Below are 54,875 nucleotides of genomic sequence, written 5' to 3'. Positions count from 1 at the left end.
CTGGTCGCGGCGGTGGCCTGGAAGATCTCACGCGGCGGGCTCTTCGACCGCTCGACCACCCGGATCCTCGACTGGCTCGCCGGCGCGGTGCTGGCCGCCGGGTTCCTGCCGTCGTTCGTCCGCCGGATGGGGTGGAACTGGGTCGTGTCCGGGCTCGGATGGGACGGGTACCTGCCCACGCCGGTGGTCGACCACCAGTTCCTGCCCGTGTACCTCGGCCTGCTCGTCGTCGTCTGCTTCCGGTTCGCGCTCACCGCCTCGCAGCGGATGGTGCGGGACCAGGCCGGGCTGGTCTGATGCCCCCGGAACAGGAGGACGGCCACGCGGTCGTCTGTCACCTCGACGACCTGCTGGCAGAGCGGGGGATGACCCTGACCGAGCTCGCCGACCGCGTCGGCGTGACCGTCGTCAACCTCTCGGTGCTCAAGAACAACCGGGCCCGCGCGATCCGGTTCTCCACCCTCACCCGACTGTGCGAGGTGCTCGGCTGCCAGCCGGGCGACGTCTTCTCGGTCCGCACCGACTGACGATCCCCGCCCGGGCCTCACGTGATCCGGGAGTCGATCACCGCCCGGTCGCCGCGGTACCGAGAGAACCCGTACTCGACGGGTGTCCCGTCGGCCAGGCACATCAGCCGTTCGATGTGGAAGATCGCCTGGCCGGGATCGATGTCGAGCAGGTCGGCCGTCCACTGGTCGGCGTTCACGGTGCTCAGGAGCAACCGTCGTGCCTCCGGCCGCGCGCCGGCCTTCCTGACGAGCACGTCCGGCACGTACTCGGTCAGCGGCTCGGCGACCAGGTCGGGGAAGCGCTCGTGCGGGACCCAGCTCGTCCGGACCCGGCTCGGTTCGCCGTCGAACGAGATGAGGCTCTCGACGAAGAAGGCGCTGCTGCCGGTCATCTGCAGGTTGCGCCGGACGGTCTCCGGCGCGGTCACCTGCTGCACGCACAGGTGCACGATGCTGAGCCGGGGCGACTCGAACACGCTGCCGCCGGCCGTCTCGCCGTAGATCGTGACCTCGTCGGACGTGCGGGCCAGGCTCACCGAGGCGACGGGCCGCACACCGAACGTGCCCGATCGCGGCGCACGGGTGAGCAGCCGTTGTTCCTTGAGTAACGCGAGGGCAGCCCGCAGGACGTTCCGCGTCGTGCCGTACAGGTCGAGCAGTTCCCACTCGTAGGGCAGCGGACCGGTGAACCGCCCCGCGACGATGTCGGCACGGATCAGGTCGGACACCTGGCGGGCCGCGTCGGAGCGTCGGTTGAACCCGATCCAGTGACCCGGTGCCGACGGTGTCGTCCCGACCCCCATGTCGGTCCAGGCAGCGGACGGGGCGAACCCCTCCGGCACGGTCCCGGTCACGAGGCCACCCCCACCGTCGACAGGTCGCCGGTCCAACCGGCCCACCGCAGGAACTCCCGGGCCAGCCGCACCGGGTAGTCGGGCGCCTGGATGTCGAGCGAGACGAACACGCGTCGGTAGAACGTCGGCCCGCCGAGCAGGTCCACGGCGATGCCGAGGTCGACGTCCGGTCGCAGGTCGCCCGCGTCCATTGCCCGCTGCAGCATGGCGTTCACCCGCAGCCGCCGGTCCAGGTGCCACTCGGCGACGGCCTCGGCGACCCGCGGCTCGTGCGACGCGGTCTCCACGATGAGCGGGAGCGCCCGACCGACCGGCGTCGCGACGAGGGCGTGCACCCATCCCCGGGTGAGTCCGAGGACACCCTCGGCGATCGGGGCGTCCTGCACCGTCGGGATGTGCTCCTCCATCAGCCGGATCACGGTCTCGGTGAGCAGGACCTCCTTGCTCGACCACCGCCGGTAGATCGTCGCCGCACCCACGCCGGCCGCGTCGGCGACGGCCCGGATCGTGAACGCGCGGGGGTCGCCCTCGGCCAGGATCTCGACGCACGCGGTGTACACGGACTCGCCGACGGCAGCGCTCCGCGGCCGGCCCCGGACCGGCGCTTCGATGCGCGTCGTGGTGCTCATGCCGCGTCCCAGTGCTCGAGGACCTGGTCCATGGGCCAGACCTCGCCGATCTTGGCGGCGATGTCGAACAGGTTGGCTTCGTGCACGCTCGGCAGCCGGTCGCCGACGGCTTCGCGCACGACGATCGGGACGAACCCGTGCTGCATGGCGTCCGTGGCCGTCGCGCGGATGCACCCGCTCGTCGACAGCCCCGCGATGAAGAGCGTGTCGACGCCGCGGGCGACGAGGTCGGCGGCCAGCGACGTGCCGAAGAACGCGCTCGGGTACTGCTTGGGGACCACGGTGTCGCCGTCGAGCGGTTCGAGCCCGTCGACGAACGCTCCGGTCGACGCGCCGGGCAGGTACGCGGCGAGTGCCGGCACCTTGCGGAAGAACACGCCGGCGTTGGACCCGTCGGCGGAGAGCGCCATCGTCGTGATCGCCACGTGCACCCCGGCGGCGCGGGCAGCGGCGGTGAGCTCCCGCATCCGCTCGACGGGTTCCTCGACGCCCGCGTAGAGCCCGCAGTCGGGGTCGACGTAGGCGCGGACCGGATCGACCACGACGAGCGCAGCGCGTCGTCCTGGGCGGAGTGTGCCGGTGAAGCCGGCTGCCGCGTAGTCCTGGTGGTCGTCGGTCATGGCGTCCTGCTTCCGTCGTGGGTGGTCGTTGCCAGGGTGGGGACGGTCACGTGGACGCCCCCGGCTCGGGGATCGGCCCCGACCTGTCGGGCCGGAGTGGCGCCTCCCGGTCGGGAGGCCCGAACGGACCGAACGCGACGATGAGCGCCCCCAGGGCCGCGCAGCCGGCGAACGTCAGCGCCGCGGCGCGGACGCCGTCGACGAACACCTGGACGTCGCCGGACGGCAGGCTGAGCAGGCTGCCGTCGTAGGCCGCAGCCGCCTGGGCCGCGGACAGGCCGCCCGTCGCGATCGCGAGGCCGAGCGCCGTCGAGAACAGGAAACCAGCGTTCTGCAGGGCCGAACGGATGGCGTTCGCGATGCCGCGGCGGTGCTCCGGGACGCGGGTCATCAGTGCCGACGTGCTCGGCGTCATGAACACGCCGGTGCCGACCCCGACGGCGCCGAGGCCGGTGGCGGTGACGGCGTAGGCGTCGCCGTCGGCGAGGGACACCGCGAGCACCGCGGCGCCGAGCGCGATGAGGAGCATGCCGATGGTCGACAGCGTCCGCGCGGCGACCCGGCGGGCGAGGAACCCGGCGCTCACCGCCGCGACCGTCGTGCCGATCGGCGTGGGCAGTACCCAGAGGGCGGCGTCGACGGCGTCCTTGCCGTCGACCGCCTGGAACGACAGGGAAGCCAGCAGGACCAGTGCGTAGCTGGACAGGGCGCACAGCCCGGCGGCGGAGAACAGGGTGATGGTGGTGCGGTCGCGGAAGATCGCCGGGTCGACCAGGGGGTGCGCGACCCGGCGTTGGGTCCACACGAAGACACCGCCGAGCACGACCGCGCCGCCGGTCATCGCGACGACGGGGACGGCCGACCAACCGACCGAGCCGCCGGTCGAGACCGCACCGACGAGCAGTCCGACGGCGGCGACGGACAGGACCGACCCCGGCACGTCGAGGCGCTCGCCGGAACGGGGACGCGTGCTGTGCGGGATCAACCGGAGCGACCAGATGAGTCCGGCCAGTGAGATCGGCACGCCGGCGAGGAAGATCCAGCGCCAGCCGAACGACTCGGCGACCAGGCCACCCACGACCGGACCGATGACCTGCCCCACCGCGGCGACGGTGGCGTTCAGACCGAGGCCGAGCGACAGGATCGACTCCGGGAAGACATCGGTGAGCAGCGCGGTCGTGTTGGTGACGATCGCCGCCGCGCCCACGCCCTGCACGAGTCGGGCGCCGAGCAGCACCGCCGCGTCGGGAGCGAAGCCGCACGCGAGTGAGGCGAGCAGGAAGACGAGGATCCCGGCGATGTAGAGGCGGCGACGACCGACCAGGTCGGCGATGCGCCCGAAGACCAGGATGAGGGTGGTCGTGGTGAGCATGTAGCTGAGGAGCACCCAGCTGGACTGCACGGCGCTGGCATCGAGGTCACGGCTGACGTCGGGGAGCGCGATGAGGAGTGCGCTTGAGGAGATGAAGACGAGGACGACGCTGAGGCTCGACGCGCAGAGCACCTGCCAGGCGCGTCGCCGGGCGGCGCCCTCGTCGACGGGGCGGCTACCGATCGCTCGGCCCTCGCACGGCGGACGACGACGGCACCGTGCGGTGGTGCGTCGTGATCCGCTGGAAGGCGGCCGCTGCGGACAGCACCAGGCGGTCGTCCCACGGCCGCGCGACGAGCTGCACGCCGACGGGCAGACCGTCCGGTGCGGTGCCCGCCGGCATCATCAGCGCGGGGAACCCCACGTAGTCGAACAGCCGGGTGTTCCGGGGGATGACGTCGTGCAGGTTGAAGCGCTCGCCGTCGACCGACATCGTCAGGTCGTCGAGTCGCGGGGCGGTGGCGCCGATCCCGGGGGTGAGCACCACGTCGACGCCGGCCTCGTCCATCCGGGTGACCATCGCGGCCTGCACGAGCGGGCGACGGCGGAGTGCCCGGAGGTAGTCGGCAGCGGTCGGCAGGAACGACACGTCGAACCGGGCGCGGGTCCCGGCGTCGAACAGGTCGGCCGTGCCGGCGTTGGCCTCCTGGTTCGCGGCGAGCTCACCGTAGAACACCGTCCAGCACTCCGAGTCGATCGACTCCAGGTCGTCGAACTCGATCGGCACGAGGGTCGCACCGAGCTCGCGGAACCGCTCGACCGCCGCGGCGTGTGCATCGAGCACCGCACGGTCGACGCGTTCGGTGAACCAGCCGAGCGGGACCCCGATCCGGAGCCCCTCGACCCGTTCCGGCGCGGCCTCGATGAGCGGGACGGTGGGGAACGTCGTCGGGTCCTGGCCGTCGGAGCCGGCGATGACCCGCAGGACGAGCGCGAGGTCCTCCGCGGAGCGTGCCATCGGTCCGACGTGGTCGAGGGTCCACGACAGGCTCGCGACCCCGGTGCGCGGCACGAGCCCGTACGTCGGCTTGATCCCGGTGGTCCCGCAGAGGGCGGACGGCACGCGGATCGACCCGCCGGTGTCGGACCCGAGCGCGAGCGGGACGATCCGGGCGGCGAGTGCCGAACCCGACCCGGTCGAGGAGCCACCGGTCCAGCGCTCGGGGTCCCAGGGATTCCGCACGGCGCCGTACCGGGCGTTGTGCGGCCCGCCGCAGGCGAACTCGGTGGTGGCCGCCGTGAACACCGGGATCGCGCCGGCGGAGCGGAGCCGGGCCACGACGGTGGCGTCGGCTGGGGCCACACGGTCACCGGTCTGGAGCGAGCCGCTCGTGACGATCGTCCCCGCGACGTCGATGATGTCCTTCACGGCGAACGGGATCCCCTCGAGCGGCCGGGCGTCGTCGTGCGCCCAGCGGCGGGTGGACTTGGCGGCGGCTTCCTCGGCCCCGTGCACCAGGCGCAGGACGGCGTCCGACCAGACGTCGTCGCTCGTCCAGTGCGGGGCGAGTGCGGCGAGGACCTCGGAAGGGGTCGTGGTGCCGGACCGGTACGCGGCGAGGAGTTCGACGACCGAGGCGGCGGCGGGGTCGGCGGCTGCACGGGACGCCGCCAGGTCGTCGTCCGGACCGGCAGCGGTCGGCGCCGGGGCCCCGTCGACCGCTGCGTCGAGGAGCCGGCCGAACAGCTGCGCGCTGTGGGCCGGTTCCGCGGGCAGCGCCGACGGGGCGGCGGGCAACGGGTTCGCGCGGCTCGCGGCCAGCGCGCGGTCGAGCTGCGGTGCGATGGTGCCGCGGACCAGGGCGGCGACGTCCGTCACGCGGGGACCGCCGCCGCTGCGTGGGCGTCGGCGAGGTACCGGAACACCCCGGGCTGCCGGTCACGTCCGAGCGGGAAGTCCCGGCGCGCTGCCGCGACCTCGCCGACGTCGATGGTGGCCCGGATGATCGGCCCCGCCTGGTGGGCGGGGGCCGAGACGACCAGGTCACCCCGTGGTGAGACGACCGAGGACCGACCGAAGTAGCTGACGGTCTTGCCGTCGACGGTCTCTTCGCCGCCGCGGTTCGGGGCGAGGACCCACGTCTGGGTCTCGAGCGCGCGGACCTGCAGTTCCTGGGTGAACAGGGTCTCGCGGAAGCCCATCGACGACACGAGCACGAGCATCACCTCGGCGCCGGCGGCCCGTGACGCGAGCCAGTACTCCGGGAAGCTCCGGTCGTAGCAGATGAGCATGCCGAAGCGGGTGCCGAGGGCGTCGAACACGACCGGTCCGGAACCGGCTTCGAAGTAGTGCTTCTCGTCGACGTCGGAGATCGCGTTCGTCGGGATCGAGGTCTTGCGGTACGACGCCACTCGGTCGCCGTGCACGTCGGTGCCCTGCACGAGCGTCCCGTCGGCGTCGATGAGCACCGCGCTGTTGTACTGCGCATCGCCCGCGTCCTCGTAGAGACCGAAGGCGACGGCGGTGCCCAGACGCTTCGCCGCACTCGCGAAGCGGGCGGTCGCCGGACCGGGGACGGGCTGTGCCCAGGACTTCCGGCTGTCGTTGACCACACCGCAGAAGTAGGGCGTGGTGCAGAGCTCGGGGAAGACGACGAGGTCGGCGCCGACGGCGGCTTCCTCGAACAGGGCGATGAGCTCGTCGAGGGCGACGTCGTGGTCGGCGGGGACCTCGCCGGCCTGGACGACCGCGACCTCGATGACCGGGCGGCTCGCTGCGGCGCTCATGCCGTGACCGCGCTCGGAGCAGCCGACGCCACGCCCTCGCGGGTGCGCATCAGCGGCTGGATGCGGGTGCCGAAGTCGTCCATCCCCTGCAGGAAGTCGTCGAACACCAGCATGATGCCCTTCGTGCCCTCGACCCCGGCGGCCTCGTCGAGCATCGCCGCGACGTGCTCGTAGGAGCCGACGAGCGTGCCCATGTTCATGTTCACGGCGCCCTCGGGCAGCGAGATCCGCTTCGCCGTGTTGCCCTCCTCGCCCTCGGCGTCGGTGAGCGCCTGGCCGGTCATCCAGGCGATGGCCTCGACGTCGACCCCGTCGCTGTACCGCTCCCACTTCGCCTGGGCGGCCTCGTCGGTCTCGTCGGCGATGACCATGAAGAGCACGTAGGAGCCGACGTCGCGGCCGGTCTTCTCGCGGGCCTCGAGCAGGGCCTGGTTCTGCTCGGCGTAGGCGGTCGGGGTGTTCACGCCGACGCCCATCGAGAAGTTGTAGTCCGAGTACTCCGCGGCGAACGCCATGCCCTGCGACGACTGGCCGGCCGAGACGATCGGGATGTGCGACGTCGGCCGCGGGAGCATCCGGCAGTCGTCCATCTGGAAGTACTCGCCGTGGAAGTCGCTCCGGCCGGTCTCCCACAGCTCCTTCATCACCTGCATGTACTCGGTCTGGTAGGCGTAGCGGCGCTTGAAGTGCACCTCGTCGCCCGGCCAGAGGCCCATCTGGTCGTACTCCGCTTTCTGCCACCCGGCGACCAGGTTGAGCCCGAAGCGGCCGTGCGAGATCGAGTCGACCGTCGCCGCCATGCGTGCCGCGATCGCCGGCGGGATGGTCAGGACGGCGGTCGTCGCGAACAGGCGGATCCGCTCGGTGCGGGCAGCGAGACCGGCCATCAGGGTGAAGGACTCGAGGTTCTCGTCCCAGAAGCCGCTCGGGCCGCCGAAGCCGCGCAGCTTGATCATCGAGAGGGCGAAGTCGAAGCCGTACGACTCGGCCTTCTGCACGATCTCGAGGTTCAGGTCGAACGACGGCTTGTACTGGGGCGACGTGGTGGAGATGAGCCAGCCGTTGCTGCCGATCGGGATGAAGACGCCGATGTCCATGGGGGACTCGCTTTCTGTGGTGGGTGTCGAGGGAGGGACGAACGGGGGGAGCGGGGTCAGGAACGCTTCGCGGCGGCCTTGGCGGCGGTCGCGACGGAGTGCCGCCGGATGGTCTGCGACACGGCGACGGCGACGATGAGGGCGCCGCCGTAGAACAGCTGCTGCACGAAGTTGTCGGCGCCGAGCATCTGCAGGCCGACGACTCCGGAGAACAGGAAGTACACGGCGATGAAGGTGCCGATCGCGTTGAAGCGCCCCGGGACGATCGCGGTCGCGCCGAGGTAGCAGGCGGCGAACGCGGGGAGCAGGAACGACTGTCCGCTCGACGGGTCGGCGCCACCGAGGGTGCCGGCGTACACGACCCCGGCGACCGCGGCGGTGAGCCCCGCGCCGACGAACGCGCCGACCCGCAGCCGTCGCACGTTCAGCCCGGAGAGTTCGGCGACGGTGCGGCCGGTGCCGACGAACAGCAGTCGCCGGCCGACCGGGGTGGCGCTCAGCACCACCAGGACGACGACGGTGGCGATCAGCCCGTAGACGAACGCGAGCGGCAGGCCCGCCAGGCCGCGCCACCCGACGGTGGCCTGCACGAGCGCCGGGTCGATGCCCGTCACCGACGACGACGCGCTCATCCACTGGATGATCCCGATCATGAACGTCGACGTGCCGAGGGTGACGATGAACGAGTCGATGCGGAACCCGACGGTGAGCAGGCCGTTGACCAGACCCACGACGACGCCGATGACCAGGCCGGCGGCGATCGCGGGCACGAGCGGGATGTCCATCTTCGCGTTGAGCACGGCGATGGTCATGGCGGAGAGCGACATCGTCGAGGCGCCGGAGAGGTCGAACTCGCCCGCGGTGAGCGGGAACAGGAACCCGAGCGCCAGGATGAGCAGCACCGACTGTGATCCGAGGATGTTCTGCAGGTTGCCGAGGGTCGGGTACGTGTCGGGCAGCGCGATGCTGAACGCGATGACGATGACGAGCCAGGCACCGAGCAGCGCGTACCGCTCGGTGTGCCCCCACGAGAAGCGCGGGCGGGTCGGACGGACGATCGAGGTCTCGAGGACCGGGTCGGCGGTGGTTGACATCAGGCGTTCTCCTTGACTGCGGAGGAGGCATCGGGGGAGGAGGGCACGGCGGGGGACGCCGGGGCGTCGTCGTCGACGAGGCTCGCCACGACGGCAGCCGCGATGACGTCGCGGTCGATGCGATCGTCGGTCAGCACGTCGTGCACGCGGCCGTGGGCGAGGACGACGACGCGGTCGCACACCTGCGCGAGCTGGTCGTAGTCGGTGGAGGCGCAGACGATCGTGACGCCCTGCTCCGCACTCCGGCGGAGCATCGAGAAGATCGCGGCGCGGGCCCCGACGTCGATGCCCTGGGTCGGTTCCTGCAGCAGCACGAGCCTCGGGTCGTCCTGCATCCACTTGGCCAGGACGGCCTTCTGCTGGTTGCCGCCGGACAGTGTCCCGAACAGGGCGGCCGGGTCGGCGGGCCGGACGTCGTAGTCACGGACGAGTCCCGCGACGTGGGCGCGTTCCCGCGCGGGCGACAGGCCGAGCAGCCCGCGGAGCTTCCCGAGGACGGGGAGCGTGACGTTCTGCTCGACCGACAGGGTGAGCGCCCCGCCCTCGCGCTTGCGGTCCGCGGGGACGTACACGACGCCGCGGGCGATCGAGGAGCCGGGCGTCACCCGTGCCAGGTCGACCGGCGCGGGCGTCGCCCCGTCGTGCCGCACGGCGAGCGAGCCGGTCGCGGGCCGTGCGCCGTACAGGCCGGGCAGCACGTCCTCGACACCGGAGCCGGCGAGTCCGGTGATGCCGACGACCTCGCCGTCCGCGACGTCGAACGACAGGCCGTCGACGACACCGACCCGGAGGTCCCGCACCGTCACGACGGCGTCGCCGGTGGTCGCCGGGCGCGGAGTCCTGGCGGCGGGACCGTCCAGTCCGCGTCCGACGATGAGGGAGACGAGCTCGTCCGTCGTCGTCGAGATGGTGTCCCGGTGCGCCTGGACCCGGCCGGCCCGCAGGACGGTGACCCGGTCGGCGTGCTGGAGGACCTCGGACATGTCGTGCGACACCAGCAGTGCCGAGGTGCGGCCGTCCGCGACGAGGTCCTTCACGACGCGGAACAGCAGGTCGGCGTCCTCCTTCGGCAGGAAGACCGTCGGCTCGTCGAGCACGATGAGCGCCCGGTCGTCGCCCAGCTCGGCGACGGCCCGCAGGATCGCGACGAGGGCCTTCTGGGTGTCGGTGAGTTCGTCGATCCGTGCTCGCGGGTCGATGTCGACCCCGTACCGCGCGAACAGCTCGGCCGCGGCACGGTGCTCGGCGCCCCAGCTGACGAAGGGTCCGCGCCCGGCCACCACGGTCGCGAGCCGCAGGTTCTCGGTCACGCCGAGCGACGGCACGAGTGCGAGGTCCTGGTGGACGAAGCTGATCCCGACGCGGCGGAAGTACCCGGGAGGCACCGGCAGGGGCAGCCGGGCGCCTCGGACCTCGATCGTCGCCCCCGGCTCCGGCGCGTACGTGCCGGACAGGATCTTGATGAGGGTCGACTTGCCGGAGCCGTTCTCGCCGAGCAGTGCGTGCACCTGACCCGGCAGGACCTCGAGGTCGACGTCGTCGAGCGCGGTCAGCCCGCCGAAGCGCTTCGTGAGCCCGCTGATCCGCAGGACCGGCGCGGTGTCCGCACCGGACCCGACGGCCGCACCGGATGCGGTGTCCGCACCGGACCCGACGACCGCAGCGGACGATGCGGAGCCGAGCCGTGCCTCCCGGGTGGCGGTCACTCGGCCGCGCCCCAGATCGCTTCGTACCCGGTCTTGTACGCGTCGCCGTAGCCCTTGCTCGGCGCCGGCGGCGTGCCGGTCTCGTCGACGTTGTCCTTCGTGAAGACCTTCAGCGGGGTCTTCTCGTCACCGTCCTCGATGATCGGCGTGCCGGTGAGGACACGGCCGGCCTGGTCGAGCGTCGCGTAGGCGAGCCACTCCATGTTCTCGCCGATGTCCATCGTGAGGACGCTGCCCTCCTGCAGGATCTTCAGCACCGCGGGGGTGCCGTTGTACGAGGAGGTGAAGACCTGGCCGGTCTTGCCGGCAGCGGTCACGCCGGCCTCGACGTACAGCGTCATCGAGTCGTAGACCGGCAGGACGTAGTCGAGGTTCGGGTCGGACTGCACGGCGGACTGCACGGTCGACGAGATCTTCGTCGCCCAGTCGGCGACGGGGACGTTCGTCACCTTCACCTTGCAGCCGTCGCACTGCGCCTCGAACTCGTCCTGCATCGCCTTGACGATGCCGTCGGACGGCGGCACCTCGGACGACGTGATGATGAGGACGTCGCCCTGGCCCTTGGTCTCCTTGATGGCCCAGTCGGCGTTGAGCTTGGCGGCTTCGTGGAACGGGGCGGTCACCTGCGCGGCGACGAGGTCCTGCAGCTGGTCCGGCAGCGCCTGCCCGGTCTGGTAGGTGTGACTGATCAGCACGGGGATCCCCGCTGCCTTCGCACGCTTCAGTGCCGGGACGATCAGTTCGCCGTTGACGCCCTGCGCCAGCACGATGATGTCGGCTCCGCGGCTGATCGCCTGGTCGATGCCGGCGGAGTGCTCGGTGGGCGTGCCCTGGTTCGTGTACTCGATCCACTTCGCGCCGTACTGCTCGGCGACCTTCTCGCCGGCCTCGTCGACCGCGGTGATGAAGGGGACGGCGGACGAGTTCGGGATGTTGAAGATCGTCTTGCCGGCGATCCCCGACATGTCGAAGCGAGCGCCCTCGAAGGTGAACTCGGGGTCGACGCTGGCGGCCTTGATCTGGCTCGTGGCGTGCTCGACACCGGCGGTGTCGTCACCGGAACTCGTCGACGCGGTCGAGGTGGCGGAGCAGGCGGACAGCAGCAGCACGCCGGCGAGTGCGGCGGCGAGGAGCGCGGGACGCGAAGGACGCGTTCGGGACGGTGCGGGGGACGACATCGGTCGGGGACCTCCTGGACGGGTGGAGCAGGGAAGGTGCGGGGACGGGGAGCCGGAGCGGGGACGGGGGAGCTGCGGCGGGTACGACGAAGGCCCCGCGGAGCGGGGCAGGACGTGCAGGGAGCCGGACCGGGCGGCGGCGGGGCGGCGGATCGCCGGTGACGCCGGCCGCTGCAGTGGGGCTGATGCGAATGTAACGGCCGCGGGGCACCGGCAGGCGGTCGCCCGGTAACGGTCCTGTTAGGCGTTTGTTTCGCTGGTGTTAGGCCACCTGCGGCGCCCGACGCCGAGCGGCGTCCGCCCCGCCGATCCGGGGTGGACGACTGCGCCACCGACCCGCGAGCAGGGGCGGATCCGGGCGGTGACGGGCCGGCGACGGCGGGGCGAAACACGCCGGACCCATCCGAGGCGACTTCCGGAAACGGCGCTCTCACAATTCGGTGCGGTCAGCGAGGACCGTGCCTGGCGGAATGGCCGGGAGACCCGGACGCGCAGCCCCGCTGACCGGGACATTCGGGTGCCACGGGGCAGGGACAGCTGGCGTAACCCACCCGATACGGACGCGGCACGGCGGCGAAACGAACGAGCGGTGGACTGCACCAACGACCCGCTGCACGAACCACACGCTCCACGAACACCCCCGCACCCACCACCCGCCCACCGACAGGAGCACCCCGATGATCACCACCGTCGTCGCCGGCAACCCCAAGCCGGCCTCACGGACGCTCGACGCCGCGACGGTCGTGCTCGAACGGCTCACCGGCCGCGCCCCCGACCACGTCGTCGACGTCATCGACCTCGGTGCCGGCCTGCTCGGTTGGGGTGACGCCGCCGTGTCGGACGCCGTCCGGACCGTCGCCGGTTCGGACCTCGTCGTCGTCGCGTCGCCGACGTTCAAGGCGACCTACACCGGCGTGCTCAAGCTGTTCCTCGACCAGTTCGGCACCGGCGACGGACTCGCCGGCGTCGTCGCGGTGCCGCTCATGCTCGGCGCCGGCCCGGCCCATGCCCTCGCCCCCGAGGTCTTCCTCAAACCGGTGCTGGTCGAACTCGGCGCGACCGTCGTCGCACCCGCCCTGTACCTCAACGACAAGCAGTACTCGGACCCCGCATCGACCGACGTGTGGCTCGCCCGCTGGCAGGACGTCGTCCTCGGCGCGGCCGCCGTCCACCAGGAAGGAACCGCGTCATGATCAGCCCCTACTCCACCGAGGCCCCGGACCTGTCCGCGCTCAAGCAGGCGTTCTCCGGGTTCCCGTGCGGCGTCGCCGCGCTCTCCGCCGTCGTGGACGGCGAACCGACCGTGCTCGTGGCGTCCTCGTTCACGGTCGGCGTCTCGCAGGACCCGCCGCTCGTGATGTTCGCGGTGCAGCACACGTCGACCACGTGGCCGGTGCTCCGGGACGCCGGCACGATCGGCGTCTCGATCCTCGGTGAGGGGCACGCGCAGGTCACCCGGCAGCTCGCCTCGCGTGACAAGTCGATCCGCTTCGTCGGTGTCGACACGACGGTCGCCGAGACGGGTGCGGTGTTCCTGCAGGGGGCCCCGATCTGGCTGGAGTGCTCGGTCGAGCACACCTACCCGGCCGGCGACCACGACATCGTGGTGCTCCGGGTGCTCGGGCTCATGTCCGACTTCGCGCACAACCCGCTGGTCTGGCACCGGTCCGCCTTCGCGACCCTGACCGCCTGACCGGCGCCGGGCAACGGACTGGAGGCCCGCCCCGCGTGAGCAGATCTGCTCACGTGGGTCGGGCCTCCAGTCCGGGCCTGCCTGGTCTGCCGGGCCCGTCCGGCTGGCGGCGTCAGCCGCGCAGCGCCTCCGACAGCTTCACGCGACTGCCGGTGCGGAGCAGGGCGTTCTCGTAGACGCGGGCACCGATGACCACGACCGCGACCACCGAAGCGGCGACGATGACGAGCGACAGGATCGGCTCCCACCACTCGGCTGTCCCCAGGAAGATCCGCATCGGCATGCCGATCGGGGCACTGAACGGCACGTACGACATGATGCCGAGGATCGTCGGGTTGTCGTACGCGACGATGATCAGGAAGTACGGGATCATCACGAGCATCATCACCGGGGTGGTGACGCTGCCGACGTCCTCCTGGCGTGACACCAGCACGGCCGCCGCGGCGAACAGCGACGCGAGGAGCACGAACCCGATCGCGAAGAAGCCGATGAACCACAGGATGCTCGGGCCGAGCATCGCGAACATGTTGTCCTGCCCGGTCACCGCCAACGTGACGATGGCGGCGACGGCCACCGCGACGATCTGGGCGAAGGCCATGATGCTGTTGCCGAGGACCTTGCCGGCGAGCAGCGCCCTGGCCGGGATCGCGGACATCAGGATCTCGACCACCCGCGTCGACTTCTCCTCGACGACGCTCTGCGCGATCGACTGGCCGAACGTCACCGCCGACGCGAAGTACACGACGCCGAACGCGATGGCGATGAGGTACACCAGGCCACCGGGCAGTGCGTCCGGGTCGAGCAACTCGATGCGCGGGGTGACGCTCAACGCGGAGACGACCTCGGACGGTGCCTCGTCGAGCCCGACGACCTTGTAGCCGAGCGGGTCGTCCGACGGCACGATCGCGGCGTCCACGTCGCCCTTGGTCACGAGCCGTTCGGCGTCGTCGACCGATGCCGACTGCGTGACGTCGAGCCCACTGGTGGTCGGCAGCGAGACGCCGTCGACGACCGCGACCGGGGTGGTGTCGTCGGCGGTGGCCTTGCTCACGACCCCGCCGACGACGATCGACGCGACGACCATGCCGATCAGGATGAGCGCCGAGACCACGAAGGCCTTGCTGCGGATGCGTGCCTGGATCTCACGTGCGGAGACGAGCCGCACGGCCTGCACGAAGGAGTTGTTCATCGGACGACCTCCCGGAAGACCTCGCTGAGCCGCGGCACCCGCGGCGAGAACGACCCGACGGTGCCGTGCTGCACGGCACGCTGCAGGACGCGCTGGGCGGTGGCGGCGTCGGCCTCGAAGACCGCGTACCCGCCGTCGAACTCCCGCACGGCCACACCCGGCTCGTCGCGGAGCCAGGCGACGTCCCCGTCGACCAGCAGCTCCCACGCGGCCGGACCGGCCTGTTTGCGGAGCTCCTCCTGCGGACCGGCGGCGCGGATCGTGCCACCGGCGATGACGACGACGTCGTCGCAGAGCCGCTCGACCACGTCGAGCTGGTGGCTCGAGAACAGCACCGGGACGCCCCGGGCCGCGGTCTCGCGCAGGACGCCGAGTACCGTGTCGACGGCCATCGGGTCGAGGCCCGAGAACGGCTCGTCGAGCACGAGCACCTCGGGGTCGTGTGCCAGCGCCGCCGCGATCTGCACGCGCTGCTGGTTGCCGAGCGAGAGCTTCTCGACGGGGTCGCCGGCGTGTGCGGTGAGTTCGAGGCGTTCGAGCAGCTCGCCGGTGCGGGTCGTCGCGGCGCGCTTGTCGACCCCGTGCAGCCGGGCCAGGTAGGTGATCTGCTCGGCCACCGGCATCTTCGGGTACAGGCCGCGTTCCTCGGGCATGTAGCCGAAGCGGCGGCGGTCGGCGGGGCGGACCGCGGTGCCGTCGATCGAGACCGTGCCCGCATCGGCCTGGAGCACGCCGAGCATGATGCGCATGGTGGTGGTCTTGCCGGCACCGTTGCCGCCGACGAAGCCGGTGAGGCGGCCGCTGCCGACCGTGAACCCCACGTCGTCGAGCACCCGGCGGTCGCCGAAGTGCTTGGTCACCCCTTCGATGGTGAGCATGTCGTTCCCCTTCGTCGCGACGCTGGTCGTCGCTCCGTCCGACGCTATTGGCCGGGAGGCACGCCCCGCCTCCGCCGCCAGGCGGGACTTGGGTGGGTGGTCGGCTCCACCGCGTGGGGGAGGACCGCGCGTCGGTCCGGCTCGGCACGGCGCGCGCTGGGTGCGAGTCGGCACGGTGCGCGCTTGTTCGGCTCGTGCGGGTTTGGTTGCTCGGTGCGTCGTTCTGGCGGCGCACGGTGCGGTCAACGCCGCACGGGTTGAACGAAGGCGCACGGTGCGGGCGTGGGGTGCGGTGGTGGGCACGGTGCGGGCTTGTTGGGCTGGTGCGGGTTTGGTTGCTCGGTGCGTCGTTCTGGCGGCGCACGGTGCGGTCAACGCTGCACGGGTTGAAGGAAGGCGCACGGTGCGGCCATGTCTGCGAAGTCGGCACCGTGCGGGCTTGTTCGGTTCGTGCGGGTTCTGGTCGGCTCGGTCAGCCGGCGACGCCGTGCTCGAACGCCCAGACGACGGCCTGGATGCGGTCGCGCAGTGCGAGTTTCTGCAGCACGTTCGACACGTGGGTCTTCACGGTGGCGTCCCCGACGTAGAGCTCGGCGGCGATCTCCGCGTTGCTCAGGCCCCGGGCGAGGAGCCGCAGCACCTCGGTCTCCCGCTCGGTGAGCCCGGCCACGGCGAGTGCATCGTCGCCCGTCGTCGAAGGTGTCGCGGTCGTGGTGGTCGCCGAGGGCTGCACCGCAGCGGACGCCGTCGCCCGGCTGATCACCCGGCGCGTGACGTCCGGCGCGAGCAGGGCGTCCCCGGCGGCGACGGTCCGCACGGCGTCGATCAGCCGCTCGGGGGAGGCGTTCTTCAACAGGAACCCGCTCGCTCCCGCCTCGAGCGCCTGGAACAGCGCGTCGTCGCTGTCGAACGTCGTGAGGATGAGCACCGCCGGCGGGGCCGGCAGCGCCGCGATCCGCCGTGCCGCCTCGAGCCCGTCGACGCCCGGCATCTGCACGTCGAGGCAGACGACGTCCGGACGGAGTTCCTGCACGGCCTCGACCGCCCCGGCGCCGTCCGCGGCTTCGCCCACGACCCGGAACCCGGGCTCGGACTCCAGGATCACGCGGAACCCGGCGCGGACGAGCTCCTGGTCGTCGGCCAGCACGATGGTCAGGTCGTCGGCAGCCATGCCCGCACCAGGTAGCCTCCCCGGGCTCGTGGCCCGATCTCGATCCGTCCGTCCACAGCCGCGACGCGTTCCCGCATCCCGACGTGTCCGAGGCCGCTGCCGGAGGTGCTCCGGGCAGCACGGGCACCGAGCCCGTCGTCGGTGACCTCGACCTCGACGCCGTCGTCCAGGTACCGCAGCCGGACGTCGGCGCGGGCGGTCGGGCCGGCGTGCTTGAGGATGTTCGTCACCGCTTCCTGCACGATCCGGTACGCCACCGCGGCCACCGTCGGCGGCACCGGGCGCTCGTCACCCACGACGACGTACTCGGCGGGGTGGCCCGCCACCCGGGCGGACTCGGCCAGCTCAGCGATCCGTGTGATGCCCTCGGTGCTCGGGCCGTCGCCACCGGCCGCCCCGAGGCCGGACGCGTCGTCGTCGGAGCGCAGGGTGCCGAGCATCCGCCGGAGTTCCTCCACCGCGGTGCGGGCGCTCTCCTCGACCACCCCGAGCGAGGCGGTGGCCTGCGCGGGGTCGCGGTCGATCACGCGCCGTGCAGCACCCGCCTGCACGCCCATCAGCGAGACGTGGTGGGCGACCACGTCGTGCAGCTCGCGGGCGATCCGCACCCGCTCGATCGTGACGGCCTGCGCCGCGGACCGCTCCCGCTCGGCGGCGAGTTCAGCGGTGCGTTCCGCGAGCTCGTGTCGTGCGACCGCGGAGGCCCAGGCCCGGTTGCCGGCGTACCAGGCGGCGCCGAAGTAGATCACGTTGATGACGATGTTGAGCAGCGATATCGCGACGTAGGGCGCCACCGGGGAGTCCGTGTCGTTCGGCAGTGCGTTCGGCGACGCCCACCCGAACGAGATCGCGACGAACAGCCACGCGAACATGCCGCCGATGACGACCCAGCGCACTGCTTCGGCTCGCACCCGGTCGGAGCACCAGGCGCCCACCGTGTACAGCGCGATGAAGAGCGTGAAGTTGACGAGGAAGACCTCGGGCACCTGGAGCAGCTGCGTTGCGGCGAACGCCAGCGCCGACACCAGGGCCACCGACATCGGGAACCGTCGGCGGAACGCGATCGGGGCGGCGTTCGCGACGATCATCAGCGCGGAGACCCACCAGGCGGCCTGGTCGTCACCGTACGTACCGGCCGACCCGTACAGGAACGTCGTGACGGCGAGCCCGCCGGCCAGCACAACTGCGAGCACCGTGTCCTGCCGGTACTCGTGCCGCCCCACCGGCAGTCGCGACCACTCCGCCGTCGTCCCCACTCGCGAAACGCTAGCGGAATCCCCGTGCGATGTCGCCACCACGCTGAACTGCTCGGCATCCGCTCGCGTCACGGTGCTCTGGTCACCCAGCGGGCTCGGCGATCGCCCGGATGACGGCGAAGTGCCGCTCGAACGCATCTCGTCCTGCGTCGGTGAGGGCGAGCCAGCTCCTCGTGCTCCGCCCGATGCGAAGTCTGCGGATGCGGAGGAACCCCGCCTCTCCCAGGGTCGCCGCTGCTTGGGACAGCGTTGAGTCGCTGACCTCGAGTGCGTCCCGGACGATGCCGAACTCCGCTTCGTCCACCGTCCTGAGCAGAGCGAGCAGGGAGAACCGCACCGGCGAGTGGATCCGGTCGTCGAGTTCGTGCCGAGGGTGGGAGCCGCTCGTCATCGACGCCTCGGCCGAGCCTGCACCGCCGCCACGACGAGTGGCGCTGCGACGACGAGCGAGGTCACTCCCCACGCCAGCACCGACGTCGACCCGTCGAGTCCTCGGAGCAGCGCGGCATCGAGCGGAGCGACGGCGAGGACGTACAGGACACCGGTTGCGACCCAGGCGACGGTCATCAGTCGGTTGCCGCCGCGGGGGACGACCCGCCGGGTACTCGCGACGAGCCACAGCGCGATGACGACGACCGCGGCGACCGCGAGGATCGGCAGCCGCGGGGCATCCAGCCCCTCGACCACGAACACGAAGAACGCGACCACGGCGGCACTGCAGAGGAACACCGGTGTCTGCCAGCCGCGCCCGTGCCTGAGGAGAGTCCCGGCTGCAGCTTCTCGAGTGGAAGTGTTCATGTTCACAGATGGTAAACGTGAAACTGCCGCGTCCGCGGATGTCCCAGCGGAACAGCAGCTTCGCACCGAACGCGTCGGTCGGTGCACGGCAGGAGTAGCCTCCCGCCAACGAGCAGGGGAGACGCCATGCAGTTCCTCGTCAACGTCATCGACGACGGTCAGGCCGCCGCCGTCGGCAACACGTACTCCGCGACCGACGCCGAAGCCGCCGCGGTCGACGCCTTCAACGAGCGGATGGGCGACGCGATCGTGTTCGCCGCCGGGGTCTCCGCGCCAGCCGACGCCACCGTGGTCGACGCCCGCGGGGGCGCGGTCGACACGACGAACCGGCCCGACCCCGACGAGTACGTCGCCGGGTTCTGGGTCATGGACCTCTCCGACGCCGAGACGGCTGCCCGGGTGGCGCACCAGGCGTCGCAGGCGTGCAACCGGAAGATCGAGCTCCGCCCGCTGCTCTGACGGCACGGACCCCACCCGGCCGGCGGACCACCGCAGGGACGGCGCTCGCCGCGGTCACACCCGCCCCGACCACGAACGTCGCGACGAACCCGATCGCACCGACGAGCGCTCCGGCAGCCGCCGCACCGACGGCCTGCCCGAGCACGAGCGCGACGAACAGCATCGACGTGCCCGCCGACGAGCGCTCGGCATCGATCTCGGTCGTCCACGCGATCAGCGCCCCGGTCGCCGCCGTGTAGCCCCAGCCGAACACGGCACACGCCAGCAGCGCCGCGACCGTCGACTGCGGCGCTGCCCCCAGCACCACGACGGCGACGGCGACCGAACCCGCCGTGACCGCCCAGAGCGTCCGGGCGCGGAAGCCGTTCGTCCACCGCGCGGTGACCACGACGGCCGCTCCGCCGATCCCGAGCGCGATCCAGGCCGACACCGAGACGACGACCGACGCACCGGCCTCCACCAGCGCCGAACGTCCGTAGGTCCAGACGACGGCGGACCCCGCCCCGAACAGCAGCGCCAGCACGAGCACCCCTCGGTGCGCCGCGAACCAGGGAACACCGGGCAGCGGTGACCGGGACGCAGCAGCCCCGCCGCGGGACACCACGAGCAGCAGCGCTCCGACGGCCAGGGCGAACACCCCGGACACCGCCCAGGCCGTCCGCCAGTCGGGCAGCAGCACGAGTGCGAGCACCCCGGCACCCACGAGCCCCGGGCCGGTACCCGCGTTCACGATCGCCTGCGCTCGACCGAGCAGCGCCGACGGCACCTGCTCGGCGACGATCCGGACGAGGGCGGGGGACGCGAGTCCGGCCCCCGCCGACGCGAGCACGGCGCTGACGCCGAACGCCAGCGAGCCGCCGGCCGTCGCCATGGCGATCGCACCGATCCCGGCCACCAGGGTGGCGACCGTGACGAGCACGCGGGGCATCCGTGCGGCGAGCACGAACCCGGCCACCGCGCCGACGCAGTACAGCGCCGAGGCACCCGACGAGACCCACCCGGCGGCGTCTGCCCGGAGCCCCAGGTCCCGCTGCACGTCGGGCAGGAACAGCCCGTACGCCAGGCGCACCAGGCCGTAGGTGGCGGCGATCAGGCCGAGTCCGCTCACCAGGAGCAGTCGATGTCGTAACGAAAACGATCGTTTCACTTTTCAGAGCCTAGGGTGCTCTCATGGTGATGCGCCCAGGGACCGAGCAACGGCTGCTCGACGCCGCCGAGGAGCTCTTCTTCTCACAGGGCATCGCCGCCACCCCGATCGACGCCGTCCTCGAACGGGCCGGGGTCTCGACGGCCACCCTGTACCGCGGCTACGCGAGCAAGGAGTCCCTGGTCGCCGCGGCACTCACCCGTCGCCACGAGGACTGGATCGCCACCTGGGACCGTGCGGTCGCCGCCGAACGGGACGACCTGGGCCGACTCCTGGCGGTGTTCGACGCCCTCGACGACTACCGCTCGACGCCCACGGGCTCCCGCTGGTGCGCCTTCCTCGGCACCGCCGCCGAGTACGCCGACGCCCCCGCCGAGGTCCGACAGGTCCTGGACCTCGAGACCACCACCCTGCGCCGGCGGCTCGTGGCACGGGCGGTGCCGGTGGTCGGTCCCCGTGCCGGGGCCCTCGCCGACCAGCTGCTCCTCATCGTCTCCGGTTACCTTGCGATGCGACTGCGCGACCCCGCGCTCGACACGACGACGGCACGGTCCGTCGCCGCGTCCCTCATCCGGGAACACACCCCAGACGGAACGGCGCCCACCACATGACCCGATCGCGTGCTGCCACGATCACGCGGCGTTCCCTGCTCATCGGTGGCACGGGCGTCGTCGCCGCGGGAGCCGTGGCCGAGGGGATCAACCTCGGCCTGCTGCCCGGGCGCTCGACCCTGTACCGGGTCCTCGGTCTGGACGGCACCGACGGCACGGTCCCCGACGTCGAGCCCGTCCCCACCACCTCCGGCACCTTCGTGTCGACCGCGCGGAAGGGCCGCACCGTCGGCTGGACGATCGCGGCCCCGGCGTCCGACACCCCCTTGCCGGTGGCGGTCGCCCTGCACGGCTACGGCGACGACCACACCTCGTTCTTCGGGCGGAGCCTGGGCTACGACCGGTTCCTCGCAGCGCACGTCGCCGACGGAGGAGCACCGTTCGCGATCGCCTCGATCGACGGCGGCAACCGGTACTGGCACCGGCGTGCCGACGGCGACGACCCCGCCGCGATGGTCGTCGACGAGTTCCTGCCCCTGATCGCCCGCCGCGGCTTCGACACGGACCGCCTCGCCCTGACCGGCTACTCGATGGGTGGCTTCGGCGCCCTCCGGCTCGCAGGGGTCCTCGGTGCCTCGCGCGTCCGGGCGGTCTCGGCCATCAGCCCCGCGCTCTGGAAGTCGGCCGCCGACACCGCTCGCGGCGCCTTCGACGACGCCGCGGACTTCCGCGCGAACACCGTCCTCGGGCGGCAGCGCGCTCTGGACGGTGTCGCCGTCCGCGTCGACTGCGGCAACGGGGACGGGTTCGCGCCGGCGGTGCACGCCTACGTCGACGGCTTCGCCACGCCTCCGGCCGGAGGCTTCGCACCCGGCGCCCACACGCACGGCTACTGGCGCCGCCTGGCGCCCCAGCAGCTCGCCTTCCTCGGCCGCCACCTGGGTCGCTGAGCCGACCAGCGTCCCGACCAGCGCCCGGGTCGCGCGTCGAGGCGGACGGGAGGCCCGTGGCGGCCCCGCACCGCGCCTCCAGGCCGTCGACCGGTCACCGCGACGGCCCGTGCCGCGTGACCAGGAGCGCTCAGGAGCGCTCAGGCGCGACCGCGGTTGCGGCGCCGGATCTCCTTCGGAGCCCGCCCGGCCATGAAGGACCGTGCAGGATCGACGAGGAAGCCCTGCCGGAGTGCCTCGCGACCGACGAGCATCCGGAACCCCATCTGGTCCCGGTTGCTCAAGGTGACCTCGGACTCGACGACCTGCCCGGCCAACGCGATCCGCGTGCGGACGACGATGCGCTCCTGGGTGTGCCCGGTCGAGCTGCGGACGATGCGCCGGTCGTGCACGTCGCACTCGATGGTGGAGGCGTCGGCATCGGTGTCCTGCCAGGGGCGCAGCGAGAACCGGACCCGCTCGCCGGGCAGTTCCTCGAGGTCGAAGGCGTGCAACGCGGAGCTCCGGGCGCCGGTGTCGAGCTTCACCTTGATCCACGGCACGCCGAGGTCCGGCAGTCCCGCCCACTCCCGCCACCCGGCGACGACGAGCCCGCTGTCGGAGGACTTCGGAGCTCGGGCCATGTGCCCATCCTGTCGCATGCTCCGTGGCCACGTCCGCATGCTTTGATGGACCGTCGCCGTCGATCCGACCCAGCGGAGAACCCCTCGATGAAACTCGCCATCCTGTCGCGCGCGCCCCAGGCGTACTCGACCCAGCGCCTCCGCGCAGCGGCACTCGACCGCGGTCACGAGGTCAAGGTGCTCAACACCCTGCGCTTCGCGATCGACCTGTCCGGTGACGACCCGGACCTGCTCTACCGCGGCAAGCTGCTGAGCGACTACGACGCGGTGCTGCCGCGCATCGGCAACTCGATCACCTACTACGGCACCGCCGTCGTGCGCCAGTTCGAGCAGATGGACGTCTACACGCCGAACACGGCGAACGGCATCACGAACTCGCGCGACAAGCTCCGGGCGAACCAGATCCTGTCGCGGCACGACATCGGCATGCCGGCGACGACCTTCGTGGCCGGGCGCAACGACGTGCGCGGCGCGATCGAACGGGTCGGCGGCGCGCCCGTCGTCATCAAGCTCCTCGAGGGTACGCAGGGCATCGGCGTGATCCTGGCACCCGAGGCGAAGGTGGCCGAGTCGATCGTCGAGACCCTGCACTCCACGAAGCAGAACGTCCTGATCCAGCGGTTCATCGCCGAGAGCCGCGGTCGTGACATCCGGGCCCTCGTCGTCGGTGACCGGGTCGTCGCGGCGATGCGTCGGACCGCCTCGGGCGACGAGTTCCGCTCCAACGTGCACCGCGGCGGCACCGTGGAGAAGGTCACGCTCTCGCCCGAGTACGAGGCCGTGGCCGTCCGCTCGGCGCAGATCATGGGCCTCAAGGTCGCCGGCGTCGACATGCTCGAGGGCAACGACGGGCCGCTCGTCATGGAGGTCAACTCCTCGCCAGGGCTCGAGGGCGTCGAGCGTGCCACCGGCCTCGACATCGCCGGTGCGATCGTCGACTTCATCGCGAACCAGGTCGCGTTCCCCGAGATCGACGTCCGCCAGCGGCTGTCCGTCTCGACCGGCTACGGCGTCGCCGAGCTCCTCGTGCACACCAACGCCGACCTGGTCGGCAAGACGATCAAGGAGTCCGGGCTCTGGGACCGGGACATCACGGTCCTCACGCTGCACCGCGGCTCGAACGTCATCCCGAACCCGCGCAGTGGCGTCGCCCTCGAGCCGGGGGACCGCCTGCTCTGCTTCGGCAAGCTCGAGGAGATGCGGTCGATGATCCCGGAGCGTCGGAAGCGGCGTGCGAAGGTGCGGAAGCTGCCGAAGGACGTCTGATCCCGAGCCGTCCAGCGCATCCGGATCGCGCACACAGGCCAGATGCGGAAGTATGTGTCGGTGACGATCATGACGGAACGGCCGGTCGACCAGGCATCGAGCAGTGAACCGGAGCAGCCCGGCAACGCCACGGCGAAGCACCGGAACGTCTCACTGCTCTCCGTGGCGACCACCACGGCGGAACGTGTGACGACCTCGGCCGACATCGAGGCCAAGCTCCGTGGGGTCCTCCGTCGACTCCGTCTGCCGATGGGGCTGCTCGAGCGCGTCGCCGGGGTCATCGAGCGTCGCAACTGGGGCGAGGGCCAGACCTTCCAGGACGCCGCGATCGACGCGGGCCGCCGTGCCATGGCCGAAGCCGGGGTCCGTCCGGACGAGATCGGGCTGCTCATCAACACCTCGGTGACGCGTCCGCACCTCGAGCCGTCGGTGGCAGTCCGCCTGCACCACGGTCTCGGGCTGCCGTCGTCCGCCATCAACTTCGACATCGCGAACGCCTGCCTCGGTTTCGTCAACGCCATGAGCGTCGCCGCGGGGATGATCGACTCCGGGCAGATCAAGTACGCGCTCGTCGTCGACGGCGAGGACGCCGACCAGGTGCAGCTCAACACCATCGACCGTCTGAACCAGGGCGGCCGGAACCGCAAGGACTTCATGAGCGAGTTCGCCAGCCTGACCCTCGGGTCCGGTGCTGCCGCAGCCGTGCTCGGCCCGGCGGACCTGCACCCCGAAGGACACCGGATCGTCGGCGGCGTCACCCGCGCGGCGACCCAGTGGTACGACCTGTGCGTGGGCAGCGTCGACGGCATGTTCACGGACGCGAAGATGCTGCTCAAGGGCGGCATGGAGCTCGTCGTCGCCGCCTGGACCGAGGCCCGCGCCCACTTCGACTGGGCCGACATGGACCGCTACGTGCTGCACCAGGTCTCCGACGTGCACACCAACGCCTTCGTCGAGGCGATCGGCATCCCGCGCGACAAGGTCCCCACCACGTACCAGCGGTTCGGCAACGTCGGCCCCGCGTCGATCCCGATCACCCTCGCCGACGAGGTCGCTTCCGGCGGCATCCGTCGCGGTGACCGCGTGTTCCTGGGTGGCGTCGGTTCGGGCATCAACACGGCGATGATGGAACTCCACTGGTGACGTCCCGGCTGCCCCGCGTCGCCGCGAGCACGGCTCCGGCGACGCAGCCGCCCTCCCTGCCCGGCCTCGACCCGGCCTGGTCGCGTCTGGTCACGGTCCCCGCGTGGTCCGGAGACCGCAGGGGAGGCACGGATCGCGCCGCGCGCACCTGGCACCTCCTCGACACGGCCGGGTCCCTGGCCGCGCTCGGCGTGGAACCGGTCGGCACCATCCTGTGCGTGCACGGCAACCCGACCTGGTCGTACCTGTGGCGGTCGGTGCTCCGCACCTCGCTCGAGGTCGCCCGGGCCGGCGGACCGGCCTGGCGCGTGGTCGCCGTCGACCAGCTCGACATGGGGTTCTCGGAGCGCACCGGCGTCGAGCGTGGACTGGCGCAGCGCGTCGCGGACCTGGGAGCCCTGACCGACGAACTCGGGCTGACCGGACCGGTCGTCACCCTCGGCCACGACTGGGGCGGTGTCGTGTCGCTCGGATGGGCGGTCGACCACCCGGACGTGCTGGCCGCCGCGATGACGTGCAACACCGCCGTGCACCAGCCCGACGACGCCCCGATCCCCGCACCGTTGCGGCTCGCCCTCGGCCCGGGGATGCTCGGCCGCGCGACGGTCGTGACCCCGGCGTTCCTCGAGACCACCCTGGCCATCGCGCACCCGAAGCTCGACCGGGCCACAGCCGACGGCTACCGGGCGCCCTACCGCGGTGCCGCCCGTCGCGGTGGCATCGGGGGCTTCGTCGCGGACATCCCCGTCGACGCCCGGCACCGGAGTGCCCCCGAACTCGACCGCATCGCCGCCGGGGTCGCCGCGCTCGACGTGCCGGCGCTCCTGCTCTGGGGTCCGCGCGACCCGGTGTTCCTCGAGCGCTACCTGGACGACCTGACCGAACGTGTGCCGCACGCCGACGTCCACCGGTTCGAGGGCGCCGGGCACCTGCTGCCTGATGACGCCGACGTGGCGGGCGCGGTGTTCGACTGGCTCGGTGACCGTCTGCCGGACGGTGGCCGTCCTGCGCAGGCCCCCGCGGGCCTCCAGGCCGACGCCGTGGACCCGGGCCAGCCTGCACCGTCGACCCCGCCGCTCTGGGCACGGCTCGACGAACTGCGTGCCAGTGACGAACCAGCGCTGGTCGAGATGGCCGCAGCCGGTGGCCCCCGCACGATCACGTGGCGGCTGCTCGCCCGACGGGTGGACGAGATCGCCGCCGGACTCGACGACCTGGGCGTCCGGAGCGGCGACCGTGTCTCGCTCCTGGTGACCCCCGGCGCCGACCTGACCGCCGTCCTGTACGCCTGCGTGCGGATCGGCGCGGTCGTCGTCGTCGCGGACGCCGGTCTCGGACTCGGCGGCCTGACCCGCGCGGTCCGCGGCGCCCGACCCGACTGGATCATCGGCGCGCTGCCCGGGCTCGGGGCCGCGCGTGCCCTCGGCTGGCCGGGGCGACGCATCGCGACGCTCTCGCTGCCCGCACCGGCACGGAAGGCGCTGCGGGTGGAGCACACGCTCGTCGACGTCGCCCGCCGTGGCGCCCGCCGTCTCGCGCACGGCGCCGCGCTGCCGGCGGCACCGTCGCCGGACGCACCCGCGGCCGTGCTCTTCACCTCGGGATCGACCGGGCCGGCGAAGGGCGTCGTGTACACGCACGGGCAGCTCAGCGCCGTCCGGGACGCGCTGGCCACCCAGTACGACGTCGGAGTCGGCACCGGCCTCGTTGCCGGGTTCGCACCGTTCGCGCTGCTCGGCCCGGCCCTCGGGGCACGGTCGGTCGCGCCCGACATGGACGTCACCGCGCCGCGCACCCTGACAGCGAAGGCGGTCGCGGCCTCGGTCGCCGCGGCCGACGCCACCGTGGTGTTCCTGTCGCCCGCGGCCCTGGCGAACGTCGTCGCGACCGCATCGGAACTCACCGACGCCGACCGGCAGGCACTGAAGGGCGTGCGGCTGTTCCTGTCGGCTGGGGCGCCCGTCTCGGCTGCGCTGCTGACCGCGGCGACCGAGCTGATGCCGAACGCCAGCGCACACACCCCCTACGGCATGACCGAGGGACTGCTCATGACCGACGTCGACCTCGACGGGGTCCGTGCCGCCGGCCGGTCCGACGACGAGGGGATCTGCGTCGGGGTACCGGCAGCGAACGTCCGCGTCCGCATCGCACCGCTCGACGGTTCCGGTCACTCGACCGGAGCCCTGACGGACGAGCCCGGAGTCACCGGGGAGATCGTCGTCGCGGCACCCCACGTACGCGACCACTACGACCGGCTCTGGCGCACCGACCGGGTCTCGCGCCTCGGCGTCGACGACCCGCGCGGGCACCGCACCGGAGACGTCGGACACCTGGACGCCGCGGGACGGATCTGGGTCGAGGGCCGGCTGCAGCACGTGCTCACCACCCCGGACCGGGTCGTCACGCCGGTCGGGCCGGAGCAGCGGATCGAGGGCGTCGACGGTGTCGGACGCGCCGGCGTCGCGGGCATCGGTCCGGTCGGCACGCAGCAGGTGGTGGCCGTCGTCGAGACCGACCCCGCCGTGCGACGGCCGGGTCTGGCGTCGCCGTCGCTCGCCGCGGCGGTCCGTGCCGCCGCCGGGGTGCCCCTCGCCGCGGTGCTCGTCGTGCCCGTGCTGCCGACCGACATCCGGCACAACTCCAAGGTCGACCGCACCCGGCTGTCCCGTTGGGCCGCCGCGGTGCTGTCCGGCGGACGGATGGTCCGCCCGTGAAGGTCCTGGTCACCGGGGCCAGCGGCTTCCTCGGGCAGGCCACCGCCGCAGCCGTGCGGGACGCCGGGCACGAGGTCCGGACCTTCCAGCGCCGTCCCTCCGGGGTGTCGGGCGTGCAGGACGTCGCCGGGACGATGACGGACGACGCCGCGATCGCCCGCGCGGTCGACGGGATCGAGGCCGTCGTGCACCTGGCCGCCAAGGTGTCGCTCGCCGGGGACCCCGCCGACTTCGCCCGGATCAACATCGAGGGCACGCGCTCACTGCTGCAGGCCGCCCGTACCGCCGGGGTCGGGCGCTTCGTCTTCGTGTCGTCACCGTCGGTCGCGCACACCGGGTCGTCGCTCGTCGGGGCCGATGCCGGTCCGGCCGAACCGTCCCGTGCCCGTGGCGACTACGCCTGCACCAAGGCCGCGGCGGAGCTCCTGGCACTCGACGCCGACGCCCCGGACTTCGCCGTCGTGGCGGTCCGGCCGCACCTGGTGTGGGGTCCGGGCGACACGCAGCTCGTCGGACGGATCGTCGAGCGTGCTCGGGCCGGACGGCTCCCGCTGCTCGACTCCGGTGCCGCGCTCATCGACACGCTCTACGTCGACAACGCCGCGACGGCCATGGTCGCGGCGCTCGAACACGTCGAGGACGACGGCGTCCACGGCAACGCCTACGTCGTCACGAACGGCGAGCCCCGACCGGTCGCCGACCTGCTCGCCGGCATCTGCACGGCGTCGGGTGTCCGACCGCCGCAGTGGCACGTGCCGGCCGCGGTGGCGCGGGCCGCGGGCTCCGTGGTCGAGGCCGTCTGGCGGGTCCGACCGGGCGAGGACGAGCCGCCGATGACCCGGTTCCTGGCCGAACAGCTCTCGACGGCGCACTGGTTCGACCAGCGGCGGACCCGGCGCGACCTGCGGTGGACCCCGTCGGTGTCGATCGACGAGGGGCTCGAACGGCTGCGCGCCGCGGCTCAGGCCTCGTCGGCCGCCACGTAGACCCAGGTCGTCCAGCCCGAGGCCAGCGTGACCCGGATGCGCTGGTAGTCGGCGACCTCGTAGCCGTCGACCGCGCGGAGCTGCCACTCGTACCCGAGCGTCAGGGCAACACCCTCGACGACGTCGTCCTTTGCGCCGCGGCGCAGGATCGGGTGCCGGTCGGAGCCGCTCGTCCGGATGACCTCCGGGTCTGTGATCGTCACCCACTCGAGCCGCCAGCCGGGCAGGGAGTCCGGCGTGGTCGGGACGTGGTCGCCGAACAGCGACTCCTGCACGAGGGGCTGCTGGAGCGTGCCGTACGAGAAGACCCGGTGCGTCTCACCGGCGCGCGGGGTCGGACGCTTGACGGGACGCGGCGCGATCGACGGGGTCGAGGTCCAGACGAGTGCACCGGCCAGGCCGGTGACCCCGAGGTGCAGCAGGCCGATGATGCCGAGGGCGCTGCCCCAGTAGATCCCGGAGTCGTCGCCGAGGCAGCGGGACTGCGGCCAGATCTCGGAATCGGAGAGGCACCCGTACCGGTTCGTGATCCCGACCACCAGCCCGATGACGCCGACGACGAGACAGACGAGCGCGAACGCGCCGAGACCGATGACCCAGCGCTGGCCGGGGGAGAGACGCTTCACGTCGCGAGGCTAGCGGACGGGCAGTGGACTCCGGGACCACCCGGGTGGGCCGACCTGGTCGGGTGGGGCGGGCCTCCCGGCCGGGACCGTGCGTACGACGTCAGCCGGTGAAGCGGTTCCAGAGCTCGGTGACGATCGGCCAGACGTCGCCGGCGCGGTCGGCGGAGCCGACGGCGACCAGGACGACGGGGACCAGGGTGACGGCCAGGCTCACCAGGACGGCGAGCACGACGGCGGTCGTCGCGGTCGCGGTGTGCCGACGGGTCAGGGCGAGCAGGAGCAGGGCGAGCACCACGACCGCGCCGAGGACGGCGATCAGGGTGACGCGGACGAACGGGAACGGTACGAGGCCGGCGGTGGTGGCGGTGACCCCGCCGAGGAACCCGACCAGCGGCAGGAAGCCGCCGACCGCGACGGCGAGGACGAGGAAGACCCCGATGCCGCCGGCGATCCAGACGCCGCGGGGTCGGGGACGCCGGTCGCGGGACCGGCGCCCTCCGGACCAGGCGGTGGTCACGGCTGGTCCCGGTGACGGGGAGCCACTGCGGCATCCGCTGCCGCATCGGCGGCGACGGCTGCGTCGTCGGCCGCGTCCGCCGCGGCATCGGCAGCGTCGGCGGCCCGGTCGCGGGTCGTGCCGGCTGTGTCGACGACGACGTCGCGGGCCTGCTCGGCGGCGTCCTTCGCGGACGATGCCGCGTCGGCGGCCTGCTCGGATGCCCGGGCGAGCGACTCCGAGGCGGCGTCACGCGGACGCTCGCCCGTCTCTGCGGCGGCGTCGACGGCACGCTTGGTGGTGTCGGCGGTGGCGTCGGCAGCCTGCTTCGTCGCGTCCGCCGTGGCCGACGCTGCCTGCTTCGTCACGTCCGCCGTGGCCGTCGCGGCGCGCTTGGTGGCGTCCGCGGTGGTCTCGGCAGCCTGCTTGACGGCCTCGCCCGTCGACTCCGCCGCCTGCTTGACTGCATCGGTCGCCTGCTCGGCGGCGCGGCCGAGCGGGGACTGCTCGTCGTCGAACGGACCGTGCACGTCGAGGACGCGCACGTCGACCGAGGTGCGGAGGTCGGACAGCTGTCGGGTCGCGGCGGTCACCTGCTGGCGGACCTCGGCGGCGACGTCCAGCACCGGGTGCGGGTAGCTGACGACGACGGCGACCTGCACGGTGAGCACGCCGTCCTGTTCGTCGACCTGCACGCCGGTGGTGCCCGCCGAACGGCCGAGCTGCTTCCGCAGCTGGTCGGCGGCACGGGCGGTGATCCCGCCGAGGTGGTGCACGCCGGGCACGCCGAGCGCGGTCTCCGCCGCGGTGCGCGCGACGATCGTCGCGGTGCTCGCGTCGTCGGGCAGCGGCTCCGTCAGTGCTGCGGGCAGCGCCACCTCGGTGACCTGCGTGTTCGCATGGGGGTCGTGCTGCATGGTTCCTCCTCGTTCGGGATCTGCGCGGGACGCATCGGGGCACCCGTTCGACGGGTGCCCCGATGCGGTCGTGCGACCTACTTCTTGAAGACGTCCTTGACGTCCTCGCCGGTCTGCTTCGCGCTCGCAGCGGCCTGGTCCTTCTTGCCTTCGGCGACCTTCGAGTCGTCGTTGGTCAGGTTGCCGACGGCTTCCTTCGCCTTGCCGGCGAGGTCCTGAGCGGCGTTCTTGATCTTGTCGTCGAGTCCCATGACGGGTCCTTTCGTGAGTGGGCGTACGCCCGGTGGTGTGGTGGTGGGCCGGGAGGCCCGGGGTGCGTCCGGCTGAAGGGTGTCAGTGGACGCGGGTCGACTTCGCGAGCGCGGAGCGGGTACCGCCGGTTAGGTGCACGAGCACCGGGACCGGACGGCCGAGGGTGCGGTCGAGGACCGCGACGGCTCGGTCGACGGCGTCGAGCACGCTGACGGCGTCCCCGCCGCGGCGGACCGCGACACGGATCCGGGCGGCGCGCTGCCGGCGGACGAGGTAGGTGTCGACACGGGACCCGACCACGTCGCGGACACCCGCGAGTTCGTGCTCGAGGACGTCCCGGACGAGTGCGACGTTGACGGTGACCGCATCGTCGCCCGAGTGCTCCCGGACGGCGACGGACGTGCCGCCACCACCGCGGGTGAACACCCACACGAGCGACAGGACGATCACGAGGGCCGCGGCCCCGGCGACGATCCACAGCGCGGACGCGGGGACGTCGAGGCTGCGGGGGAGGTCGATGTACGGCTTGACGGCGTCCTGGACGGCGGGCAGCACGCCCGCGCCCATCGCGATCCCGACGACCACGGCGACGAGGCCGAGGACGAACAGGATGATCCGGTTGAGGGTCCGGTTGCTCTTGGTCATGCGAGGGTTCCCTTCTCCTCGACCCGGACGCGGACGCGTCGGCCGAAGCGCTCGTCGAGACCGCTCAGACGCTCCACGACGGCGGCGCGGACGCTCGCCTCGTCGACCGGCACACCGGTGACGGGGACGATGCGGACCTCGGTGGAACGGCCACGGGCGGTGGCGGAGGCGTTCCCCTCGGGGACACCGGCCGCCATGCCTGCAGCGTTCGCCGCGGTGGAGGCGACGATGCGGGCATCGATGACGACCGCACCGCGCTCGTGCTCGACGACCGATCGGTGCTGGCGGCCGGGCTTGAGCGCCAGGACGACCAGCACGACGCCGAGGACGACGAGCACACCCGCGATGACCTCGACGACGGTGACGAACGCGGCGTCCGGACGGAGCGCCGTGTCGACCACGGTCTGGGGGTCGGCGACCAGCGGCGGGCGTCCGATGGCGCTGAGCACCGCCTCGGTGCCGATCCAGGCGGCCACCAGGGCGAGCACGACGAGTGCCACCGCCACTGCTGTGGAGCGGGAGCGGTGCACGCTCCGACGACGGATGCGTCGTTCGACGGAACCGTTGCTCATGATGGCCTCCTAGCGGGCACGGGACTCGTGCTCGCGCACGATCCCGGTGAGTTCGATGTGGGCACTGCCGACGCGGCGCCCGGTCAGGTCGCTCACGCGACCCTTGACCTGGTCCGCGATCCGGATCGACCCGGAGACGATGTCGTCGCTCGCGGCGATCGGCCCGGTGATGTCGAGCGACAGTGCTCCCGACGCGTCGCCGAGTCCGACGCGCACCCGCTTGGCGGGGGCGCCGAGCCCTTCGGCTGCGACGGCCCGCGCCAGCGATGTGAGCGCGCGTGCGGTGATCTCGACGCGGCCCGGGACGTCCGGGCCGGCGTTCACCGGGAGCTCCGGCGTCCGGTCAGCACGTCGGTCAGGGCACCGCGGTCGATGCGCCCGGTGGCGAGTGCGGCGACGAGGGCCCCGATCGCACCGAAGACGATGACGAGCACGAAGCCCCAGAACCCGAACTGCAGTGCCACGACGGCGAGGACTGCGCCGATGAGGGCGCCGATCAGCGTGTTGCTCATGCGACTCGGGCTTCCTTCTTCTCGTCGTCGTTGTCGTCGTCGTCGCCCGGGATGTAGACGTCCTGGACGGTCACGTTGACCTCGGCGACCTCCATGCCGACGATCTGCTCGAGGGCACGGGCGACACCGGCACGGACGCCGTCGGCGACCTGCTGGAGCGACACCGGGTACTCGGCGACGATCACGATGTCCGCGGCGACCTGCTTCTCGCCGACCTCGACCTTGACGCCCTGACCGAAGTCGCGCTGGCCGATCGCGTCGCGGATGGCCCCGATGGCACGGGCTGCACCGTTGCCGAGGGAGTGCACGCCGTTGACCTCACGGGCGGCGATGCCGGCGACCTTCGACACGACGGTGTCGTCGATGACGGTCTTGCCGGTGACGCCGCTGGTGCCGGCGTGCGAGGTGGCACGGGTCGCCGTGGTGGCCGGGGTGGGGGTGATGGTGTCAGCCATGTTCGTTCCTTCCGTTGACCCGCCGGGCGTTCCCAGCGGTTGCTGTTCACGGATGAGACGGGCTGTGGAAGAGATTCGTCACACACGACTTCTCGGATTCGGGAGGAATCCAGGGAACCCCGGAAATCCGGGGATCTGTGTGTACCCCCGGGGTGTTCCGTCCGGCCTTTCAGCCGTTTCCGGCCGCGCCGTTGCGCTCGGCAGCGGCCCGCATGGCACGGACACAGGCCATGGGGGAATCGCCGCGCTCCTCGCGGAAGAGCTGCTGCAGCCGTCGGGGGAGCACCCCTGCAGCGGCCGCGATGTCGTCGAGCGTGAGCGGGTCGTCGAGGTGCTGTTCGATGTACGACACCGCACGACGGACACGCCACGACGCCTTGCCGGCCTCCGGCTGCGCAGCCAGCGACGCGCGCTTCGTCACGGCCGGGTCCTCACCGAACCGGTCGCGGTAGGTCTCGGCGAACCGGCCCGGGTTGGTGAAGCCCCAGCGGCGGGCGATCGCGGCGATGCCGGAGGACACGAGCGGACAGTCCGCCGGGGCGACCGGGCCACCCCGGTCCGCGCGGAGCAGCTCCTCGCGCACACGGTCCAGGCGGTGGTCGCGCAGGAAGCGGTGCGGGGTGGTGTCGAGTGTCCGGGCGAAGACGTCCTGCAGCCCGCGCTGGCTCAGTCCGCAGGCGGCGGCGATGGTGGGGACGGAGGGGCGTTCTGCGGCGTGCAGCTCGATGAAGCGGATCGCGTCGCGGAGCCGGTTCGCCACGGGCACGTCGTCGCCGCGGTTCCGGATGGGGAACGTGTCGAGGATGACGACGGCCAGCCGGCGGTTCAGGGCGGTCCGCATCGGCCCGAGCACGCGGTCGTCGACCAGGGCTGGCCCGAGTTCACGGATCAGGTGCCGCAGGGGTTCGCGCCGGGCGACGACTTCGTCCTGCTGGTCGAACAACAGTGGGCCGTCGGGCAGGCGGTAGCCGAGGTCGCGGCCGACGCTCCGCAGGAACCGGTCGGACACGTGCACGCCGTTGTAGACGGTGCCGTCGGACTCGAACCGGTAGGCCTCGGACGCCGACGCGATGTACGGGCTGCCCGGCTCGACGACGCGGGTGCGGTCGGCGAAGTGCATCTCGAGCCGGCCCTTGGTGAGCCAGAACACCACGTGGTCGTCCCGCACGCCGATGACCCCACCGCGTCGGCCGCCCTCGGCCCGCATGGTGCGCAGCGACAGGTCGTCGTCGCCCACGACCGTGTACTCGTACCGGGTGTCGTCGGTGGCGAAGGTCTCGGAGGCGAAGTCCGAGCCGCCGTACTCGGCCGTGAAGATCTCGGAGTAGTCGGAACCCTCGCCGTCGGAGAACCGCAGCCGGCGGAATCCGTTCGTCGTCGAGGGGTCCATGCGCCGATCATGCCATCAGTTGCACCGGACAAGGAAAGGAATACCCTAGGGGGGTACCGTATTGAGAACGGTGGAGGCGGACATGCACGAACACGTCGGGTACATCGGCGACAAGGACGACCTGCTCAAGCGACTCCGTCGCGCCGAGGGGCAGGTGCGCGGGATCGCGCGGATGGTCGAGGACGAGACGTACTGCATCGACGTCCTCACCCAGATCTCGGCGGCGAACCGGGCGCTCGAACGCGTCGCGCTGTCGCTGCTCGAGGACCACCTGGCGCACTGCGTCGCCGAGGCCGTCGCCGAGGGCGGGGACGCCGCCGACGAGAAGGTGCGCGAGGCCAGCCAGGCGATCGCCCGGCTCGTCCGCTCCTGACCCTGACGACCCACCACCGAAAGGGAGACACCATGACCACCGAAACGCTGCTCGTCGAGGGCATGACCTGCGACCACTGCGTGATGAGCGTCACCGAGGAACTCACCGAGGTCGACGGGGTGTCGGGCGTCGACGTCCGACTCGTCCCCGGCGGATCGTCCGAGGTCACCGTCAGCTCGACGGCACCCGTCGATGCGGACGCCCTCCGCACCGCCGTCGCCGAAGCGGGGTACGAGGTCGTGCGCTCGTGACCGACCGCACCGTCGAACTCGACATCACCGGGATGACCTGCGCCTCGTGCGCGAACCGCATCGAGCGGAAGCTCGGCAAGCTGCCCGGGGTCACCGCCACCGTCAACTACGCCACCGAGAAGGCGCAGGTGCAGGTCGCCGCGGACGGCACCGCCGACCCTCAGGCGCTGATCGCCGCGGTGGAGTCGGCCGGCTACGGCGCCACGGTGCCGGCACCGCCCGCCGCCGCTGACGCCGGACCCGCGGCCGATGCCGACCCGACCGGCCCGCTGCGCCGACGCCTGGTCGTGTCCGCCGTGCTCGCGGTGCCCGTCGTGGTGCTCTCGATGGTGCCGGCCCTGCAGTTCCCGAACTGGCAGTGGCTCGCCCTGACGCTCGCCGCGCCCGTCGCGGTCTGGGGTGCGCTCCCGTTCCACCGCGCCGCGTGGGTCAACGCCCGGCACGGTGCCGCCACCATGGACACCCTGGTGAGCGTCGGCGTCCTCGCCGCCTTCGGGTGGTCGCTGTACGCCCTGTTCCTCGGCGACGCCGGCACGACCGGCATGCACATGACGTTCTCGTGGTTCGCCACGGACCCCGAGGCCACCGACCTGTACCTCGAGGTCGCCACGGCCGTGACCGTGTTCATCCTCGCCGGCCGGTACATGGAGGCCCGCGCGAAGACGCAGTCCGGTGCCGCACTCCGGGCGCTGCTCGAACTCGGTGCGAAGGACGCCACCGTCCTGCGCGACGGTGCCGAACACCGCCTGCCGGCCTCGTCCCTGGTCGTGGGCGACGTCGTCGTGGTGCGACCCGGCGAGCGGATCCCGAGCGACGGCCTGGTGCAGGACGGCTCCTCGGCTGTCGACCTCAGCATGCTCACCGGTGAGTCCGTGCCGGTCGAGGTCGGCCCGGGCGACCGGGTCACCGGCGCCACGGTCAACGTCGGCGGGCGGCTCGTCGTCGCGATCACGCGCGTCGGCGCCGACACCGAGCTCGCCCGCATGGGTCGCCTGGTCGAGGACGCCCAGACCGGCAAGGCCGAGGTGCAGCGCCTGGCCGACCGCGTGTCCGGGGTCTTCGTGCCGATCGTCATCGCGCTCGCCGTGCTGGCCTTCGTCGGCTGGCTCGTGTTCGGCGGCTCGGTCACCGCGGCCTTCACCGCGGCCGTCGCCACCCTGATCATCGCCTGCCCGTGCGCGCTCGGGCTCGCCACGCCCACCGCCCTGCTGGTCGGGACCGGCCGAGGCTCCCAACTCGGCATCCTGATCGGCGGTCCGCAGGTGCTCGAGCGCACCCGCGGTGTCGACACCGTCGTGCTCGACAAGACCGGCACCGTCACCACGGGGTCGATGACGCTGCGGTCGGTCACCGCCGTCGACGAGACCGAGGACGTCGTCCTGCGCCTCGCCGCAGCGGTCGAGGACGGCTCCGAACACCCCGTCGCCCGCGCCGTGACCACTGCGGCCCGTGCCGGGGGCGCCGACCTGCCCCAGGCCGAGCAGTTCACCGCGACCGCCGGCGCCGGCGTGCAGGCCGTCGTGGACGGCGACGTCGTGCTGGTCGGCACGAGCCGCTGGCTCGCCGACTCGTGGTCGATCACCCTGCCCCCGGTGCTCGCCGACGCCGTCGACCGCGCCGAGGCCGACGGGGGCACCGCGGTCGTCGTCGCCCGGAACGGCACGGCCCTCGGCGTGGTCGTCGTCGGCGACACCGTGAAGCCCGAGGCCGCCGACGCGATCGCCCGCTTCCGGGCGCTCGGCCTGCACCCGGTACTGCTCACCGGCGACAACGACGGTGCCGCACGTGCGGTCGCCGCGAGCGTCGGCATCGACGAGGTGCACGCCCGCGCGACCCCCGCGTCGAAGCTCGAGACCGTCCGCCGGCTGCAGGCCGAGGGGCGGAACGTCGCGATGGTCGGCGACGGCGTGAACGACGCCGCCGCGCTGGCCGCAGCCGACCTCGGCATCGCCATGGGGGCCGGCACCGATGCAGCCATCGCGGCGAGCGACATCACGGTGGTGAGCGGCCGGCTCACCGTGGTGGCCGACGCCATCCGGCTGTCGCGCGCGACGCTCGGCGTCATCAAGGGCAACCTGTTCTGGGCGTTCGCGTACAACGTCGCGGCGATCCCGCTCGCGATGGCGGGGCTGCTGAACCCGGTGCTCGCGGGTGCGGCGATGGCGTTCTCGTCGGTCTTCGTCGTGACGAACAGCCTGCGGCTGCGTCGCTTCGCGGCGCAGCCGTGAACCCGACCACACCCGTGAACCCGGCAAGCCGACCGCAGCCCTGAACCCGGCAGGCCGACCGCAGCCGTGAACGCGTCCGGCCGGGAGGCGTGACGCGCGCAGCGAACGCGGGCCGCGCCTCCCGGCCGACTGTGCGCACCACCTGCCGGAGCGCACTACGCTCGAAGACGGTCCGCGACGCAGCGCTGCGTGACCCGCGGGCTGTACGTCCAGAAGGTGATCCAGGAGGACCCCGTGACCGAATCCGCTCCCGTCGACCCCACATCGACCGAAGGCTGGAAGAAGCTCGACAGCATCGCTGCCGACTTCACCCCGGACCTGCGAGGGTGGTTCGACAGCGACCCCGGTCGTGCCGAGCAGTACACCTTCCAGGCGGCCGACCTGACCGTCGACCTGTCCAAGGGCCTGGTGACCGACGAGATCCTCGCCGCGCTGCTGCAGGTCGCGAAGGACACCGGCGTCGCCGAACGCTTCCAGGCGATGCTCGCCGGTGAGCACATCAACGTCACCGAGGACCGCGCCGTGCTGCACACCGCGCTCCGCCGCCCGAAGGCGACCGAGGGCCTCGTGCCGGCGGCGCCCCTGACCGTCGACGGCCAGGACGTCGACGCCGACGTGCACGCCACGCTCGAGAAGGTCTACGGCTTCGCCGAGCAGGTCCGCAGCGGCGCCTGGACCGGCGTCACCGGCAAGCGCATCGAGACCGTCGTCAACATCGGCATCGGTGGCTCCGACCTCGGCCCGGTCATGGTCTACGAGGCACTCAAGCCCTACGTCCAGCCCGGCCTCGAGGCCCGCTTCGTGTCGAACATCGACCCGGCGGACATCTACGAGAAGACCGCGGACCTGGACCCCGAGACCACGCTCTTCATCGTCGCGTCGAAGACCTTCGGCACGCTCGAGACCCTGACGAACGCGCGCCTCGCCCGCCAGTGGCTGTGGGAGAAGCTCGGCCTGACCGACGCCGCCGACGACGAGAAGAAGAACGCCGTCGCCAAGCACTTCGTCGCCGTCTCCACCGCGCTCGACAAGGTCGAGGCCTTCGGCATCGACCCCGAGAACGCCTTCGGCTTCTGGGACTGGGTGGGCGGCCGCTACTCGGTCGACTCGGCCATCGGCACGAGCGTCGTCATCGCGATCGGCAAGGAGAACTGGGAGCAGTTCCTCGCCGGCTTCCACGCCATCGACGAGCACGTCCGCACCACGCCGCTCGAGCAGAACGTCCCCGTCCTGATGGGCCTGCTCAACGTCTGGTACACGAACTTCCTCGGTGCGCAGAGCCACGCTGTCCTGCCGTACACGCAGTACCTGCACCGCTTCGCCGCGTACCTGCAGCAGCTCACCATGGAGTCGAACGGCAAGCGCGTCCGCTGGGACGGCTCGCCCGTCACCACCGAGACCGGCGAGGTCTTCTGGGGTGAGCCCGGCACGAACGGCCAGCACGCGTTCTACCAGCTCATCCACCAGGGCACCCGCCTGATCCCGGCCGACTTCATCACGGTGGCCAACCCGGCCCGTCCGCTCAAGGACGAGACCGGCGACGGCAAGGGTGTCGCGCCCGGCACCGACGTGCACACGCTGTTCCTGGCGAACTTCTTCGCGCAGACCAAGGCGCTCGCGTTCGGCAAGAGCGCCGACGAGGTCCGCGCCGAGGGCACCACGGACGAGGGCATCGTCGCGGCGCGCACGTTCCCCGGCAACAAGCCGACCACGTCGATCATCGCGCCGGAGCTCACCCCGAGCGTCCTCGGCCAGCTCATCGCCCTGTACGAGCACATCGTGTTCACCGAGGGCACGATCTGGGGCATCGACTCGTTCGACCAGTGGGGTGTGGAGCTCGGCAAGCAGCTGGCGCTGCAGGTCACGCCGGCCGTCGAGGGCGACCAGGCCGCGCTCGACGCGCAGGACCCGTCGACCAAGGCGCTCATCGCGAAGTACCTGGAGCTGCGGAAGTAACGCACGCCCCCACCTGACGGACGGGAGGCCCGTGGCGGATCCGCCACGGGCCTCCCGTCCGTCGTGTCGGGCACTGCCAAAGCGACAGTTGCGCCCGACGGGCCGCCGTCAGGCCTGCGAAAGCGACAGATGCGCGCCGATCTTCCGCGGAGAAGTGTCGCTTTCGCGAGGGCCCGCTGCGACGCCGCGGGGCTCGGCGCCGGGCCGCCCGCTCAGCGGGCGAGCGGGTCGAGGTTGAGGGACGTGCCCTCGTACAGGTGCTGGTCCTCGCCGAACACCTGGACACCCTCGTTGAGCCAGACCAGGTCGCGGACGGTGATGCCGAACCGCGCCGCGACGTCCCCGATCAGGTCGTCCGGTGCGACGCCGTAGGACCTCGGCGCGCCGGCGGCCGTTGTCGCGGTGACGGTCCCGGTCGCGTTCGCCCGTCGTCCGGCGTCCTTCGGGCGCACGTTCGTCTGCCGGGTGGGGACGGACCACCGCACGGTGGACACCGCGAGGACCTTGCCGGCGGAGATCTCGACGGGGACGTCCTGTCCGGGCGCCGCGGCGGAGTAGGTCACGAGGGTGCCGAGGTGTGACGGGTCGACCCCGGATCCGTCCAACGGGACGTCGACCGCGGCCGCTGTGCTGGTCGGACCGCCGAGGGTCCGGTCACCGACACCGGGGTAGGTGAGCCCGTCGCCCACCGCACGGGGCAGGTCGAAGAACGCGACGCCGATCGGCACCGGCAGCGTCGAGGTGATCCCGGAGTACTGCGCGGTGAAGGTGTCGTCGCCGTCCGCGACCACCCGGAAGTGGAAGTGCACGCTGCCCTTCGGCGAGGCCACGTCCCCCTGCGCCAGGACGGTCCCGGCGGGGATCGGTGTCAGCGTCGGTGCGGGTGCGGCGGCCTCCGTCGGCACCGGGGTCGGTGTGCGCGGGTTCGCCGAGGCCTCGATCAGGTCCGATGCCGACTCGCCGTCCGGGGTCGCGGTCGGGGTCTCGCTCGCGGTCGGGCTCGACGCGGGTGGGGAGGCGGGAGCGGGCAGGGCACCGTCCGGTCCCCGCAGCAGCGAGCAGCCGGACAGCACCACGCCGGCCGCCAGCACGATGGCGATTCCGCCGGTCCGTTTCATGATGCCCCCTCAGCTCGAGGGTAACGCGATGCCGAACACACGGTCGTCGTCGCCGGCGGACTGTGTCCCGGGACGCAGTCCAGCCGCCGAGGGGGCGAGATGGTGTCGGTCGGAGCGGCTACGGTCGAGGGCATGGAGCGTTCGGAGATCCTCGCCGCGGCTGCCGCCGCGCACGCCGCCCGCATCGCAGCGGCCGGTGGTGACGACGTCGCAGCGCGTGAACGGGCCGACAGCGTCCGACGACGGGCCGACGGGCTCACCGACCGGTACGACACCGTCGAGGGCACGGACGGCGAGTCCGACGCCCGCGACGCCGCACGCCGACGCGCAGGCGAGGCGGACCGCGCGGCCTCGCGCACCGAGGGCGTGCTGTCGGACTGGCACCGGATGGGCACCCGTCGTGGCGTCACCCCCGACGCCCAGGTCCGCACGGCCTGGACCGTGACCGGGGTCCCCGAGCGCGGCGACGCCCGCGCGCTCGCGAACGTGCTGCTCTCCACCGCGGGGCATGCCGGACGCGTCGCCGACGCCGCCCGACGCAACCCCGCCCTGTCCGGTGCCGCAAGTGCCGCCGCCCGACGGACCGTGCGCCGCTACACCGACCACGGTGCCGACATGGCCTCGTTGGGGGACGTCCTGGGCGAGGGCCCCGTCGACGACGAGCGCTGAGCCCGATCCGCAGATTGGACCGCTCCCGTCCTCATCAGGCCTTCTGTGGACCGATCCAAACGACCTGACGACAGAATGTCCAATTGACAGGACATGGAATCGGGTTACGATCGGTCCACGCGATGAAGCGCGATCACCGACGAAGGAGTCACCGAATGGTCGACATCAAACCGACAGCCCCGACTGTCGCACTGCCCCCGTTGGGGACCGGGCCGCACCGCCGACGACTCGGCGTGCTGGCCCTCGTCGCCACGTTCGGCGGGTTGCTCTTCGGGTACGACACCGGTGTCATCAACGGTGCCCTGAACCCGATGAAGGCGGAGCTCGGCCTCACGAACTTCACCGAGGGCGTCGTCACCAGCTCGCTGCTCTTCGGTGCCGCGATCGGTGCCATGCTCGGCGGCCGCATCGCCGACGGCTGGGGTCGTCGCAAGACCATCATCCTGCTCGCCGTCACGTTCTTCGTCGGCACGCTGATCTGCGTGTTCGCGCCGACGTTCGAGGTCATCGTCGTCGGTCGTGTGCTCCTCGGCCTCGCGGTGGGTGGCGCATCCACGGTGGTTCCGGTGTTCCTCGCCGAACTCGCGCCGTACGAGATCCGCGGGTCGCTGTCCGGCCGCAACGAGCTCATGATCGTGATCGGTCAGCTCGCCGCGTTCGTGGTCAACGCGATCATCGGCAACGTGTGGGGTGAGGGCAACGGCGTCTGGCGCGTCATGCTGGCCGTCTGTGCGCTCCCCGCGATCGCGCTGTTCGTCGGGATGCTCCGGGTGCCGGAGTCACCGCGGTGGCTCGCGTCGAAGGACCGCTACGACGAGGCGCTCTCGGTCCTCGAGCAGGTCCGGACCACCGATCGGGCCCGTGCCGAGCTCGACGACATCAAGCGGAGCAACGACCTCGAAGCGAAGGTCGAGCGCGTCAGTGGCTGGCACACGCTGCGCGGGAACAAGTGGCTCATCCGCATCGTGCTCATCGGTGCCGGGCTCGGCGTCGCGCAGCAGCTCACCGGCATCAACTCGATCATGTATTACGGCCAGACCGTGCTCATCGAGTCCGGGTTCCAGGCGTCGGCCGCCCTCATCGCGAACATCGCCCCCGGCGTGATCGCCGTGATCGGTGGCGTCATCGCGCTGTACAACATGGAGAAGATCAACCGCCGAACGACGCTGATCCTCGGGTTCACGCTGACGACGATCTGCCACTTCCTCATCGGCATCGCGTCGGTGGCGCTGCCCGAGGGCAACCCGGCTCGGCCGTGGGTCATCCTGTTCCTGGTCGTCGCGTTCGTCGGTTCGATGCAGACCTTCCTCAACATCGCGGTCTGGGTCGTGCTGTCCGAGATCTTCCCGACGCAGATCCGTGCGCTCGGCATGGGCATCTCGGTGTTCTGCCTCTGGATCGCGAACGCGTTCCTCGGGCTGTACTTCCCGACGATCGTCGCCGCGACCGGCATCACCGGGACCTTCTTCGGCTTCGGGGTCGTCGGGCTGCTGGCGCTGCTCTTCATCTGGAAGTTCGTGCCGGAGAGCCGCGGTCGCACCCTCGAAGAGGTCGAAGAGGGCGTCACCACCGGCAACATCTTCACCGTCCCCGTGAAGGCGTCGCGCCGCTAGTCCGCACCACGCCGCACCGAGTGAGCAGAAGACGTCGGGTCGCCCCAGGGCACCCGACGTCTTCTGCTCACTGGATCCAACGTCGTCGCCCGGTCGGTTGCATGGAGGCGTGACGGAACTGGTGCTGCAGGACTTCCCGGCCGCCCTGAGCGTGGTGTGCTCCGCGCTGCTCGTGGTCGCCGTGGGCTGTGCCGTGTTCGTGGCGGTCGACGTGGTGCGTCGGCCGCCGCAGATGCGCGTCATGGCCTTCGTGTGGCCGCTCACGATGCTGTTCGGCAGCGTCGTGTGGCTCGTCTTCTACCTGCGTCGTGGGCGGGCGACGGCGCCCGGCCACGGACGGTGGGCGGGCACCGCGATCGACACGAGCCACTGCGGGGCCGGGTGCGCCCTCGGCGACCTGATCGGCGAGTTCGGGCTCGCGGCGTTCCCGGCGCTCGGGGTGGCGGTCGGCCTGGGGTCGCTCTACCAGGACCGGATGGTCGCCGGGTGGATCGTCGACTTCGTCATCGCGTTCGTGCTCGGCATCGCGTTCCAGTACTTCGCCATCGCGCCGATGCGGGGCCTCGGCGTCCGGGCCGGGCTCGTCGCCGCGCTCAAGGCCGACACGTTGTCGATCATCGCGTGGCAGGTGGGCATGTACGGCCTGATGGCGGTGTGGCAGCTCGTCGTGTTCCCGGCACTCGTCGGCGGGCGCGCGAGCGTCTTCTCGCCGGAGTTCTGGGTGGCGATGCAGCTGGCGATGGTGGCCGGCTTCGTCTGCTCCTACCCCGTGAACGTCTGGCTGGTGCGTCGCGGGATCAAGGAGGCCATGTGACGGACCCGCGGACGGACGGGAGGCCCGGTGCCAGCTGGCACCGGGCCTCCCGTCCGTTCTGTGGTCGCGCTACGGGCGCAGGAGCACCTTGCCGACGCGGCCGGCGGTGTCGCTGGCGCGCACGGCGTCGCGGACCTGCTCGAAGGCGAATGTCTCGGCGACGGGGAGCGTCAGCGAGCCGTCGAGCACTCGGGTGATGAGCTCACCGAAGAGCTGCCCCTTCGTCTCGGCCGGCATCGTCTTGCTGACGACGGAGCCCCAGAAGCCCTTCACGGTGAGCTGGCCGAAGATGACCTTGCCCGACGGGATCTCGAGCGTCGGCGACGCCATCGCGCCGAAGACGACGAGGGTGGCGTTCTCGCCCAGCACGGAGGCGATGTCGCCGGCGGCCTTGCCACCGACCGACTCGACGCCGGCGATGATCGGGGCGCCACCGGTGATCGCGGCGACCTGGTCCTGCCAGTCGTCGGCGTCGGTGGCGACGATGCGCTCGATGCCCTGCTCGCGGAGCTCGTCGACACCGGCGGCGCGACGGACGAGTCCGATCACGTTGATGCCACGGGCGGCGCCGAGCTGGGCGACCATGCGTCCGACCGCACCGTTGGCGGCGTTCTGGATGATCCAGTCGCCCTCGTGCAGGTCGAGCGAGTGCAGCAGGCTGATGGCGCTGAACGGCATCGAGACGAGCTGGGCTGCGGCCTCGTCGGTCATCGCGTCCGGCACCGGGACGAGCCCGGCGGCGTTCGCGGTGTAACACTCGGCCCAGACACCGAAGGCGCCGCCGGCGACGCGCTGGCCGACCTGCAGGTTCGTGACGCCCTCGCCGAGTGCCTCGACGACACCGAGTGCCTCGGTGCCCGAGGCGGCGGGCAGCTCCGGCTTGAAGCCGTAGGTGCCGCGGACGGTCCACAGGTCGTGGTTGTGGATGGGGGAGAGGACCGTGCGGACGAGGACCTCGCCGGCGCCGGGCGTCGGGACGGGGCGCTCCTGCACCTCGAGGACGTCGGCGGGCTCGGCGAAGGTCTCGTGGACGACGGCGCGCATGGTGGAGGGGGTGGTGGTGCTCATGGGTCAGTCCTCCGAGACGACGATGGTGACGTCGATGTTGCCGCGGGTCGCGTTCGAGTACGGGCAGACCTGGTGGGCCGCGTCGGCGAGGGCCTGGGCCTGGTCGTGCTCCAGGCCGGGGATGACGACCTCGAGCATGACGGCGAGCTGGTAGCCACCGTTGCCGTTCGGGCCGATCGACACGCGACCGCCGACGGACGAGTCGGTGATCTTCACCTTCTGGCTGCGGGCGACGCCCTGCAGTGCGGAGTGGAAGCAGGCGGCGTAGCCGGCGGCGAAGAGCTGTTCGGGGTTGGCGCCGTTGCCGGAGCCACCCATCTCCTTCGGGATGGCGAGGTCGAACTCGACCGTGCCGTCGCTCGTGGCGACGTGGCCGTTGCGGCCTTCGCCGGTGGCCAGGGCCTCGGCGGTGTAGAGGGTTTCCATGGGGTTCCTTCCTTGTGGGGCGGATCGTGAAGTTCGGGGGTGTGCGGCGTGCTCTCGCGCTCAACGACAGTTCACGGGCGCACGTGGCCGTGCGGTGTCGCTCAGCGCGAAACGGCGCCAGCGCCAGCGCCAGCGCCGGTGGTGTCGCGCTCGGGGTCGGCCGCCGCGTGCATCGTCTCGGTCAGCCGGTGCAGCGTCGCGATGAGCTCGGCGGCGGCACGTTCGTCGGCCAGGCCCATGCCTGCGGCGATCCGCGCGGGGATGCCGCTCAGCTCGGACCGCAGTTCGCGGCCTCGGTCACCGACGGTCACCGTGACGACGCGCTCGTCGGTGCTGCGGCGCTCGCGGCGGACCAGGTCGCTCTGCTCCATGCGGCGGAGCAGCGGCGAGAGGGTGCCGGAATCGAGCTGCAGGTGTTCCCCGAGGCTCGAGACGGTCTGGTCGCCCTCGACCCACAGGGTGACGAGCACCAGGTACTGCGGGTACGTCAGACCCCAGGGTTCGAGCATCGTGCGGTACGCCTGCGTGGTGGCGCGGGACGCCGCGTAGAGGGAGAAGCACACCATCTCGTCGGTCACGGGCATGCGTCCAGACTGTCACGCAACCCAGTTGTGTGCAACCTACATCGACGGTTCGCAGGCGAGCTCACAGCGGGCGACGGGCAGGTGGCCCACCTCGGCGAGTGCGGCCTGGGCATCCCGGAACGACGAGTAGGGCACGTGCACCCCGCGGACGTCCCGGTAGTCGGTCAGGCCCGGACCGGCCCAGTACACGACCCCGTCGTCACCGACCTCGGCGATCACCCGGCGGATCGCCCGCGCCGGGTCCGGCTCCTCGACGACCAGCGCGTCGTGCCCGCTCGTGCGCGCACCGTCGAGGATCGCCGCCCGGATCGGGGCCGGGTCCTCGAACCGCGGGTGGTGGTCGGCCACGATGACGACATCGGCCGCCTCGGCCGCCACCGCGCCCATCGCCGACCGCTTGCTCGGGTCCCGGTCGCCGTCCGCCCCGAGGACGATCCCGACCCGGCCCGGTGCGAACGCCCGCACCGCCTGCAGGCTCTTCGCGAACGCGTCCGGGGTGTGCGCGAAGTCCACGAAGACCCGGGGGCCGGTCGCCGCCGATGCGTCCGCCATCCGCCCGGGGACGACGACGTCGAGACGACCATCGGTCGCGTCGAGCAGGGCCGCGACGCGCACGCCGGCAGTCGCGAGCATCGCCACCGCCAGCCCCGCGTTCGCCGCCATGTGCACGCCGAGCAGCGGGAGGTCGAGGTCGAACGTCGTGCCGTCCGGTGCGGTCACGGTCGACCGGGTGCCGTCGGGCCGCTGCTCCCGCACCAGGACGGTCCAGTCGGCCCCGGCCGCGGGGTCGGTCGAGATCGTCGTGACCGGGACCGTCGCCCGCTCGACGATCCGGCGACCGGCGGGGGAGTCGAGCGACACCACACCGGCGCGCGACCGAGCCGGTGTGAACAGCAGGGCCTTGGCCGCCAGGTAGTCGTCCATGTCCGCGTAGTCGTCGAGGTGGTCGTGTGACAGGTTCGTGAACCCCGCCACGTCGAACACGACGCCGTCGGTGCGGTGGCGGGAGAGGCCCTGCGCACTCACCTCGAGCGCGGCACCGTCGACCCCGCCTTCGGCGGCGCGTGCCAGGAACGCGTGCAGTTCCGGGGCCTCCGGTGTCGTCAGCGCACTCGGCAGCGACTCGTCGTCGACACGGCGCTCCACCGTGCTGCTGATCGCCGACCGCCACCCGAGCCGACGCATCAGGGCGTCGAGCAGGTGCACCGTCGAGGTCTTGCCGTTCGTGCCGGTCACTCCGAACAGCGGGAACGGCAGCGACTCCGTGCCGGCGAGGAGCCGTGCGACGGCGCCCAGGCGTGCACGGACCTCCGGCACCACGACGACCGGCAGCCCGCTCCGTCGCGCCGCGGCCTGCCCGTCGGGGTCCGTCAGCACCGCGGCGGCACCGGCGTCGCGCGCCACCTCGGCGTACTGCGCGCCGTGTGCGACGCGGCCGGGGAGCGCGGCGAACAGCATCCCCGGCCGGAGCTCGTCGGTGGCGAGCGCCAGGCCGGCCACCGGGACCGCGCCGGCACCGGGACCGTCGACACCGAGCGCTCGGGCGAGCACGTCGAGTCGGACCGGGCGCGGCCGGTCCGGTCGGAAGGCGTGCGGCATCGCGGCTCCTCGTCGTGGGCGGACCCCGATGGTGCGCCGTGCTCCCGGAACGGCGTCCCAGGTCCGCCCGCAGCGCACGACGAACACGCCGACGACCCGGACGGTTAGGCTGACGTGACCCAAGATGAGCAGCAGCGACCTCGACACCACCACGACCCCCGGCAACGGATCGGCGTCGTCCCACGGCAAGACGATCCTGATCGGTGAGCACGCCGTGGTCTACGGCGCACCCGCTCTCGTCCTGCCGGTGCTCGACGCACGGGTCGTGGCGACGGTCACCCCGGTCGCCGCCGACGCCGAGCAGCCCGGTCACAGCCTGCAGTCGACCGTGCACACCGGCCCCCTCGACCTCGCACCCGCGGCCGTGATGCCGACCGTCACCGCCGTCACCGCGACCCTGCGCCACTTCGGGGTCACCGACCGCCACTTCCACGTCCGGGTCGACAGCGAGGTCCCGACCGCCCGCGGCATGGGCTCGAGTGCCGCGGTCGCCGCCGCCGTGACCGCCGCCGTCGCCGACGCCCTGGGCGAGACCCTCGACGTCGAGACCCACCACGAGCTCATCCAGGAGTGCGAACGCGTCGCCCACGGCCGACCGTCCGGCCTCGACGCCCGGGGCGTCGTCGCGTCCGCGCCGGTCTGGTTCGAGGGCGGGCAGATCGAACCCGTCACGCTCGGCGCCCGGTTCACCTTCGTCGTCGCGGACACCGGCGTTCCCGGGCACACCCGCGAGGCCGTCTCGGCCGTCCGCGCCCGCCACGACCAGGACCCGGTCGGTGTCGGCGCCGTGATCGACCGGATCGGTGCGCTCGCCCGTCGGGCACGGGGGACACTCGAGGACGGCGATGCCCAGGCTCTGGGTGCCACCATGGACGCCGCGCACGACCTGCTCAGCACACTCGACGTGTCGAGTGACGACCTGGACCGGCTCGTCGACGCCGCACGTGCTGCGGACGCCCTCGGCGCGAAGCTCACCGGCGGCGGGCGGGGCGGGTGCGTCCTCGCGCTCGCCGCGGACGACGACCACGCGGACCGCATCGCGGCCGCACTCCGCGGCGCAGGGGCCGCAGCCACCTGGACCACCACGATCGGAGCCCGCGCTTGCTGACAGCCACCGCCGTCGCGCACCCCAACATCGCCCTCGTCAAGTACTGGGGGAAGGCGGACGCGCAGCTCGCGCTGCCCGCCACGGGCAGCGTGTCGATGGGGCTCGACGTGTTCCCGACGACGACCACCGTCACGGTGGACGGCGGACGGGAGGCCCGTGACGCGTTCACGCTGAACGGTCACGTCGTCGACGACGGTGCGCTGGTGCGCGTGCAGCAGTTCCTCGACCTGGTGCGCGAGCTCGCCGGGTCGTCCGATCGGGCGTCGGTGGTGTCCGAGAACACCGTCCCGACCGGTGCCGGGCTGGCCTCGAGCGCGTCCGGCTTCGCCGCCCTGGCGACCGCGGCGGCCGCGGCCTACGGCCTCGACCTGTCGCCGCGCGACCTGTCCCGTCTGGCCCGTCGCGGTTCCGGCTCGGCCACGCGCTCGATCCCCGGCGGTGTCGCCGTCTGGCACGCCGGCGACGACCAGGGCTCCTTCGCCGAGCCGATCCCCGCCCCGCCGATGGCCATGGTCGTGGTCACGATCGACGCCGGCCCGAAGCCGATCGGGTCCCGCGAGGCCATGCGCCGCACCATCGCGACGTCGCCCTTCTACCCGGCCTGGGTGACCTCCACCACCGAGACCGTCGGCGACATGCTCACGGCCTGCGCGGCCGGCGACTTCACCCGCATCGGCGAGATCACCGAGAGCAACGCGCTCCGCATGCACGCGACGATCGAGGGCGCGTTCCCGCCGATCCGCTACCTCAACGCCCGCAGCGTCGCCGTGTTCGACGCCGTCGCCGAGCTGCGTGCCGGCGGCACCGAGGCCTACGCCACGGCCGATGCGGGCCCGAACGTCGTCGTGCTCACGAAGCCGCAGGACCGGGCGGCCGTCGCCGGGGCGCTCGCGTCGCTGGGGGACGTCATCGAGTCCGGCACCGGACCTGCCGCGCGGGTGCTCCGCTCCGAAGAGATCGGGAGCAATCCCGACCAGAAGGAGTCCGCGCAGTGATCGAGTTCCGTGCACACGGCAAGCTGTTCGTCGCCGGCGAGTACGCCGTCGTCGAGCCGGGCCAGCCGTCCGTCCTGATCGCCCTCGACCGCGCCATCACGGCGAAGGTGCGCGAGGGCCACGGCGCGGGCAGCGTGCACTCCGAGGAGTACGGGCACCTGCCGCTCACGTGGACCCGTGCCGAGGACGGCCTGGCGCTCGACCGTGAGCACCACCCCTACGACTACGTGATGGCCACGATCGACCTGGTCGAGAAGCTCCGCGCCGAGCACGGCATCGCCCCGCGGTTCCACGACCTGCGCATCGAGAGCCAGCTCGACGACGCCAGCGGCCGGAAGTTCGGACTCGGGTCCTCGGCCGCGGTCACCGTCGCCACCGTCGGTGCCCTCGACCGCTTCTACGGCATCGGCCTGACGCAGCGCCAGCGCTTCCAGGTCGCGCTGCTCGCCACCATCCGGGTGAACCCCCGGGCCTCCGGTGGCGACCTCGCCGCGAGCACGTTCGGCGGCTGGCTGCGCTACAGCGCCCCCGACCGCGAGCGCCTCGCCGCGATGCTCGGCGACCACGCCGTTTCCGCGATCCTGACCGACGCCGACGCGTGGGACGGCTTCGACGTCCAGCGGTTGCCCGCCCCCGAGAACCTGCAGCTGCTCGTCGGCTGGACCGGCTCGCCCGCGTCCACCACGAAGCTCGTCGACGTGGTGCGTCGGCACCGCAACGGCGGGTACCAAGCGTTCCTCGACGAGAGCCGCAGCGCCGTCGACGACCTGACCACGGGCCTCCAGACCGGCGACGCCGAGCGCACGCTCGGTGCCCTCCGACGCGCCCGTGGTCTGCTGCAGCGTCTCGGCGACTCGGTCGGGTCGAAGATCGAGACCGAGCGTCTCGCGACCCTGTGCGACGTCGTCGAGGCGGCGGGCGGGGCGGCGAAGCCGTCCGGTGCCGGCGGCGGCGACTGCGGCATCGCGCTCGTCCCGGCGGACACCGACCCCGCCGGCATCCACCGCGCCTGGGAGGCGCACGACATCAGACACCTCAGCGTCGCGGTGCGAGCACCAGAAGGAGCCCTCGATGAGTGACCTGCTCACACCGATCCCCACCAAGTGGGTCGGCCCGATCCGCGTCAGCGGCAACGCCGTGCAGGGGGAGCACGAGGTCCCCCTCGCCACCTACGAGTCGCCGCTCTGGCCGTCCGTCGGCCGCGGCGCCCGCATCTCGCGCATGGTCGAGGACGGCATCGTCGCGACCGTCGTCGACGAGCGCATGACCCGCTCCGTCGTGGTCCGCGCCGACAGCGCCGCAGCAGCCCACGTCGCCGCGGGGCAGATCCTCGCGCGCCAGGACGAGCTCGCCGCGATCGTGTCCGGACAGAGCCGGTTCGCCAAGCTCATCGAGGTGCACCCGGAGATCGTCGGGGACCTGCTGTTCCTGCGCTTCGCGTTCACCACCGGCGACGCCTCCGGCCACAACATGGTCACGCAGGCGGCGGACAAGCTGCTGCCGGCGATCCTGGACTGGCAGCCGGGCCTGCGGTACGTCTCGGTCTCGGGCAACTTCTGCACCGACAAGAAGGCCACCGCGGTGAACGGCATCCGTGGCCGCGGCCGCAACACCATCGCCGAGATCGTGATCCCCGGCGAGGTCGTCGAGAAGCGCCTGCGGTCGAGCACCGCGCGCATCGTCGAGCTGAACATCGCGAAGAACCTGATCGGGTCGACGATCGCCGGGGCCATCCGCTCGGCGAACGCGCACTACGCGAACATGCTGCTCGGCTTCTACCTGGCCACCGGGCAGGACGCCGCCAACATCGTCGAGGGCTCGCAGGGCATCACGAGCGCCGAGGACCGCGACGGCGACCTGTACTTCGCGACCTCGCTGCCGCACCTGATCGTCGGCACGGTCGGCAACGGCAAGGGCGGGGACCTGCCCGTCGTCGAGGACGCTCTGGTGCGCCTCGGTTGCCGCGAGGACCGCGAGCCGGGCGGGAACGCCCGCCGCCTCGCCGCCCTGTGCGCCGCGACCGTCCTGTGCGGGGAGCTCTCGCTCCTCGCCGCACAGACCAACCCGGGGGAGCTGATGGCCGCCCACGTCGCCATGGAACGCCGCGGCACGAAGCCCGCAGGGGGTGCCGCATGACCGGCGTCGGCATCCACGACATCGCGATCGCGACCGGGCACCACGTGCTCGAGCTCGACGACCTGGCCGAGCGGCTCGGCGTCGACCCGGCGAAGTACCACGTCGGCATCGGGCAGGACGCCTTCAGCGTGCCCGCGCCCGACGAGGACATCGTCACGATGGGCGCCGCCGCCGCGAAGGAGCTCATCGACCGGCACGGCGTCGAGGGCATCCGCACGGTGCTGTTCGCCACCGAGTCCGGCGTCGACCAGTCGAAGGCCGCCGGCGTGTACGTGCACGGCCTGCTCGGGCTGCCGAAGGCCGTCCGCGTGGTCGAGCTGAAGCAGGCCTGCTACGGCGGGATGGCCGCGGTGCAGCTCGCCCTCGGCATCGTCGCGCGCGCCCCGCACGAGCGGGTGCTCGTCATCGCCGCCGACGTCGCCCGGTACGACGTCGACACCCCTGCCGAGCCGACGCAGGGTGCCGGTGCCGCCGCGATCCTGGTGTCCGCCGACCCCGACCTGATCGAGATCGAGCCGGCGGCGGGCGTCTACACGGCGGACGTCGACGACTTCTGGCGCCCGAACGACCGCTCCACCGCACTGGTCGACGGTCGGCTCTCGGTGAGCGCGTACGTCAACGCGTTCGTCGGTGCCTGGGACGACCTGACGGAACAGGGCGGCCCGGCGTACGACGACATCGCCCGGTTCGTGCACCACCAGCCCTTCACCAAGATGGCGATCAAGGCGCACCGCAAGCTCACGCAGCACGTCGGCGCACCGTTCGACGAGGCCGACCTGGCGATCGGGTTCACCTACAACCGGCAGACCGGCAACACCTACACGGCGTCGCTCTGGATCGGGCTCGCAGCACTGCTCGACCTGGACGACGACCTGGCGGGGGAGCGGCTCGGCCTGTTCAGCTACGGCTCCGGCAGCGTCGGTGAGCTCATCACCGGTACCGTCCGGCCCGACTACCGCGAGCACCGCCGTGCGGGTCGCGTGCGGTCGCTGCTCGAGGCGCGGGTCCCGCTGACGGTCGACGCGTACCGCGCGCTGCACGCCGCGGGTGCCGCCACCAGCGAGGACGTCGAGCGTCCGCGGGTCACGACCGCGCCGTTCCGCTTCGCGGGCGTGCGCGGCGGCGCGCGGCACTACGAGGCGTCGGCGCAGCCGGAGTAGCCGGCCTGCGCCCACCAGCCCCTCGCGAAAGCGACAGATCCCCGCGGAACATCCGCGGGGATCTGTCGCTCTCGGGGACCGGACCCGGATCGTGCGCCGGGATCTGTCGCTTGCTCGGGACGGACGGGAGGCCCGTGGCGGCGTCGCCACGGGCCTCCCGTCCGTCTGCTGGTCACGCTGCGGACAGGACCTCGCGTTCCAGCCGCTGGTAGCTGGCCTCCATGCCCTCCGTCATGCCGGTCGCGAGGATCATGTCCCGCTGTTCCCGGTCCGGGTAGGTGATGAGCAGCGTCATGAGCGTGACGCCGTCGTCCTCGTCGAACTGCAGGTCGTTCGTGTTCGGTGGGAAGGGCGCCCCGGTCATGCGCTCGGTCGACACCATCCGGCGTTCGGGTTCGACGACGAGGTTCTCGCCCTCGAACCCGAAGGGTTCGCCCTCGGTGTCACCCGTCGGCGCCCAGGCCTGCCGGAACGCGCCGCCCGGGGTCAGGTCGTTCTCGTACACCGTCATCTCCCACCCGTCGGGGCCGAGCAGCCACCGGCGCACCAGGTCGGGCTCGGTGTGCGCGCGCCAGAGCAGGTGCCGTGGCGCCGCGAACGCCCGGGTGATCCGGACGTGGGTGTCGTCGAGGACCTCGGTCTCGGTGCCCGCACCGAGGGCCCACTCGCGCAGGTCGGCGAGCACCCGGTCGAGCTGGCCGAAGGCCTGCTGGTAGCCCTCGAGCATGCCCATCTCGAGCATCGCGTCGAGGTCGGCGCTCGAGGCGAACGAGGACACCACGGTGACCCGCGAGCCGTCGTCCGCCGGCCCGAACGACAACACGGTCTCGCTGGTGGGGAGCGACTCGTCGACCGTGCCCTCCGGGTCGGTGAACAGGTCGCGGAAGACGATGCGACGGTGCTCGTCGACCTCGGTGACCTGCCACACGGCGTGGAACCGCTCGCCCTGCGGAGACGTCATCCGGTAGTCGGCCCGGCCGCCGGGGCGCAGGTCGAACGTCGTGAAGGTCGCGGGGAACCCGGGCGGTCCCCAGAACCGCTCGAGCTGGCGTGGGTCGGCGAAGGCGGCCCAGAGGCGTTCGACGGGGACGGGGAACTCGGCGACGAGGGTCATCGAGAGGGTGTCGGGATCGGTGTGGACGGACGTGGTGGGCATCATCGCTCCTGGTGTCGTCGGGTGTCGTCTGGTGCTGGGTGTCCGGACGCGTCGCCGTCGAGCACGTCGCCGAGGCGGTCCATCCGGGTGTGCCAGAGGCGGCCGTAGGCGTCGAGGAGCGCACGGATCCGGTCGAGCTGCTCCGGCTCGGCGCGCACGATGCGGGTGCGGCCGCGGGCCTCCTTGCTCACGAGTCCGGCTCCTTCGAGGACGGCGACGTGCTTCTGGACGGCGGCGAACGACATCGAGTAGGCGTCCGCGAGCTCGCTCACGGACGACGACCCGACGAGCGTGCGCCGGACGATGTCGCGACGGGTCGCGTCGGCCAGTGCGTGGAACACCCGGTCGACCTCGGCGTCGGACAGTTCGATTCGTACAACCATTTGGTTGTAGGTTACGTCCGGCCGGTCTCGTCCACAAGGGGGACCTGCCGGTAGTCTTGCCGCGGAGATCGGAGGGGCGATGGCGGAGCAGCTGGGTGCGTCCGGTGCCGTCCGTGCCCTCGTCGCCACCCTGCCCCGTGCGCCACAGCTGTCCGACGTGGTGACCTGCGTCGGTCGGATGGTCGGCAAGCCCACGCGCGTCGTCGACGTCGACGGCCCGAGCTGGGGTCCGCTCACCGCGCTCGTGTCGCAGTTCGAGCACGAGAACCTGGTGCTCGTACCGGCCGACGCGCCGCCGCTCTACCGCATGCACTGCGTGCTGCACGAGCTCGGGCACCTGGTGCACGGCGACGTCGGCACCCCCACCCCGTCGTCGGTCGCCGAGTTCGCCGCCGGGGGCCACTTCTGCCGTCGCGCGCTCGACGCCGACTCCGGGCTCGTGAGCATCTCCGACGACGACGAGCACTTCGCCGAACGGTTCGCCTACGAACTCGCGACGGTCCTGCTCGCCGGGGCCACGGGCGCGGACGAGCGGGCCTACGGCTGATGGCCGTCCTGCACGCCGCGGCCTTCTGGTTCGCGGCGCTGATCTTCCTCGCCCGCACGCCGTACGTGCTGCGGAACCCCCGTGGTCGGGCGGCCTGGGGCGCCACCGGCGTCGGGGCGCTCGGGCTCCTGACCCTCGGCAGCGTCGTGCCGCAGCCGGTGCTCGACGGAGCCCTGGGCGGTTCGAACCTCATCAACCTGGTGCAGAACGTCTGCG

General features: G+C 72.1%; 60 protein-coding genes (2 of these 60 cut by a window edge). 25 read left to right on the top strand and 35 right to left on the bottom strand.

Annotated elements, in window-relative coordinates; translation table 11 throughout:
• Together DEI98_RS07685 and DEI98_RS07680 are read left to right on the top strand one after the other, a co-directional pair.
• Positions 1-297: the 3' end of a hypothetical protein gene (locus tag DEI98_RS07685; RefSeq protein ID WP_111032735.1), read on the top strand. 315 nt of this gene lie to the left of the window's left edge; only the last 297 of its 612 coding nucleotides appear in the window; its start codon lies beyond the left edge, outside the window; it ends in the stop codon at positions 295-297.
• On the top strand, positions 297-527 hold the full coding sequence (locus DEI98_RS07680) for a helix-turn-helix transcriptional regulator (protein WP_071245067.1): 231 nt from the start codon (positions 297-299) through the stop codon (positions 525-527). Before DEI98_RS07685 ends, DEI98_RS07680 begins: the two co-directional genes overlap by 1 nt.
• Positions 528-544: 17 nt before the next feature.
• Here DEI98_RS07680 and DEI98_RS07675 read toward each other — a convergent pair whose 3' ends face one another.
• Genes DEI98_RS07675 through DEI98_RS07630 form a run of 10 tightly spaced genes read right to left on the bottom strand, consistent with a single transcriptional unit; the run spans position 545 to position 11,786 of the window.
• A complete protein-coding gene (locus tag DEI98_RS07675; protein WP_071405936.1) occupies positions 545-1,363 on the bottom strand; it encodes a GntR family transcriptional regulator in 819 nt (272 codons plus the stop codon).
• Positions 1,360-1,992, bottom strand: a complete 633-nt coding sequence (locus tag DEI98_RS07670) for a TetR-like C-terminal domain-containing protein (protein WP_111047323.1) — start codon at positions 1,990-1,992, stop codon at positions 1,360-1,362. The genes DEI98_RS07675 and DEI98_RS07670 overlap by 4 nt, the downstream gene beginning before the upstream one ends.
• Positions 1,989-2,612, bottom strand: coding sequence for an isochorismatase family protein (locus DEI98_RS07665; RefSeq protein WP_111100391.1), 624 nt, complete (start codon positions 2,610-2,612; stop codon positions 1,989-1,991). The genes DEI98_RS07670 and DEI98_RS07665 overlap by 4 nt, the downstream gene beginning before the upstream one ends.
• Positions 2,613-2,658: 46 nt before the next feature.
• Positions 2,659-4,116 carry an MFS transporter gene (locus tag DEI98_RS07660; RefSeq protein ID WP_181437813.1) on the bottom strand — a complete coding sequence of 486 codons (1,458 nt, stop codon included), beginning with the start codon at positions 4,114-4,116 and terminating at the stop codon, positions 2,659-2,661.
• Positions 4,117-4,159: 43 nt separating this feature from the next.
• A complete protein-coding gene (locus DEI98_RS07655; protein WP_111100390.1) occupies positions 4,160-5,803 on the bottom strand; it encodes an amidase in 1,644 nt (547 codons plus the stop codon).
• Positions 5,800-6,711, bottom strand: coding sequence for a carbon-nitrogen hydrolase family protein (locus tag DEI98_RS07650; protein WP_111100389.1), 912 nt, complete (start codon positions 6,709-6,711; stop codon positions 5,800-5,802). The genes DEI98_RS07655 and DEI98_RS07650 overlap by 4 nt, the downstream gene beginning before the upstream one ends.
• Complete coding sequence (gene rutA, locus DEI98_RS07645; protein WP_111032741.1) at positions 6,708-7,808, bottom strand: pyrimidine utilization protein A; 1,101 nt, start codon at positions 7,806-7,808, stop codon at positions 6,708-6,710. Before rutA ends, DEI98_RS07650 begins: the two co-directional genes overlap by 4 nt.
• Positions 7,809-7,864: 56 nt before the next feature.
• Complete coding sequence (locus DEI98_RS07640; RefSeq protein WP_111030591.1) at positions 7,865-8,902, bottom strand: ABC transporter permease; 1,038 nt, start codon at positions 8,900-8,902, stop codon at positions 7,865-7,867.
• The gene (locus DEI98_RS07635; protein ID WP_111100388.1) at positions 8,902-10,608 is read right to left on the bottom strand and encodes a sugar ABC transporter ATP-binding protein; all 1,707 of its coding nucleotides are present in this window, start codon (positions 10,606-10,608) and stop codon (positions 8,902-8,904) included. Before DEI98_RS07635 ends, DEI98_RS07640 begins: the two co-directional genes overlap by 1 nt.
• On the bottom strand, positions 10,605-11,786 hold the full coding sequence (locus DEI98_RS07630) for a sugar ABC transporter substrate-binding protein (RefSeq protein ID WP_071405945.1): 1,182 nt from the start codon (positions 11,784-11,786) through the stop codon (positions 10,605-10,607). Before DEI98_RS07630 ends, DEI98_RS07635 begins: the two co-directional genes overlap by 4 nt.
• 677 nt (positions 11,787-12,463) lie before the next feature.
• Between DEI98_RS07630 and DEI98_RS07625 the strand changes: the two genes are divergently transcribed.
• Both DEI98_RS07625 and DEI98_RS07620 read left to right on the top strand, forming a co-directional pair.
• Positions 12,464-12,979, top strand: coding sequence for an NADPH-dependent FMN reductase (locus DEI98_RS07625; protein ID WP_071405946.1), 516 nt, complete (start codon positions 12,464-12,466; stop codon positions 12,977-12,979).
• The gene (locus tag DEI98_RS07620) at positions 12,976-13,479 is read left to right on the top strand and encodes a flavin reductase family protein (protein WP_071405947.1); all 504 of its coding nucleotides are present in this window, start codon (positions 12,976-12,978) and stop codon (positions 13,477-13,479) included. Before DEI98_RS07625 ends, DEI98_RS07620 begins: the two co-directional genes overlap by 4 nt.
• Before the next feature lie 112 nt (positions 13,480-13,591).
• On the opposite strand, the gene DEI98_RS07615 is transcribed toward DEI98_RS07620, so the two are convergent.
• The 6 genes from DEI98_RS07615 to DEI98_RS07590 form a co-directional block, all read right to left on the bottom strand.
• Positions 13,592-14,668, bottom strand: coding sequence for an ABC transporter permease (locus DEI98_RS07615; RefSeq protein ID WP_111047316.1), 1,077 nt, complete (start codon positions 14,666-14,668; stop codon positions 13,592-13,594).
• A complete protein-coding gene (locus tag DEI98_RS07610) occupies positions 14,665-15,546 on the bottom strand; it encodes an ABC transporter ATP-binding protein (RefSeq protein ID WP_071245065.1) in 882 nt (293 codons plus the stop codon). The genes DEI98_RS07615 and DEI98_RS07610 overlap by 4 nt, the downstream gene beginning before the upstream one ends.
• Before the next feature lie 472 nt (positions 15,547-16,018).
• Positions 16,019-16,717: a response regulator transcription factor gene (locus tag DEI98_RS07605; RefSeq protein WP_111100387.1), complete on the bottom strand. Its 699-nt coding sequence runs from the start codon at positions 16,715-16,717 to the stop codon at positions 16,019-16,021.
• Complete coding sequence (locus DEI98_RS07600; RefSeq protein WP_258370771.1) at positions 16,699-17,973, bottom strand: sensor histidine kinase; 1,275 nt, start codon at positions 17,971-17,973, stop codon at positions 16,699-16,701. Before DEI98_RS07600 ends, DEI98_RS07605 begins: the two co-directional genes overlap by 19 nt.
• An 82-nt stretch (positions 17,974-18,055) precedes the next feature.
• Positions 18,056-18,364: a transcriptional regulator gene (locus DEI98_RS07595; protein ID WP_111100386.1), complete on the bottom strand. Its 309-nt coding sequence runs from the start codon at positions 18,362-18,364 to the stop codon at positions 18,056-18,058.
• Positions 18,361-18,771: a hypothetical protein gene (locus DEI98_RS07590; protein ID WP_146243462.1), complete on the bottom strand. Its 411-nt coding sequence runs from the start codon at positions 18,769-18,771 to the stop codon at positions 18,361-18,363. Before DEI98_RS07590 ends, DEI98_RS07595 begins: the two co-directional genes overlap by 4 nt.
• A 126-nt stretch (positions 18,772-18,897) precedes the next feature.
• Here DEI98_RS07590 and DEI98_RS07585 point away from each other — a divergent pair, with 126 nt between their 5' ends.
• Positions 18,898-19,230 carry a YciI family protein gene (locus DEI98_RS07585; protein WP_111100384.1) on the top strand — a complete coding sequence of 111 codons (333 nt, stop codon included), beginning with the start codon at positions 18,898-18,900 and terminating at the stop codon, positions 19,228-19,230.
• On the opposite strand, the gene DEI98_RS07580 is transcribed toward DEI98_RS07585, so the two are convergent.
• Positions 19,136-20,338 carry an MFS transporter gene (locus DEI98_RS07580; RefSeq protein ID WP_220037073.1) on the bottom strand — a complete coding sequence of 401 codons (1,203 nt, stop codon included), beginning with the start codon at positions 20,336-20,338 and terminating at the stop codon, positions 19,136-19,138. The genes DEI98_RS07585 and DEI98_RS07580 overlap by 95 nt on opposite strands.
• 62 nt (positions 20,339-20,400) lie before the next feature.
• Here DEI98_RS07580 and DEI98_RS07575 point away from each other — a divergent pair, with 62 nt between their 5' ends.
• A complete protein-coding gene (locus DEI98_RS07575; RefSeq protein WP_071405954.1) occupies positions 20,401-20,988 on the top strand; it encodes a TetR/AcrR family transcriptional regulator in 588 nt (195 codons plus the stop codon).
• Positions 20,985-21,878, top strand: a complete 894-nt coding sequence (locus DEI98_RS07570; RefSeq protein WP_111100382.1) for an alpha/beta hydrolase family protein — start codon at positions 20,985-20,987, stop codon at positions 21,876-21,878. The genes DEI98_RS07575 and DEI98_RS07570 overlap by 4 nt, the downstream gene beginning before the upstream one ends.
• Before the next feature lie 140 nt (positions 21,879-22,018).
• On the opposite strand, the gene DEI98_RS07565 is transcribed toward DEI98_RS07570, so the two are convergent.
• Positions 22,019-22,501, bottom strand: coding sequence for a RimK/LysX family protein (locus DEI98_RS07565; RefSeq protein WP_111100381.1), 483 nt, complete (start codon positions 22,499-22,501; stop codon positions 22,019-22,021).
• A gap of 87 nt (positions 22,502-22,588) precedes the next feature.
• Between DEI98_RS07565 and DEI98_RS07560 the strand changes: the two genes are divergently transcribed.
• From DEI98_RS07560 to DEI98_RS07545, 4 genes are all read left to right on the top strand, one after another.
• Complete coding sequence (locus DEI98_RS07560) at positions 22,589-23,767, top strand: RimK family alpha-L-glutamate ligase (protein WP_110861118.1); 1,179 nt, start codon at positions 22,589-22,591, stop codon at positions 23,765-23,767.
• Positions 23,768-23,836: 69 nt separating this feature from the next.
• Positions 23,837-24,910: a 3-oxoacyl-ACP synthase III gene (locus DEI98_RS07555; protein WP_042537701.1), complete on the top strand. Its 1,074-nt coding sequence runs from the start codon at positions 23,837-23,839 to the stop codon at positions 24,908-24,910.
• Complete coding sequence (locus DEI98_RS07550; protein WP_258370769.1) at positions 24,907-27,624, top strand: alpha/beta fold hydrolase; 2,718 nt, start codon at positions 24,907-24,909, stop codon at positions 27,622-27,624. The genes DEI98_RS07555 and DEI98_RS07550 overlap by 4 nt, the downstream gene beginning before the upstream one ends.
• Positions 27,621-28,610, top strand: coding sequence for an NAD(P)-dependent oxidoreductase (locus tag DEI98_RS07545; protein WP_111100380.1), 990 nt, complete (start codon positions 27,621-27,623; stop codon positions 28,608-28,610). The genes DEI98_RS07550 and DEI98_RS07545 overlap by 4 nt, the downstream gene beginning before the upstream one ends.
• On the opposite strand, the gene DEI98_RS18885 is transcribed toward DEI98_RS07545, so the two are convergent.
• The 10 genes from DEI98_RS18885 to DEI98_RS07495 form a co-directional block, all read right to left on the bottom strand.
• Complete coding sequence (locus tag DEI98_RS18885) at positions 28,586-29,236, bottom strand: gamma-glutamylcyclotransferase family protein (protein WP_258370768.1); 651 nt, start codon at positions 29,234-29,236, stop codon at positions 28,586-28,588. The two genes, DEI98_RS07545 and DEI98_RS18885, sit on opposite strands and share 25 nt — an antisense overlap.
• A gap of 100 nt (positions 29,237-29,336) precedes the next feature.
• Positions 29,337-29,753, bottom strand: a complete 417-nt coding sequence (locus DEI98_RS07535) for an MFS transporter permease (RefSeq protein ID WP_111100379.1) — start codon at positions 29,751-29,753, stop codon at positions 29,337-29,339.
• Positions 29,750-30,649, bottom strand: coding sequence for an Asp23/Gls24 family envelope stress response protein (locus DEI98_RS07530; protein ID WP_111100378.1), 900 nt, complete (start codon positions 30,647-30,649; stop codon positions 29,750-29,752). The genes DEI98_RS07535 and DEI98_RS07530 overlap by 4 nt, the downstream gene beginning before the upstream one ends.
• A gap of 77 nt (positions 30,650-30,726) precedes the next feature.
• Positions 30,727-30,900 (bottom strand): CsbD family protein, encoded by a 174-nt coding sequence (locus DEI98_RS07525; RefSeq protein WP_071246087.1) that lies wholly within the window; start codon positions 30,898-30,900, stop codon positions 30,727-30,729.
• Between the two features lie 82 nt (positions 30,901-30,982).
• Positions 30,983-31,546, bottom strand: a complete 564-nt coding sequence (locus tag DEI98_RS07520; protein ID WP_111100377.1) for a hypothetical protein — start codon at positions 31,544-31,546, stop codon at positions 30,983-30,985.
• Complete coding sequence (locus DEI98_RS07515; protein WP_110864127.1) at positions 31,543-32,118, bottom strand: DUF6286 domain-containing protein; 576 nt, start codon at positions 32,116-32,118, stop codon at positions 31,543-31,545. The genes DEI98_RS07520 and DEI98_RS07515 overlap by 4 nt, the downstream gene beginning before the upstream one ends.
• 9 nt (positions 32,119-32,127) lie before the next feature.
• A complete protein-coding gene (locus DEI98_RS07510) occupies positions 32,128-32,442 on the bottom strand; it encodes a hypothetical protein (protein ID WP_017885411.1) in 315 nt (104 codons plus the stop codon).
• Entirely contained in the window at positions 32,439-32,630 is a 192-nt protein-coding gene (locus tag DEI98_RS07505; protein ID WP_017885412.1) for a DUF2273 domain-containing protein, read from the bottom strand. The genes DEI98_RS07510 and DEI98_RS07505 overlap by 4 nt, the downstream gene beginning before the upstream one ends.
• Positions 32,627-33,085, bottom strand: coding sequence for an Asp23/Gls24 family envelope stress response protein (locus DEI98_RS07500; protein ID WP_111094497.1), 459 nt, complete (start codon positions 33,083-33,085; stop codon positions 32,627-32,629). Before DEI98_RS07500 ends, DEI98_RS07505 begins: the two co-directional genes overlap by 4 nt.
• 169 nt (positions 33,086-33,254) lie before the next feature.
• Positions 33,255-34,475: an AraC family transcriptional regulator gene (locus tag DEI98_RS07495; RefSeq protein WP_111100376.1), complete on the bottom strand. Its 1,221-nt coding sequence runs from the start codon at positions 34,473-34,475 to the stop codon at positions 33,255-33,257.
• 82 nt (positions 34,476-34,557) lie between these two features.
• Here DEI98_RS07495 and DEI98_RS07490 point away from each other — a divergent pair, with 82 nt between their 5' ends.
• The 4 genes from DEI98_RS07490 (at position 34,558) to pgi (ending at position 39,283) form a co-directional block, all read left to right on the top strand.
• Complete coding sequence (locus DEI98_RS07490; protein WP_027466001.1) at positions 34,558-34,848, top strand: metal-sensitive transcriptional regulator; 291 nt, start codon at positions 34,558-34,560, stop codon at positions 34,846-34,848.
• Positions 34,849-34,880: 32 nt separating this feature from the next.
• Complete coding sequence (locus DEI98_RS07485) at positions 34,881-35,099, top strand: heavy-metal-associated domain-containing protein (RefSeq protein ID WP_171907845.1); 219 nt, start codon at positions 34,881-34,883, stop codon at positions 35,097-35,099.
• Entirely contained in the window at positions 35,096-37,327 is a 2,232-nt protein-coding gene (locus tag DEI98_RS07480; RefSeq protein ID WP_111100375.1) for a cation-translocating P-type ATPase, read from the top strand. Before DEI98_RS07485 ends, DEI98_RS07480 begins: the two co-directional genes overlap by 4 nt.
• A 234-nt stretch (positions 37,328-37,561) precedes the next feature.
• Complete coding sequence (pgi, locus tag DEI98_RS07475) at positions 37,562-39,283, top strand: glucose-6-phosphate isomerase (protein WP_111100466.1); 1,722 nt, start codon at positions 37,562-37,564, stop codon at positions 39,281-39,283.
• A gap of 212 nt (positions 39,284-39,495) precedes the next feature.
• Here pgi and DEI98_RS07470 read toward each other — a convergent pair whose 3' ends face one another.
• Positions 39,496-40,401: a LysM domain-containing protein gene (locus tag DEI98_RS07470; protein ID WP_258370767.1), complete on the bottom strand. Its 906-nt coding sequence runs from the start codon at positions 40,399-40,401 to the stop codon at positions 39,496-39,498.
• Between the two features lie 132 nt (positions 40,402-40,533).
• Here DEI98_RS07470 and DEI98_RS07465 point away from each other — a divergent pair, with 132 nt between their 5' ends.
• The 3 genes from DEI98_RS07465 to DEI98_RS07455 all read left to right on the top strand — a co-directional run bounded on the left by DEI98_RS07465 (position 40,534) and on the right by DEI98_RS07455 (position 43,497).
• Complete coding sequence (locus tag DEI98_RS07465; RefSeq protein WP_111058055.1) at positions 40,534-41,070, top strand: hypothetical protein; 537 nt, start codon at positions 40,534-40,536, stop codon at positions 41,068-41,070.
• 155 nt (positions 41,071-41,225) lie between these two features.
• Positions 41,226-42,683 (top strand): sugar porter family MFS transporter, encoded by a 1,458-nt coding sequence (locus DEI98_RS07460; RefSeq protein ID WP_051596822.1) that lies wholly within the window; start codon positions 41,226-41,228, stop codon positions 42,681-42,683.
• A gap of 109 nt (positions 42,684-42,792) precedes the next feature.
• Entirely contained in the window at positions 42,793-43,497 is a 705-nt protein-coding gene (locus tag DEI98_RS07455; protein ID WP_258370766.1) for a DUF4396 domain-containing protein, read from the top strand.
• 69 nt (positions 43,498-43,566) lie between these two features.
• Here DEI98_RS07455 and DEI98_RS07450 read toward each other — a convergent pair whose 3' ends face one another.
• From DEI98_RS07450 to DEI98_RS07435, 4 genes are all read right to left on the bottom strand, one after another.
• Positions 43,567-44,541 carry a zinc-binding dehydrogenase gene (locus DEI98_RS07450; RefSeq protein WP_111100463.1) on the bottom strand — a complete coding sequence of 325 codons (975 nt, stop codon included), beginning with the start codon at positions 44,539-44,541 and terminating at the stop codon, positions 43,567-43,569.
• Between the two features lie 27 nt (positions 44,542-44,568).
• Complete coding sequence (locus tag DEI98_RS07445) at positions 44,569-44,991, bottom strand: organic hydroperoxide resistance protein (RefSeq protein WP_071406102.1); 423 nt, start codon at positions 44,989-44,991, stop codon at positions 44,569-44,571.
• A 101-nt stretch (positions 44,992-45,092) separates the two neighbouring features.
• On the bottom strand, positions 45,093-45,575 hold the full coding sequence (locus tag DEI98_RS07440; RefSeq protein ID WP_181437975.1) for a MarR family winged helix-turn-helix transcriptional regulator: 483 nt from the start codon (positions 45,573-45,575) through the stop codon (positions 45,093-45,095).
• Positions 45,576-45,611: 36 nt separating this feature from the next.
• Positions 45,612-47,174 carry a Mur ligase family protein gene (locus DEI98_RS07435; RefSeq protein ID WP_111100374.1) on the bottom strand — a complete coding sequence of 521 codons (1,563 nt, stop codon included), beginning with the start codon at positions 47,172-47,174 and terminating at the stop codon, positions 45,612-45,614.
• A 124-nt stretch (positions 47,175-47,298) separates the two neighbouring features.
• Between DEI98_RS07435 and mvk the strand changes: the two genes are divergently transcribed.
• Genes mvk through DEI98_RS07410 form a run of 5 tightly spaced genes read left to right on the top strand, consistent with a single transcriptional unit; the run spans position 47,299 to position 52,573 of the window.
• Positions 47,299-48,282: a mevalonate kinase gene (mvk, locus tag DEI98_RS07430; RefSeq protein ID WP_111100373.1), complete on the top strand. Its 984-nt coding sequence runs from the start codon at positions 47,299-47,301 to the stop codon at positions 48,280-48,282.
• A complete protein-coding gene (gene mvaD / locus DEI98_RS07425) occupies positions 48,276-49,277 on the top strand; it encodes a diphosphomevalonate decarboxylase (protein WP_111100372.1) in 1,002 nt (333 codons plus the stop codon). The genes mvk and mvaD overlap by 7 nt, the downstream gene beginning before the upstream one ends.
• A complete protein-coding gene (locus DEI98_RS07420; protein ID WP_071406100.1) occupies positions 49,274-50,356 on the top strand; it encodes a phosphomevalonate kinase in 1,083 nt (360 codons plus the stop codon). The genes mvaD and DEI98_RS07420 overlap by 4 nt, the downstream gene beginning before the upstream one ends.
• Positions 50,349-51,413, top strand: a complete 1,065-nt coding sequence (locus tag DEI98_RS07415) for a hydroxymethylglutaryl-CoA reductase (RefSeq protein ID WP_071406099.1) — start codon at positions 50,349-50,351, stop codon at positions 51,411-51,413. The genes DEI98_RS07420 and DEI98_RS07415 overlap by 8 nt, the downstream gene beginning before the upstream one ends.
• The gene (locus DEI98_RS07410) at positions 51,410-52,573 is read left to right on the top strand and encodes a hydroxymethylglutaryl-CoA synthase (protein WP_111030738.1); all 1,164 of its coding nucleotides are present in this window, start codon (positions 51,410-51,412) and stop codon (positions 52,571-52,573) included. The genes DEI98_RS07415 and DEI98_RS07410 overlap by 4 nt, the downstream gene beginning before the upstream one ends.
• A gap of 172 nt (positions 52,574-52,745) precedes the next feature.
• Here DEI98_RS07410 and DEI98_RS07405 read toward each other — a convergent pair whose 3' ends face one another.
• Positions 52,746-53,729, bottom strand: a complete 984-nt coding sequence (locus DEI98_RS07405) for an SRPBCC family protein (protein WP_111100461.1) — start codon at positions 53,727-53,729, stop codon at positions 52,746-52,748.
• Positions 53,729-54,112, bottom strand: coding sequence for a helix-turn-helix transcriptional regulator (locus DEI98_RS07400; protein WP_111100371.1), 384 nt, complete (start codon positions 54,110-54,112; stop codon positions 53,729-53,731). The genes DEI98_RS07405 and DEI98_RS07400 overlap by 1 nt, the downstream gene beginning before the upstream one ends.
• 79 nt (positions 54,113-54,191) lie before the next feature.
• Here DEI98_RS07400 and DEI98_RS07395 point away from each other — a divergent pair, with 79 nt between their 5' ends.
• A complete protein-coding gene (locus DEI98_RS07395; protein ID WP_111100370.1) occupies positions 54,192-54,659 on the top strand; it encodes a hypothetical protein in 468 nt (155 codons plus the stop codon).
• A protein-coding gene (locus tag DEI98_RS07390; protein ID WP_111100369.1) for a hypothetical protein crosses the window boundary here: on the top strand, positions 54,659-54,875 show its 5' end (the start). Its footprint extends 689 nt past the window's final position; only the first 217 of its 906 coding nucleotides appear in the window; the start codon lies at positions 54,659-54,661; its stop codon lies off the right edge, out of view. Before DEI98_RS07395 ends, DEI98_RS07390 begins: the two co-directional genes overlap by 1 nt.

Origin of the sequence: Curtobacterium sp. MCLR17_034 (genome assembly GCF_003234485.1) — a bacterium.
Lineage (GTDB): Bacteria > Actinomycetota > Actinomycetes > Actinomycetales > Microbacteriaceae > Curtobacterium > Curtobacterium flaccumfaciens.
The sequence above is the reverse complement of the archived record's forward strand: the minus strand, read 5'-3'. Positions and strand labels throughout refer to the sequence as shown.

Bases quoted from the DNA above. Each gene is read 5' to 3' on its own strand.
- DEI98_RS07465 (WP_111058055.1), top strand. From the start codon at position 40,534: ATGGAGCGTTCGGAGATCCTCGCCGCGGCTGCCGCCGCGCACGCCGCC.
- DEI98_RS07570 (WP_111100382.1), top strand. From the start codon at position 20,985: ATGACCCGATCGCGTGCTGCCACGATCACGCGGCGTTCCCTGCTCATC.
- DEI98_RS07490 (WP_027466001.1), top strand. From the start codon at position 34,558: ATGCACGAACACGTCGGGTACATCGGCGACAAGGACGACCTGCTCAAG.
- DEI98_RS07555 (WP_042537701.1), top strand. From the start codon at position 23,837: ATGACGGAACGGCCGGTCGACCAGGCATCGAGCAGTGAACCGGAGCAG.
- DEI98_RS07650 (WP_111100389.1), bottom strand. From the start codon at position 6,711: ATGAGCGCCGCAGCGAGCCGCCCGGTCATCGAGGTCGCGGTCGTCCAG.
- DEI98_RS07470 (WP_258370767.1), bottom strand. From the start codon at position 40,401: ATGAAACGGACCGGCGGAATCGCCATCGTGCTGGCGGCCGGCGTGGTG.
- DEI98_RS07395 (WP_111100370.1), top strand. From the start codon at position 54,192: ATGGCGGAGCAGCTGGGTGCGTCCGGTGCCGTCCGTGCCCTCGTCGCC.
- DEI98_RS07610 (WP_071245065.1), bottom strand. From the start codon at position 15,546: ATGCTCACCATCGAAGGGGTGACCAAGCACTTCGGCGACCGCCGGGTG.
- DEI98_RS07485 (WP_171907845.1), top strand. From the start codon at position 34,881: ATGACCACCGAAACGCTGCTCGTCGAGGGCATGACCTGCGACCACTGC.
- DEI98_RS07400 (WP_111100371.1), bottom strand. From the start codon at position 54,112: ATGGTTGTACGAATCGAACTGTCCGACGCCGAGGTCGACCGGGTGTTC.
- DEI98_RS07565 (WP_111100381.1), bottom strand. From the start codon at position 22,501: ATGGCCCGAGCTCCGAAGTCCTCCGACAGCGGGCTCGTCGTCGCCGGG.
- DEI98_RS07415 (WP_071406099.1), top strand. From the start codon at position 50,349: ATGAGTGACCTGCTCACACCGATCCCCACCAAGTGGGTCGGCCCGATC.
- DEI98_RS07630 (WP_071405945.1), bottom strand. From the start codon at position 11,786: ATGTCGTCCCCCGCACCGTCCCGAACGCGTCCTTCGCGTCCCGCGCTC.
- DEI98_RS07495 (WP_111100376.1), bottom strand. From the start codon at position 34,475: ATGGACCCCTCGACGACGAACGGATTCCGCCGGCTGCGGTTCTCCGAC.
- DEI98_RS07625 (WP_071405946.1), top strand. From the start codon at position 12,464: ATGATCACCACCGTCGTCGCCGGCAACCCCAAGCCGGCCTCACGGACG.
- DEI98_RS07560 (WP_110861118.1), top strand. From the start codon at position 22,589: ATGAAACTCGCCATCCTGTCGCGCGCGCCCCAGGCGTACTCGACCCAG.
- DEI98_RS07515 (WP_110864127.1), bottom strand. From the start codon at position 32,118: ATGAGCAACGGTTCCGTCGAACGACGCATCCGTCGTCGGAGCGTGCAC.
- DEI98_RS07450 (WP_111100463.1), bottom strand. From the start codon at position 44,541: ATGCGCGCCGTCGTCCACGAGACCTTCGCCGAGCCCGCCGACGTCCTC.
- DEI98_RS07680 (WP_071245067.1), top strand. From the start codon at position 297: ATGCCCCCGGAACAGGAGGACGGCCACGCGGTCGTCTGTCACCTCGAC.
- DEI98_RS07595 (WP_111100386.1), bottom strand. From the start codon at position 18,364: ATGACGAGCGGCTCCCACCCTCGGCACGAACTCGACGACCGGATCCAC.
- DEI98_RS07410 (WP_111030738.1), top strand. From the start codon at position 51,410: ATGACCGGCGTCGGCATCCACGACATCGCGATCGCGACCGGGCACCAC.
- DEI98_RS07460 (WP_051596822.1), top strand. From the start codon at position 41,226: ATGGTCGACATCAAACCGACAGCCCCGACTGTCGCACTGCCCCCGTTG.
- DEI98_RS07500 (WP_111094497.1), bottom strand. From the start codon at position 33,085: ATGGCTGACACCATCACCCCCACCCCGGCCACCACGGCGACCCGTGCC.
- DEI98_RS07435 (WP_111100374.1), bottom strand. From the start codon at position 47,174: ATGCCGCACGCCTTCCGACCGGACCGGCCGCGCCCGGTCCGACTCGAC.
- DEI98_RS07615 (WP_111047316.1), bottom strand. From the start codon at position 14,668: ATGAACAACTCCTTCGTGCAGGCCGTGCGGCTCGTCTCCGCACGTGAG.
- DEI98_RS07505 (WP_017885412.1), bottom strand. From the start codon at position 32,630: ATGAGCAACACGCTGATCGGCGCCCTCATCGGCGCAGTCCTCGCCGTC.
- DEI98_RS07620 (WP_071405947.1), top strand. From the start codon at position 12,976: ATGATCAGCCCCTACTCCACCGAGGCCCCGGACCTGTCCGCGCTCAAG.
- DEI98_RS07670 (WP_111047323.1), bottom strand. From the start codon at position 1,992: ATGAGCACCACGACGCGCATCGAAGCGCCGGTCCGGGGCCGGCCGCGG.
- DEI98_RS07440 (WP_181437975.1), bottom strand. From the start codon at position 45,575: ATGCCCGTGACCGACGAGATGGTGTGCTTCTCCCTCTACGCGGCGTCC.
- DEI98_RS07445 (WP_071406102.1), bottom strand. From the start codon at position 44,991: ATGGAAACCCTCTACACCGCCGAGGCCCTGGCCACCGGCGAAGGCCGC.
- DEI98_RS07665 (WP_111100391.1), bottom strand. From the start codon at position 2,612: ATGACCGACGACCACCAGGACTACGCGGCAGCCGGCTTCACCGGCACA.
- rutA (WP_111032741.1), bottom strand. From the start codon at position 7,808: ATGGACATCGGCGTCTTCATCCCGATCGGCAGCAACGGCTGGCTCATC.
- DEI98_RS07605 (WP_111100387.1), bottom strand. From the start codon at position 16,717: ATGGCTGCCGACGACCTGACCATCGTGCTGGCCGACGACCAGGAGCTC.
- DEI98_RS07520 (WP_111100377.1), bottom strand. From the start codon at position 31,546: ATGACCAAGAGCAACCGGACCCTCAACCGGATCATCCTGTTCGTCCTC.
- DEI98_RS07530 (WP_111100378.1), bottom strand. From the start codon at position 30,649: ATGCAGCACGACCCCCATGCGAACACGCAGGTCACCGAGGTGGCGCTG.
- DEI98_RS07575 (WP_071405954.1), top strand. From the start codon at position 20,401: ATGGTGATGCGCCCAGGGACCGAGCAACGGCTGCTCGACGCCGCCGAG.
- DEI98_RS07590 (WP_146243462.1), bottom strand. From the start codon at position 18,771: ATGAACACTTCCACTCGAGAAGCTGCAGCCGGGACTCTCCTCAGGCAC.
- DEI98_RS07405 (WP_111100461.1), bottom strand. From the start codon at position 53,729: ATGCCCACCACGTCCGTCCACACCGATCCCGACACCCTCTCGATGACC.
- DEI98_RS07640 (WP_111030591.1), bottom strand. From the start codon at position 8,902: ATGTCAACCACCGCCGACCCGGTCCTCGAGACCTCGATCGTCCGTCCG.
- DEI98_RS07585 (WP_111100384.1), top strand. From the start codon at position 18,898: ATGCAGTTCCTCGTCAACGTCATCGACGACGGTCAGGCCGCCGCCGTC.
- mvk (WP_111100373.1), top strand. From the start codon at position 47,299: ATGAGCAGCAGCGACCTCGACACCACCACGACCCCCGGCAACGGATCG.
- DEI98_RS07525 (WP_071246087.1), bottom strand. From the start codon at position 30,900: ATGGGACTCGACGACAAGATCAAGAACGCCGCTCAGGACCTCGCCGGC.